The 57,671-nt window shown below is 61.8% G+C and carries 43 protein-coding genes (2 of these 43 cut by a window edge); 22 read left to right on the top strand and 21 right to left on the bottom strand.

Annotated elements, in window-relative coordinates; translation table 11 throughout:
* The 11 genes from Pla111_RS12280 to Pla111_RS12330 all read left to right on the top strand — a co-directional run.
* Nucleotides 1-354 carry the end of an ABC transporter permease gene (locus Pla111_RS12280; RefSeq protein WP_231931000.1) on the top strand. The gene continues 408 nt to the left of window position 1, outside the view, so the window shows 354 of its 762 coding nt (coding positions 409-762); the start codon falls outside the window, past its left edge; its stop codon occupies nt 352-354.
* A 108-nt stretch (nt 355-462) separates the two neighbouring features.
* Nucleotides 463-948 (top strand): DUF420 domain-containing protein, encoded by a 486-nt coding sequence (locus tag Pla111_RS12285; RefSeq protein ID WP_146574745.1) that lies wholly within the window; start codon nt 463-465, stop codon nt 946-948.
* A gap of 364 nt (nt 949-1,312) precedes the next feature.
* Nucleotides 1,313-3,538, top strand: a complete 2,226-nt coding sequence (locus Pla111_RS12290; protein ID WP_197524997.1) for an outer membrane protein assembly factor BamB family protein — start codon at nt 1,313-1,315, stop codon at nt 3,536-3,538.
* A 40-nt stretch (nt 3,539-3,578) separates the two neighbouring features.
* The gene (locus Pla111_RS12295; RefSeq protein ID WP_146574747.1) at nt 3,579-4,604 is read left to right on the top strand and encodes an AAA family ATPase; all 1,026 of its coding nucleotides are present in this window, start codon (nt 3,579-3,581) and stop codon (nt 4,602-4,604) included.
* 32 nt (nt 4,605-4,636) lie between these two features.
* The gene (locus tag Pla111_RS12300) at nt 4,637-5,617 is read left to right on the top strand and encodes a DUF58 domain-containing protein (protein ID WP_146574748.1); all 981 of its coding nucleotides are present in this window, start codon (nt 4,637-4,639) and stop codon (nt 5,615-5,617) included.
* Nucleotides 5,618-5,649: 32 nt separating this feature from the next.
* Entirely contained in the window at nt 5,650-7,926 is a 2,277-nt protein-coding gene (locus tag Pla111_RS12305) for a BatA domain-containing protein (protein WP_261342122.1), read from the top strand.
* A gap of 2 nt (nt 7,927-7,928) precedes the next feature.
* Nucleotides 7,929-10,250, top strand: a complete 2,322-nt coding sequence (locus Pla111_RS12310) for a hypothetical protein (protein ID WP_146574750.1) — start codon at nt 7,929-7,931, stop codon at nt 10,248-10,250.
* Nucleotides 10,251-10,285: 35 nt separating this feature from the next.
* Nucleotides 10,286-13,846 carry a hypothetical protein gene (locus Pla111_RS12315; RefSeq protein ID WP_146574751.1) on the top strand — a complete coding sequence of 1,187 codons (3,561 nt, stop codon included), beginning with the start codon at nt 10,286-10,288 and terminating at the stop codon, nt 13,844-13,846.
* 64 nt (nt 13,847-13,910) lie between these two features.
* The gene (locus tag Pla111_RS12320) at nt 13,911-14,675 is read left to right on the top strand and encodes a hypothetical protein (protein ID WP_146574752.1); all 765 of its coding nucleotides are present in this window, start codon (nt 13,911-13,913) and stop codon (nt 14,673-14,675) included.
* Nucleotides 14,672-15,721 (top strand): prenyltransferase/squalene oxidase repeat-containing protein, encoded by a 1,050-nt coding sequence (locus Pla111_RS12325; protein WP_146574753.1) that lies wholly within the window; start codon nt 14,672-14,674, stop codon nt 15,719-15,721. Before Pla111_RS12320 ends, Pla111_RS12325 begins: the two co-directional genes overlap by 4 nt.
* Before the next feature lie 31 nt (nt 15,722-15,752).
* On the top strand, nt 15,753-17,057 hold the full coding sequence (locus Pla111_RS12330; protein WP_197524998.1) for an NPCBM/NEW2 domain-containing protein: 1,305 nt from the start codon (nt 15,753-15,755) through the stop codon (nt 17,055-17,057).
* Nucleotides 17,058-17,101: 44 nt separating this feature from the next.
* Here Pla111_RS12330 and Pla111_RS17685 read toward each other — a convergent pair whose 3' ends face one another.
* The 9 genes from Pla111_RS17685 to Pla111_RS12375 form a co-directional block, all read right to left on the bottom strand.
* Nucleotides 17,102-17,254, bottom strand: a complete 153-nt coding sequence (locus Pla111_RS17685) for a DUF2256 domain-containing protein (protein ID WP_146574755.1) — start codon at nt 17,252-17,254, stop codon at nt 17,102-17,104.
* 17 nt (nt 17,255-17,271) lie between these two features.
* A complete protein-coding gene (gene mtnC, locus Pla111_RS12340) occupies nt 17,272-18,009 on the bottom strand; it encodes an acireductone synthase (RefSeq protein ID WP_146574756.1) in 738 nt (245 codons plus the stop codon).
* Nucleotides 18,006-18,608 (bottom strand): 1,2-dihydroxy-3-keto-5-methylthiopentene dioxygenase, encoded by a 603-nt coding sequence (locus Pla111_RS12345; RefSeq protein ID WP_146574757.1) that lies wholly within the window; start codon nt 18,606-18,608, stop codon nt 18,006-18,008. Before Pla111_RS12345 ends, mtnC begins: the two co-directional genes overlap by 4 nt.
* A gap of 129 nt (nt 18,609-18,737) precedes the next feature.
* The gene (gene mtnB, locus Pla111_RS12350; protein WP_146574758.1) at nt 18,738-19,415 is read right to left on the bottom strand and encodes a methylthioribulose 1-phosphate dehydratase; all 678 of its coding nucleotides are present in this window, start codon (nt 19,413-19,415) and stop codon (nt 18,738-18,740) included.
* Between the two features lie 56 nt (nt 19,416-19,471).
* On the bottom strand, nt 19,472-19,657 hold the full coding sequence (locus Pla111_RS12355) for a hypothetical protein (protein ID WP_146574759.1): 186 nt from the start codon (nt 19,655-19,657) through the stop codon (nt 19,472-19,474).
* A 25-nt stretch (nt 19,658-19,682) separates the two neighbouring features.
* Entirely contained in the window at nt 19,683-21,200 is a 1,518-nt protein-coding gene (locus Pla111_RS12360; RefSeq protein WP_146574760.1) for a purine-cytosine permease family protein, read from the bottom strand.
* A gap of 121 nt (nt 21,201-21,321) precedes the next feature.
* Nucleotides 21,322-22,581 (bottom strand): L-rhamnose isomerase, encoded by a 1,260-nt coding sequence (locus tag Pla111_RS12365; protein WP_146574761.1) that lies wholly within the window; start codon nt 22,579-22,581, stop codon nt 21,322-21,324.
* A 30-nt stretch (nt 22,582-22,611) separates the two neighbouring features.
* Nucleotides 22,612-24,147: a rhamnulokinase gene (locus tag Pla111_RS12370; RefSeq protein ID WP_146574762.1), complete on the bottom strand. Its 1,536-nt coding sequence runs from the start codon at nt 24,145-24,147 to the stop codon at nt 22,612-22,614.
* A gap of 50 nt (nt 24,148-24,197) precedes the next feature.
* The gene (locus Pla111_RS12375) at nt 24,198-26,393 is read right to left on the bottom strand and encodes a bifunctional rhamnulose-1-phosphate aldolase/short-chain dehydrogenase (protein WP_146574763.1); all 2,196 of its coding nucleotides are present in this window, start codon (nt 26,391-26,393) and stop codon (nt 24,198-24,200) included.
* 217 nt (nt 26,394-26,610) lie between these two features.
* Here Pla111_RS12375 and Pla111_RS12380 point away from each other — a divergent pair, with 217 nt between their 5' ends.
* Nucleotides 26,611-27,390: a DeoR/GlpR family DNA-binding transcription regulator gene (locus Pla111_RS12380; RefSeq protein ID WP_146574764.1), complete on the top strand. Its 780-nt coding sequence runs from the start codon at nt 26,611-26,613 to the stop codon at nt 27,388-27,390.
* A 74-nt stretch (nt 27,391-27,464) separates the two neighbouring features.
* Here Pla111_RS12380 and Pla111_RS12385 read toward each other — a convergent pair whose 3' ends face one another.
* The 4 genes from Pla111_RS12385 to Pla111_RS12400 form a co-directional block, all read right to left on the bottom strand.
* On the bottom strand, nt 27,465-29,033 hold the full coding sequence (locus Pla111_RS12385) for a sulfatase (protein WP_197524999.1): 1,569 nt from the start codon (nt 29,031-29,033) through the stop codon (nt 27,465-27,467).
* 172 nt (nt 29,034-29,205) lie between these two features.
* Nucleotides 29,206-30,048, bottom strand: coding sequence for a hypothetical protein (locus Pla111_RS12390; protein ID WP_146574766.1), 843 nt, complete (start codon nt 30,046-30,048; stop codon nt 29,206-29,208).
* Nucleotides 30,049-30,204: 156 nt separating this feature from the next.
* Nucleotides 30,205-31,356, bottom strand: coding sequence for a PEP-CTERM sorting domain-containing protein (locus tag Pla111_RS12395; RefSeq protein ID WP_146574767.1), 1,152 nt, complete (start codon nt 31,354-31,356; stop codon nt 30,205-30,207).
* Between the two features lie 116 nt (nt 31,357-31,472).
* Nucleotides 31,473-32,441: a DUF1559 domain-containing protein gene (locus Pla111_RS12400; protein ID WP_197525000.1), complete on the bottom strand. Its 969-nt coding sequence runs from the start codon at nt 32,439-32,441 to the stop codon at nt 31,473-31,475.
* Nucleotides 32,442-33,246: 805 nt separating this feature from the next.
* On the opposite strand from Pla111_RS12400, the gene Pla111_RS12405 reads away from it, so the two are divergent.
* The 4 genes from Pla111_RS12405 (at nt 33,247) to Pla111_RS12420 (ending at nt 39,791) form a co-directional block, all read left to right on the top strand.
* Nucleotides 33,247-33,894, top strand: a complete 648-nt coding sequence (locus tag Pla111_RS12405; RefSeq protein ID WP_146574769.1) for a sigma-70 family RNA polymerase sigma factor — start codon at nt 33,247-33,249, stop codon at nt 33,892-33,894.
* On the top strand, nt 33,891-35,336 hold the full coding sequence (locus tag Pla111_RS12410) for a hypothetical protein (RefSeq protein WP_146574770.1): 1,446 nt from the start codon (nt 33,891-33,893) through the stop codon (nt 35,334-35,336). The genes Pla111_RS12405 and Pla111_RS12410 overlap by 4 nt, the downstream gene beginning before the upstream one ends.
* 109 nt (nt 35,337-35,445) lie before the next feature.
* On the top strand, nt 35,446-37,821 hold the full coding sequence (locus Pla111_RS12415) for an alpha-L-rhamnosidase-related protein (protein WP_146574771.1): 2,376 nt from the start codon (nt 35,446-35,448) through the stop codon (nt 37,819-37,821).
* A 203-nt stretch (nt 37,822-38,024) separates the two neighbouring features.
* Nucleotides 38,025-39,791: a sodium:solute symporter gene (locus Pla111_RS12420; protein WP_146574846.1), complete on the top strand. Its 1,767-nt coding sequence runs from the start codon at nt 38,025-38,027 to the stop codon at nt 39,789-39,791.
* 34 nt (nt 39,792-39,825) lie between these two features.
* Here Pla111_RS12420 and Pla111_RS12425 read toward each other — a convergent pair whose 3' ends face one another.
* The 6 genes from Pla111_RS12425 to Pla111_RS12450 all read right to left on the bottom strand — a co-directional run bounded on the left by Pla111_RS12425 (nt 39,826) and on the right by Pla111_RS12450 (nt 47,304).
* Entirely contained in the window at nt 39,826-40,236 is a 411-nt protein-coding gene (locus Pla111_RS12425) for a response regulator (protein WP_146574772.1), read from the bottom strand.
* A gap of 60 nt (nt 40,237-40,296) precedes the next feature.
* The gene (locus Pla111_RS12430; protein WP_146574773.1) at nt 40,297-41,478 is read right to left on the bottom strand and encodes a response regulator; all 1,182 of its coding nucleotides are present in this window, start codon (nt 41,476-41,478) and stop codon (nt 40,297-40,299) included.
* A 54-nt stretch (nt 41,479-41,532) separates the two neighbouring features.
* A complete protein-coding gene (locus tag Pla111_RS12435) occupies nt 41,533-42,705 on the bottom strand; it encodes a response regulator (protein ID WP_146574774.1) in 1,173 nt (390 codons plus the stop codon).
* Between the two features lie 69 nt (nt 42,706-42,774).
* Nucleotides 42,775-44,070, bottom strand: a complete 1,296-nt coding sequence (locus tag Pla111_RS12440; RefSeq protein ID WP_146574775.1) for a two-component system sensor histidine kinase NtrB — start codon at nt 44,068-44,070, stop codon at nt 42,775-42,777.
* Nucleotides 44,071-44,133: 63 nt separating this feature from the next.
* Complete coding sequence (locus Pla111_RS12445) at nt 44,134-44,595, bottom strand: response regulator (RefSeq protein ID WP_146574776.1); 462 nt, start codon at nt 44,593-44,595, stop codon at nt 44,134-44,136.
* A gap of 423 nt (nt 44,596-45,018) precedes the next feature.
* On the bottom strand, nt 45,019-47,304 hold the full coding sequence (locus Pla111_RS12450) for a GH92 family glycosyl hydrolase (RefSeq protein WP_146574777.1): 2,286 nt from the start codon (nt 47,302-47,304) through the stop codon (nt 45,019-45,021).
* Between the two features lie 449 nt (nt 47,305-47,753).
* Here Pla111_RS12450 and Pla111_RS12455 point away from each other — a divergent pair, with 449 nt between their 5' ends.
* The 6 genes from Pla111_RS12455 to Pla111_RS12480 all read left to right on the top strand — a co-directional run bounded on the left by Pla111_RS12455 (nt 47,754) and on the right by Pla111_RS12480 (nt 56,300).
* Complete coding sequence (locus Pla111_RS12455; protein WP_197525001.1) at nt 47,754-48,770, top strand: hypothetical protein; 1,017 nt, start codon at nt 47,754-47,756, stop codon at nt 48,768-48,770.
* A 14-nt stretch (nt 48,771-48,784) separates the two neighbouring features.
* Nucleotides 48,785-49,363: a D-lyxose/D-mannose family sugar isomerase gene (locus Pla111_RS12460; protein WP_146574778.1), complete on the top strand. Its 579-nt coding sequence runs from the start codon at nt 48,785-48,787 to the stop codon at nt 49,361-49,363.
* A gap of 12 nt (nt 49,364-49,375) precedes the next feature.
* Nucleotides 49,376-50,491, top strand: a complete 1,116-nt coding sequence (locus tag Pla111_RS12465) for a PfkB family carbohydrate kinase (protein WP_146574779.1) — start codon at nt 49,376-49,378, stop codon at nt 50,489-50,491.
* Between the two features lie 114 nt (nt 50,492-50,605).
* Nucleotides 50,606-52,264 (top strand): FAD-dependent oxidoreductase, encoded by a 1,659-nt coding sequence (locus Pla111_RS12470; RefSeq protein WP_146574780.1) that lies wholly within the window; start codon nt 50,606-50,608, stop codon nt 52,262-52,264.
* A 185-nt stretch (nt 52,265-52,449) separates the two neighbouring features.
* Nucleotides 52,450-53,856: a Gfo/Idh/MocA family protein gene (locus Pla111_RS12475; protein WP_146574781.1), complete on the top strand. Its 1,407-nt coding sequence runs from the start codon at nt 52,450-52,452 to the stop codon at nt 53,854-53,856.
* Between the two features lie 143 nt (nt 53,857-53,999).
* Complete coding sequence (locus Pla111_RS12480) at nt 54,000-56,300, top strand: sigma-70 family RNA polymerase sigma factor (RefSeq protein WP_146574782.1); 2,301 nt, start codon at nt 54,000-54,002, stop codon at nt 56,298-56,300.
* Here the strand turns inward: Pla111_RS12480 and Pla111_RS12485 are convergent.
* Together Pla111_RS12485 and Pla111_RS12490 are read right to left on the bottom strand one after the other, a co-directional pair.
* Complete coding sequence (locus Pla111_RS12485) at nt 56,290-57,042, bottom strand: GDSL-type esterase/lipase family protein (protein WP_197525002.1); 753 nt, start codon at nt 57,040-57,042, stop codon at nt 56,290-56,292. The two genes, Pla111_RS12480 and Pla111_RS12485, sit on opposite strands and share 11 nt — an antisense overlap.
* 185 nt (nt 57,043-57,227) lie before the next feature.
* Nucleotides 57,228-57,671: the 3' end of a type II secretion system F family protein gene (locus tag Pla111_RS12490; RefSeq protein WP_146574784.1), read on the bottom strand. 588 nt of this gene lie beyond the right edge of the window; 444 of the gene's 1,032 nt are visible here — the last part of the coding sequence; its start codon lies beyond the right edge, outside the window; the stop codon is at nt 57,228-57,230.

Raw genomic sequence — 57,671 nt, forward strand, 5'->3', positions numbered from 1 at the left:
CTCTCAGCGCTCGCCGCGGTTGGCGGCATGACCCTGCTTGCCATCGCGCTGACGGGGCTCGGCCTGTTGATCGCATGGCGGATGAACTCGACGCAGGGATTCCACGCCATCATGAGCATCTTTCTGCTGCCGATGTGGCTCCTCTCGGGAGCCTTCTTTCGGCACGGGGCCGAGGGGTGGCTGGGCCTCGCGGTCATGATCAATCCGCTCACCTATGGTGTCGCAGCGCTGCGGCATCGTTTGACTCCGCTAGATGCCGCGGGCTTGCCTGCGGAGCCCTTGTGCTGGGCGGTCACCGGTGCCTTTGCCGCAGTAATGCTTGTGGCTTGCTGGTGGGTGGCGGGGCGCGAGTAAGCGCTAGCGGCAAACTCTTGCGCAAAGGCAACAACCCGCACCGCCAACATCCCGCACCGCCAACAGCGCTCGGTAAAGCCAACGGCTGCAACCACAGGAACTCTTGCAATGCCAGACCTGCTGATTCTCTCCGCAGCCCATCCGCTGGTGCACGTGAATGCCGCGCTAAACAGCTTGGCAACGTTGCTACTGGTTCTGGCTCTGGTGCTGATCAAGCGCGGTCATGAGCAAGCCCACCGTACGGCGATGATCGGGGCCCTGGCGGTTTCGGCAGCCTTCTTGGCTTGCTACTTGTACTACCACTTTGCGGTGCGGCTGACCGTGCGATTCACGCACGAGGGGCCCGTTCGCTACGTTTATTACTTTATTCTTGCCACGCACGTCGTGCTGGCGATGACCGTGCCTTATCTCGCACTAAGAGCGGCCTACCTCGGTTCGCGTTCGCTCGCCTTAGGAGCCGAGGCCGGCCAAGCCTTCCGCGCAAAGCATCGCCGCTTGGTGCGTTGGGCATATCCCATCTGGCTCTACGTTTCGGTTACCGGGGTGCTTGTCTATCTGATGCTGTATCAGTGGTTTCCCCCGGCAGACCTCTAGGCCGGTGTGTTGGGGGGAGCGGACCAGAAATTTGCACTGCAAGGGCGTTTCTCTGCTTACACCAATCACGCCGGATTTCCGAAGCAAGGCAGATGTAGGGCTTCCCCAGCGATGCGGCCCCCTTGAGACGATCTTTTGCCTGAAACGCTTCGGACCAGTAGACTTAGGTATTCGAGAATCAGTCGGGGGGGTGCTTAACCTCACCGTGTGGCGGGTTCTCTACCGGTGGCGAAGGAGCGACCTCCCCGTGCGATACGACACTGTTCGGAGATGCTTCCTTTGCGTTCTGATGCAAGCCCTGTGGTTTGGCCCTTGCGAGACACGAGCCCAGGGGCGTTTTCAGCCGGTCACCGCATCTACCGCCGTGGAACGCCAACTCGCCCAGTTTGAGGTGGTCATCGAAGATCAGCTCTGGGACGAAGCGATCGACCTGCTCGAGCAGCTCCAACTAGAGCACGGTGCCGAACTGGTCGAGGCTGAGACCGATCGCTACGAGACAGTTGGCACGCGTTGCCAACGGGCTTTATGCCGATTGCCTCCCGAGGGGCTCCAGGCGTATCGCCGCCGGACCGAATCCTCAGCGACCCGCGAAATGCAACGGGGCGTTCAGCGCTACGACGAGGCGGCGCTGTTGCGTGTGGCGACGGAAATGCTGGCCAGCTCAAAAGGAGCAGGGGCGGCTCTCGCGCTCGGCGAGATTGCGCTCTCCGCGGGCGATTTCTCCGCAGCCCGCCGCTGGCTCACTCTCGCGACACCCGAGGCGTGCGGTCCCTACGGCGAGCCCCTCGCGGTAACGCTCGCAACGCTCGATCCACAAGCTGACCCCACGAAGCTGGCGGCGACTTGGCGAAACGCTCCGCGACCAACGACGACAGCGGCACCAACCAGGCCCGACGATGATTCGGTCGTCGGTAAGGCGCTCACACGGCTAGCGGTGTGCTCACTCCACGAAGGCGATACACGCCGCGCCGCTCTCGAGCTACGTCTGCTCGAAGCATTGTCTCCGAATATTGCAGGCCGCCTCGCGGGCCGAGAGCAGCCGATCGTCCCCGCCCTGCGATCGATGGTTCGCGAAGCACAAGCGGCCAACGACGCCGACAACGACTTGCCGGCTGATTCTGAGCTTGTCGGTCCCCTGAACCATTGGTCGTGGCGGATCTCTTTGCTGGACGCCAGCGCGCGGAATCAGCTACAAGCCCGGGCTCAGCAGCAACAGCGGCTACGGCACATGCAACAACTGGCGATTATCGGCCAGATACCGGCTGAGCAGTTGTTTCCGCCGCGACTAAGCCCCGCGCTCAGCGCTGAACAGGTGGTCTGGGTAGATGGGGGTCGGCTGCATGCCCACAACCTACAAGACGGCAAGCCGTTGGCGATGAAGATTCCTGAGGAATGGACTAACACCGCAAACGATCTGGCAAACAACCCGGCCGATGGCCGTCGAGGACAAGCTCGACCCGCGTTTCGTTTCGGCGGCGGCATCGTCATCAATGGCGCTGGCATTCAGGTGCGCAACAACGGCTTCGTGACACCGCGGACCACCGTAACGGGGGCCATCAGTTGGAAGGGCCCCGCCGTGTTGATCGACAACACACTCTACTGCCGACTGTATCGGCAAGTGATCGATGACTCGACTCCCCGTCGGCGGCTCGTAACAACCCGCGAATTCCTGGTCGGACTCGATCTGCAGCGTGAAAGCAAAGTAGTGCTTGAGCTCGACGGCACCGCACTCGAAGAAGGCAATGCCTGGACCTTCCTCGCTGCGCCGATCGTTCAAGGCGACCGACTCTACACTTTCAGCTCTCCTGCAAGCGACCGCGGTTCACTCTGGCTAGGGTGCTTCTCGCGCTCAACCTCGCAAGAGATTTGGCGCACCCGCCTCGGAAGCTGCGACGTCACAGGCGTATCGATCAGCGACGGGAGCCTCGTAGCCGCTGGCGACACACTGTTTGTCGTTCCCGGTGGGGGGGGGGTCGTCGCTCTGAGCCATCAAACCGGCAAGATTCGGTGGGCTTCTAATTACGCGACGTCGAACAGTAGCACACTCCCCCGACAGGCTCCTTCGACCCCAATCGTGCGTGGTGGAATGCTCTTCTTGGCACCCGCCGATGCCGCCGATGTGTATGCCTTCGACACGAGCACCGGCCAACCGGTTTGGTGCTGGCCACACACCGGTGGAACACCGCTGTTAATCCCGACCCAAGAGGCGTTGCTCGTGGCTGGCGAGCGACTGGCTTGGCTTGATCCTTTAACAGGCCATGAGCTTCGCTCGTGGCCGGCGAGTCGGCACGCCGGACTCCGTGGCCATGGCCGAGCGGCTGTCACTGCCGACGAGCTTTTCTGGCCAGCCCGCAACGAGATCCATTGCGTATCGATCCGTACCGGCACCCCAACACGGCCGCCGATCCCGCTTGGGGGCTTCGGCGGAGAGGGCGTGGATCTCTACGCCACGCCGCACGGATTGCTCGTGCTGAGCAGCACCGCCATGGTGTTGATCGGGACCGAACCGGCCGAAAAGGAACCGCTGCTCTCTGGCGAGCGTCTCAAGCTAAGCGATTCTCCCCTCGCGTCGGCTGGTCTGCGGCCTTAGAACGCGTTATTGACCCTTTCTTTTTGCTGACAGAATTTCGATGAGCCTTCCCGAATCTGACGTCGAAGCGATCCGCCGCCTGAGCGACGCCTACCAGCGGCTGACCGCCGAACTCGGCAAAGTGATCGTCGGTCAGCAGGCGGTGGTCGAACAGCTACTGATCGCGCTCTTTGCACGCGGGCATTGCTTGCTGGAAGGCGTTCCCGGGCTGGCGAAGACGCTGCTCATCCGGACCCTTTCGGATGCATTGTCGCTCGATTTCAGCCGTGTCCAATTTACGCCCGACCTCATGCCCGCCGACATCACGGGCACGGAAGTCATCCAAGAAGACAAGGTCACGGGCACACGCGAGTTTCGCTTCTTGCCGGGCCCCGTGTTCGCCAACATCGTTCTGGCCGATGAGATCAATCGGACACCGCCCAAGACCCAGGCGGCACTGCTCGAAGCAATGCAAGAGCGGCAGGTCACGGTCGGTGGAGAGCGCCATGCGCTGCCGCAACCTTTTTTTGTGCTCGCGACCCAAAACCCGATCGAACAAGAGGGCACTTACCCGCTGCCAGAAGCTCAGCTCGACCGCTTCATGTTTATGGTGCGGGTCGATTATCCGACCGAGCAGGAAGAACTCGCGATCGTCAAGCAGACGACCGCCGACACCCACGCCGTCGTCACCGCGACCCTTTCAGCCCAAGATCTGCAGGCGATGGCCGACCTCGTTCGGCGTGTGCCGGTTGCCGATCATCTGGCGATGTACGCCATCCGCTTGGTTCGGCAGACGCGGGTCCGAGCCGGGGGAAGCGGAACACCGGCAGACACCCAGGACGTGGTTGATCGGTATCTGAGCTGGGGCGCAGGCCCGCGTGCGAGCCAGTTTTTAGTGCTTGCCGCCAAGGCGCGAGCCGCTCTACACGGCAAGCACTGCGTCGAGATTGAAGACCTACGAGCCGTCGCGCCGCCGGTGTTGCGTCATCGGATCGTTACGAACTTCAACGCGGAAGCAGACGGTGTGACAGCCGACGACGTTATCGATCGGCTGCTCGAGAGCACGTCCGCTGAAGCGGCCGCCTGAGCAACCGTTTCGCAGCCCCGTCCGAAGAGCCTATGCCCCAACCCTCCGCCACGCCCGAGCGTCTCGTCGATCCCGCCGTGCTGGCGCGGATGCGAGGTCTGCGCCTGCGCGCTGAGCGAATCGTCGAGGGCTTCGTCTCGGGCCTGCACCGTTCGCCCTACCAAGGGTTCAGCAACGAATTCGCGGAGCACCGCGAGTACGTCCCCGGAGATGATCTTCGCTATGTCGACTGGCGCGCGTTCGGTAAGACCGACAAGGTGTACGTCAAACGCTACGAGGAAGAGACCAACCTGATCGGGTACCTCGTGCTCGACATTAGCGAGAGCATGACGTACCGCAGCGAGAGCACCGCAGCGCGTAGCAATCCCCTGGTGCCGATCGGCCGGCGATCCGCGAATCCTCTTCCTGAGGCCGCAACGATGTCGAAGCTTGAATACGCTCAGACCGCTGCGGCAGCGCTGGCGTATCTGATTCTGCGTCAGCAAGACGCGGTGGGGCTAGCGACGTTTGACGATCGGGTTCGTACCTTGCTGCGCCCCAGCGGTAGCCCCTCGCATTTGCTGCCGCTCCTTACGACTCTCGCCGAGGCCAGCGGCGGCGAAAAGACATCGGCCGGACCGATCTTCCACGAGCTTGCCGAAAGGTTAGGCCGACGTGGTGTTGTCATCATCCTGAGCGATCTGTTCGATGATCCTGACGAACTGCTGGCGGGACTCAAGCACTTTCGCTGCCGACGCCACGATGTGATTGTCATGCATGTGCTCGACCCGGCGGAGCTCGACTTCCCGTTCGAGCAGCCCACCCTATTCAAAGGGCTGGAACGCCTGGGAGAACTGCTGGTCGATCCCGCGCGGCTTCGCAAAGCCTACCGCGAAGAATTCGCGGCGTTCCAGCAACGCGTCGCCTCGGGCTGCCGCACGCAGGGTGCTGACTACGTGCTTATGCGGACCGACCGTCCGCTCGAGGCAGCCCTCACGGCGTACCTGCATCATCGCCAGGCGCGACTGCATTAGCTTTCTCTTTCCCCTACCAACTCACGCCGCTTTTGCCCCCCGCAGCCCCTCTCCTTGCCTTTGGATTCGGCAGCCTTGCTATGCTCGGCTGGCTGGCGGCCGCTGCTGCGCCGATCTTGATCCACCTGTGGATGCGACAGACCCGGCGTGAAACGGTTTGGGCTGCCCTGCGTTTTCTGCAAGCCGCCCTCGAGCGTCAGGCCCGGCGGCTGCGGCTCCAGCACTGGATCTTGCTCGCGATTAGGACGCTGCTGCTGCTGTGCGTTGCGCTGGCGGCAGCCAAGCCTTTTCTTGATCGCGGAGGGGTGCTCGCCGACTTTGGTGCGGGGACACATCACGTGCTGGTGTTCGATACGTCGCTTTCGATGGGGCTTGTTTCCGAGCAGCAATCACGCCTGAACCGTGCGCAACAAGTCTCTGAAAGGCTCGTCGGCCAAGCGGGGGGGAACGATCGGTTCTCGATCCTCGCGATGTCCGGTGATCCGCGTATCGTGCTTACCGAATCGGCCGACAAAGCAGCGGTTCGCCGCGCTATTGAAGGGCTGATTCCCACGGCCGGTGTCGCCGCCCCTGGCAAGGCGATGGCCCTAGTGAGCAAGCTGCTAAACCTCGGCAGTGATGTCGATCAACCAGCGCAAACCGCGGACGGTGCCGTGCGGGTGCTTTTTCTCACCGATCTGGACGAAGCGGCTTGGCAAGGCGCTGCCGATACCGCGGGCCCCGAGCGCGAAGCGCTCCAGCGGCTTGCCAAAGTCGCCGAACTCGCAGTCGTTGACACAGCGGAACCGGCTCTCGTGGGGAATGCGTCGCTCGAGACGCTCCGCTACGAACCAACCCTACCGACCATTGCGGGGCCGATTGCGATAACGGGTGAGGCCCGGCTGAATCGCGCTAGTGAGCCCTTCGCCACGGTCGCCGAACTTGTGGTGAAAAATGAGGTTGTCGCAACGCAAGCCGTCACACTTCGCGCAGGGACTACGACACCGGTCAGTTTCAGTTATCGATTTATCGACGCCGGAGACACCGCGGTTGCGATCCGCTTGCGAGAGGAGAATCTGCTGGCCGACAACGCCCGCTGGGCCGTCGTGCCGGTGCGTGAACGGGTGCGGGTGCTTTGCGTTGAGGGCGCGCGCGACGCGGCTCGCTACCTTCAAGCCGCGCTGGAACCTACCGACAAAACGGATAAACCGATCGTGATCGAACGGATCGCGGATGCTGATCTGTCACGCACGGACTTAACGGCTTTTGCCTGCGTATTTTGCTGCAACGTCGCTCAATTCGGCGAGGACGAAGCGCGCCGGCTCGATCGCTTTGTTCGGCAAGGTGGCGGCCTTGTGCTCTTCCTGGGCGATCGGGTTCAGCCGGCCGCCTATAACCGTGTGCTGGGAGCCGAGGGGCCAACCGCCCCTACGGTAGCGACGGCGATCAAGCCGATCTTTCGGCTGGCTTCGACGAGCGCAAATGACCCGGCATCGTCAGCGCTGCTGCCCGTGACGATTGAGCCTGCAATCAGTCAGCCGTCGTACCGTGTCGATCCCAAGGGCTATGCCCACCCCCTAGCGGCACCCTTCCGCGGACGCGAACGGGCCGGCCTGCTCACGACGCCCGTTATGCGCTATTTTCCTCTTCGTTTAGGCAAGCTCTCCCCGACACGCGATGCCTCGACATCGTCTGCTGTTATTGCCATGGAACTAGACCGGGGAGATCCGCTGATCGTGACCAGCGATCATGGGCGCGGTCGTGTCGCGGTTGTCGCAACCGCCGCATCGTTCGCGTCGATTGATCCGGCAACCGGCGGTCCGTGGACCGCTTGGCCTGCTTGGCCCAGCTTCTTGCCGATCATCAACGGCCTGCTGGAGTACAGCAGTGGCGGAGCCAGTGCCGATCCCGGACTGTTGGTTGGAGATCCGCTTATCCAGCCTGCAAGCCAGGAGCCAAACGCCACAGCGATGCCGCCAATTATCGAGACGCCCACAGGTGAGAAAGCTGAGGCGCTTCTCACCAGCGAAGGGGGCTGGCGTTTCACGGGGACCGATGAGCCGGGCGTCTACCGTCTTGGCTCTGCCGACGCTGCCGCCCTCTCGCATCGCTTTGCGGTCAACACCAGTGCCGTAGAGAGTTCCTTAAGCCGAATCGACCCCCGCTCGCTGCCAGCAACCCTATCGGTACTAACGACCGATGATTGGAACGGCGCGCACGACTCGACCGCGGCGCAAACGCCTTTGCATCGGCTCTTGCTGTATGCCGCTCTCACGCTGGCGATCCTAGAAACCGTATTGGCTTGCCAGTTCGGGAGGAGGTCTGCCTAGCGATGAACTGCCTACCGATTAACGGCCTGCTGATGGCCGCGACCACGTCCGAAGTTCAATGGCGGTTGCGTGCCGACTGGCCATGGGTGCCGTGGTTCACCGTGCTTTTTGTAGCGCTCGTCGCGGGACTGGTGTTCGTGTGTTATCGGGCTGAGCTATCGCCCGCCGGCCGATCTTATCGCCTAACCCTGGGGTTGCTGCGACTAACGACGATCGGACTTTTGCTGGCGATGCTCAGCGGAGCGATCTGGGCGGGTGTCAGAACCGGTCGGCCGAAGCTCGCGGTTCTTGTCGATCAATCAGAGAGCATGCTCCGGCGCGACGTGATCCGTGACGAGCAGCCAAACCAACCGCCGATCCAGCGCGAGACCGCCGCTCGACAGATGCTGGCCGAGAGACCCGAGAAGCTGCTTGAGCGGCTCGCTGCGAGCTTCGATCTAGAACTCTACACGGTCGATAGCGACTGGCGCCGCGACAAGCTCACCGCCCCAACCCCGAGCGATAGCGAACCGGCAACGACCGAGATCCCCGCCGATCGCTCCGCGACGCGTCTCGGAGACGCCATCGCCGCTGCGCTCGAGACCGGAGGTCCAGCGCTGCGGGCCGTGGTGACCCTCTCTGATGGACAGGTGACGAAGGGGCGCAGCCTCTCAGTGGCGGCCGACAGCGCGCGGCGTCTGGGCGTGCCGCTGTACTTTATTGGCATCGGGTCCGAAGACTCCGGAGCCGACGTTGAGCTCTCTGACCTGCGTGCCGACGATCGTGGATACGCCGACGATTTGGTCCGTTTCCAGGCGACACTCCGCACACAGGGGCTGGCGGGGAAACGCGTCCGCCTGGAATTGCTGCGGCGTGACAACGAGACCGCCGAGCCCGTGGTCCTCAGCTCGCAAACACTCAAGATTGATGGCCCCACGGCAACTCTGCCGATCGACTTGCTGGATCGCCCCGCACAGGCTGGTCGATACGTCTACACGCTGCGTGTCTCCACGACGGAATCCGGTCCGACCTCGGTACCGGTTGTCAGCGAGCTCTCGCACACGCTCAACGTTTCTGACGAACCCCTGCGCGTTTTGCTTGCAGCAGGCTATCCGAACTATGAGTTTCGGTATCTCAAGCAGTTGTTGGAACGAGACGATTCGATCCGCCTCGCCACGGTCCTCCAAGAGGCCGATCCGCGGTACGCCGACACTGACCTGACAGCGCTGCGTCGCTTTCCTAACCGGGTTGAAGATCTGGACGAGTATGAGGCCCTGGTCCTGATTGATCTCGACCCGACCCTGCTGCCGCGTTCGGCTTGGGACGGACTAGCGGACTTTGTTGGAGACCGAGGCGGCGGTCTGGCACTGATTGCCGGGCCGCGTGGCTTGCCAGCCGCCATCGCCGATCGCGAGGCCTTTGCCGCTTTATGCCCAACCCAGTTGTCCACGGCATCGGCTCAGAGCTGGAACGAACCGGCCGGATTCCGAGTTGCGCCAACATCGCTTGGCACCCAAGAGCCCGCCTTCCTGTTAACGGATACAACAGCCGCGAATCTTGCTTTGTGGGATTCCCTTGCGCCCCTCTTTTGGCGTGCTGATATCGGTCAGCCCAAGCCCGCCGCGTCGGTGCTCGCGGTAGCGCAGGGCGCTGCCGGCTCACCGCCGGTCATTGTCGCACAACGTTTCGGAGCGGGTCGCGTGATCCTGCATGCCATCGACAGCACTTGGCGGTGGCGATTCCGTGTTGGCGACGTTTACTTCGCACGCTACTGGGGCCAGACCCTACGCACGCTAGCGCGTGGCAAACGGTCAACCGAAGAATCTCCGCTGCGGGTCGATACGGATCGCACTCGGTATCAGACCGACGAGTCGATTGTTCTGCGTGTTCGGCAATCGGGTCGTCGCGATGAGCAGACCCCGTTGCCGGAGCTCACGGTTCGTAGCGACGACGGCGTCGAACGCCGCGTAACGCTCGAGGCCACTTCTGAGGGATATCGGGGGACATTATCGAGTCTGCCTGCCGGACGATATCGCGGCGTGGTGGCGGCGCTCGGCGAGACCCCCTCAGCAGCGGCAGTGTTTGAAGTGCAAGCGCCACGCGGCGAAGCGGCTCAGCCGCAGATGAATCGTCAAGCGATGTCTGCAGCAGCAGAGCGCACCCGGGGGCGGTTTTTGCTGTTGGAAGCAGCGTCGATGCTGCCGGAGGTTTTGCCGACGGCAGTCGCCACGCCGCTCGAAACACTTCCCCCCAGAGAACTATGGAACCGCTGGCCACTGCTTGCAGGGATCGTGGGCTGCCTTGTTTCGGAATGGATCCTCCGCAAGCGTCGATCAATGCTGTAACCCGCTAATCCTTCACAACCTTTTTCGCTGTCGGCATGAATCCCAAGAGCCTCATCGACGAACTCGATCGCGCCGGCCACGCTCAACGCCGCGAGGCGGTCGCGAGCTGGGTGCTGGGAGTGCTTTTCTCTTTTATCGCGACCGCGATCGTTTTGGGGTTACTCGACTATTTCGTTCGCTCTCGAGATCAAGGGCTCCGCTGGGTGGCGACCGCTGCGCTCCTCGGCGTGACATCGGTTGTCGCGTGGCGTTGGGGAAAACGACGGCTTGGTCAGCGTACCGATCGGCTTGCTCTCGCCGAGAGGATCGAGCGGCACCGGCCAGAACGCGGAAGCCAGCTGTCTAGCGCGGTCGCCTTTTACGACCAAGAGGCTGACGATCCGACGGCGGGATCGGCCGAATTGCGTCGGGCCGTCATCGTCGATGCGGCTCAGAACACACCACTCGAAGTCATCCGGCAAGAGGTGGATCGCGCCCCGCGCCGACAACTAACGCGGCGGCTTGCCGTGCTGGCATGCCTGATGATGGGCCTGACGATTACGAACCCCGCCGCAACGCGTATCGCTGCCGAACGACTCCTTGCGCCCTGGGCAGATATCGCTTGGCCTCGGCTTACACAACTGCACGTCATCGAAGCGCCGACGAGCGTTGCGGCCGGCGGCACGTTTGAGGTCGTTGTTGGCAACCACACCGGAGCGGTGCCGAGCGACGCGATCATGGAAGTGCGCTACGGCAGCGCGGCACCGGAAGCTCAGCCCGACAATCAACCCAAGTCCGAAGTGCGTTCGCTGCAACCGCTGGCCGACGATGCGGTGGGCCGTTTAGAAGAGGTGCGCCGATCATTCGCTTTCCGCGTCGTTGGCGGCGACGATGACAGCATGGCGTGGCAAGAAGTCGACGTGCTCGAAGCGCCGCACGCGATCGAGTTCAAGCTGCGAACCCTCCCTCCCGCTTACAGTGGACTGGCGTCCGCCGAAGTAACCGGGCCGCTGCGTGTGATGGTGGGCACGCGGCTCGACTTGGCGGGGCTTGCTAGTCAACCGCTTTCTACGGCTACCGTCGTCGCTGGTGAAGAAAATTTCGCCCTGACGATCGATCCGGCCGATCCTGCGCGCTTTGCCTTGGGTCAACAAGTCTGGAATACCGAAGTGCCACTCACGCCGGGCAGCACCTATTGCATCAAGTTGGCGGCAACGAGCGGAGTCACTGGTTCCACGAACGCGCATCCGTACGAGGTCCGACCCGATAGCGCCCCCACCACGCAATGGCAGCCCGCGACCGATGACGATTACGTGACCGCTCGGGCGGTCGTCTCGCTCTGCTTGCTTGTGCAAGACGATCTAGCGATTGAGCGGGTCATTATGCAGTGGTCGATCGCGGCTGGCGATGACGAGGAAGCGCCGCCGCCCGAAGAATTGATTCTCTATGCCGGCCCGACCGAGCCTCCGCGGCGACAATCCCTGGAGGAAGGGGATCGCCAGCCGATAGATTTCGAGTGGGACCTCGCTCCCTTAGGCCTGCCCCCCAATACCGAAATAGCGATTGTCGCGAGCGCTTCGGACTATAAGCCCAACACGACAAACGCACCGCGGCCAACCAATCTGGTTGTGATCTCGGACGAGGACTTCGAGGCACGATTGGCTACCGAGCAGTCTCGCTTGGTCGAAGAAATCACGCGCGCACTCGAGCTGCAAAGAACGGCCGCACTGGCGGCGAAAAACGCCGCGATCGAGGCTGCCGACGGCCAGACGGAATCAGGAAAGGCACGCGACGCGATTGGATCGGCAGAGTACCAGCAGCGTCTGGCGAGCGAGTCGATCGACGACCCCCGCGGCGGTGTCCGGGCCCTCGCGCAGCGTTTGACCGACCGAGCACGACGCAATCGGCTGGATCGCCCCGAGATGGTTGAACGCCTGGCACGTGCTGCCGACGAGCTCTCGACGATCGTCGAAAGCCCCCAATCCGAGGCGCGGCGCGAGCTTGCCACCGCCCGACGCGACTCACAGAGCAAGACTCTGGAGGGGGTCGCGGAGCGCCTCGCTGTCGCCACCGCGCATCAGCAAGAAGCAACCAAGCGGCTCGAATCACTTGCGGATTCTCTTGCCGGCTGGGCGGACTACGGGCGCTTTGCTCAAGAGCTACTCGAGATGCAAAAGACGCAGAACGAGACCCTCGCACAAACGCGACAAGAAGCCGCGGCCGCAGCGCAGCGCGACCCGCTGGCCGCTGCCCAGCGGCAGGCCAATCGCGAGAAGCTCTTGGCCAGTCAAGCCGACCTGCAGCGTCGCTTTGCACGGCTGGAACAATCCATGCGGGGCCTGCTCGATCAAGAGCCCGGCACCGCTGATCAAGAATCCGAGCGGGCTGTCGACGCGGTGAGAGACGCCCTAGACGAAGCCGCAGAGAGCGGCGTCGGTGCGGCCCTACGGGAAGCCTCACGCGAACTCGCTACCAACCGCCTCGGAAGCGCAACCAAGGGGCAAGCCGCCGCCGCGGAAGGCCTGGAGCAGATGCTAGAGACTCTGCGGGGCGGCGCGAGCAACGACCCCGATCGCCTGATCGGTCAGCTACAGAAAGCGCAGGAGCGTCTCAACGCCCTCGGAGAAGCAGTCGCCCAGGACGCGAACAACTTCTCCGCCGATCAAGCTTCGCGCGAAGAGTTGGCTAAGAATGCCGAGCGACTAGGGCGACAACTCGATCGGCTGACGGCACCGCGTGCTGCCAACGCGATGCAAGCCGCCGCTAATCAGCTGGAGAACGCGGGAGAATCTCCGAGCAACCCTCCAGGAGATTCTCCGGAGGGTGCCGAGCAGGGGTCGGGGCAACAAGCGTCCGCCGGCCAGGCGGGCGGGGCCTCGCAAGGAGACGCTCAACTATCGATGCAGCAAGCGTCACGCGAAATCGACCGTCGGATCGATCAACTGGAAAACGAAGCCACTCAGCGCCTGCTCGACCGTCTCGCGCAGCGGATCGCCGAGTACGTCGATCAGCAAGAGGAAGTCCTCCAGCGCACCATGCAAGCCGACATCTCACAAGCGCCTGTATCCGCGATCGCTGCGTTGCGGGACGACCAGTCTCAGCTGCGAGACACGCTTGCCAAGGCGTCGGTGGCATTGCAGCGTCGGGCGGTTTTCGAGATCGCGTTGCGGGGCGTCGCTGCCGAAATGAACGAGGCGACCCAACGGCTAGCGCAAGCCGACACGAGCCGCCTAACGCAACGCTTCGAGGCGGCTGCGTTGCGCCGCTTGAAGGCGATCGCCGAGGTGCTTGAACAGAATCAAGCGGAGAAGGAAGAACAAGAAGAGCAGGGGGGTGGAGGCGGAGGCGGAGGGGGCGAGTCACCTCCTCCCTCACCGGTTGATCTCGCTGAGCTCAAGATGCTGCGTCTCACGCAGCTCGAACTGATCAGCCAAACCGACGCCTACGAAGCCGACACGGCACGCGGCGAACGCCTAAGAGACCCGCAGATGATGCCCCCCCCCGAAGTCGCAGCGCAGCTGGCCGCCGAGCAGCGCCGCCTTGCGGAACTCGCCACGGAACTCGCGGAACGTACGAATGACCCAGACGCAGAGTCGGAGCCCCATGATTCATTCTGATTACAAACGGATCCCAGCATGTCGGCGGACAGGCCTTCTCATAAGAGCGCCTCGCGTAGCGGTCATGGCCGCCGCGGCCGTAACGGGCATGCTCTTGTTGGCGACGTCTGCCGTGATAGCGGCAGCCGCCGCGACCGAAGAAAACCCGGCGATTGGCAATCTGGGTGAAGGTCTCTTGGGCGAGGGTCTTGAGGGTCTCTTCCCAAGAGCTGTCGAAGCAGCGCCTTCGGCTCAGACGCGGCCCGCCCCCCTCAGCCCCGATGAAGACGCGTTGCGCAAACAGATGGAGGAGGCGGCGCAACGAGCCCGCCAAGGCGAAGACGTTGCACCAACCGGTAATCCGCTGGCGGGCATCGCCGAAAGGATGCAAGAAGCTGCGGCCCTGCTCGATGACGGGCAAACCGCAACGCCCGCGCTGCCCGTGCAGCGTCAAGCGGTCGCGGATCTTGATCGATTGATTGCGCAAGCCGAGCAGCAGAGCCAATCCTCGTCGTCTTCCTCCCAATCAAAAGACTCGCAGCGTCAGAAAGGACAGCGGAGCGAATCCCAGCCGGCCGGTTCTCAGCCCGCCGGAGGAACCCCCTCCGCCGCAAGCGCTTCACAGCAATCAGCTCAGCGGGCAACAGGCCAGCCCACCAACAACCAAGCCGAGGCAGTCGAAGCCAGCGCTCTTGGCAGCGACGCGATGAAGGCGGCCTGGGGCCATCTTCCCGAGCGGGTACGCGAGCAGCTTCTGCAATCGTCGGCCGACGAATATCTGCCGCAATATCGCGAGGAGCTGGAAGCCTACTTCCGGCGCCTGGCGGAAGAGGACGCGGCCCGCCCATGAATGCTCCCACTAACCTCACCTGGCGTACGGTGTCCGAGCGCCCGCGAATCGTTCTTGCTGTAACGATGCTAATGGCCCTCGCGGTGCCTGTCGGCGCGCAACCAACTGCGGCGGAGTTGATCGCCCCTTGTGAGACTTCGATCGAAAGGGGTCTTGCCTATTTGCGGCGGACCCAACTGGCCGATGGCGGGTTCGGCGGCCAGCGCATGGGGAACAACCCGGCTGTTGTCGCGCTGGCGGGCATGGCGTTCTTGGCTGGCGGGAGCACGCCCGAACGCGGACCCTATGGCGACGCCTGCCAGCGCTGCGTCGATTACCTCATCGACCACACCGAACCGAGCGGGCTCGTCTCGGTACAGGGTGCCGGCAGCCACGGACCGATGTACGGCCATGGCTTTGCAACGCTCTTCATGGCCGAGGCCTACGGCATGTCGCCCCGGCCCGAGTTGCGTGACAAGCTCGCGTCTGCCGTTCGACTGATCGTCAACGCCCAAAACGATGAAGGGGGTTGGCGGTATCAACCTCAGCCGGTCGATGCCGACCTTTCGGTAACGATCTGCCAGATCATGGCTTTACGGGCGGCACGCAACGCCGGCGTGTATGTTCCTCCGGCGACGGTCGAACGTTGCCTGGACTATGTGCGTCGCTGTCAAAACCCGGATGGTGGCTTCAACTACCAGCCCGGGCCCCGCGCAAGCAGCCTGTACCCACGATCGGCCGCGGGAGTCGTCGCGCTCTACAGCGCGGGCGTGTACGATGGCGACGAGATCGTGCGCGGGCTCGACTACCTCGAACGGCAAGCCGGCGGTGGCGACGCCAACCGCTCTGTTCACTACTACTATGGCCAGTACTACGCCGCTCAGGCGATGTGGCAAGTAGGGGGTGAACGCTGGTTGCGGTGGTACCCGGCCACACGCGACGAGCTCGTAGCCCGGCAAAAGAATGATGGTTCGTGGGACGACAACAACGGTGCCCACTACGCCACCGCCATGGCGTGCATCGTGCTGCAAACGCCCAACGAAGCCGTTCCAATCTTCCAGCGCTGAAGACGCTGCCCCCCGCGTTCAGTCACCTTTCATGCACTACTCGTCCGCGACACTGCTCAGCCGATTGCTCACGGGCATCTTCTTGCTGCCCGGGTGCTTTGTGGATCGGACAGAAGCCAACGCAGCCGATAACCAAGCCCGATTAATCGACGGAACCGTGCTCGAAGGGCGTCTGAGCGAGTTCCGTTTCGACGCCGATCGGCCTCGCGATGCACGGGTGACATTCGCCCCCGCGGGCACGGCCTCGCCCCTGATCCCAGCGAGCGATCCGGGCACGCTCGTCCGCTGGGGTGCGCCCACCAGACCCGATGAAGGGGTTTGGCTTTGCCTGCAAGACGGATCGTTACTTGCGGCCGAGCCCGGTTGGGCCCAGCCGGTGCCCGTTAAGATTGATCAGCAAAGCGTGTCCCTGCGTCGCGCTGAAACCTGGATTGAGGTGCCCCGCTCGGCGGTGCGCCGCGTCTTATTGGCCGGTGCTCCGCCGATCCCCTCCGCGGCGAACTCCCAGCCGCTCAGTGCCGATACGGCCCAGCTTGCCTCCGTGACTGCCGGAGTGCGGGGCGATGTGCTCTCTGGCAGCGTCGCGAGTCTGGATCAGGGAGAACTCGCAATGGAGATTGCCGGCACAATAACCAAGCTGCAGGCAGATCAGATCGCGAGTCTCGAACTGGCATCGTCATCGGATCGCTCCGAAGCTACCGGACCGACATGCCTTGTGGGTCTGGACGACGGCTCGTTGCTGAAGGCCGATCGCATCGATTTGAACGAAGAGCGACTCATAGCGTGGCTTGCCGCGGGGACATCGCTCACCACCGCCGCTGAGCGGGTCGTGTTTGTGCAGCCAATCGGTGGTCGTGTGCGCTATTTGTCCGATTCCGAACCGCTCGACTATCGTCACACCCCCTATTTTGATCTGGCTTGGCCCTACGGGCGCGATACGGGGCCGCGGGGAGAACCGCTTGTGGCACGCCGCAAGCGTTCCGCGAAAGGTCTCGGAACGCATTCAGCCATGCGGTTGGTTTACGCGCTGAACCCCGAAGAAACGCGGTTTCAGGCGTCGCTTGCCGTGGCCGATGGCCCTGAGCAGATCTTTTCCCAAGGAGCCGAAGACCCGCGCGGGAGCGTCGTATTCCGTGTCTACGCGATCCGCGGCGGAGCACCGGATGAGCTCTACGAAAGCCTCACGGTGCGCGCTGGCGAGCCGCCTCGGGAGATAAATCTGGACGTGACGGGGGCCGTCGGCCTGGCATTGGTGGTGGACTACGCCGATGACGGCGATACGGGCGACAACGCCCTGTGGCTCGATGCCCGCGTGGTCACGGCCGCAGGCGATTAGTGCGTGCGCACCGCTGTTTCGCGTCAGCGGCGTGCAGTGTCGCGTCAGCGGCGTTGAGAATCTCGGTCGCTTCGACAGCGCTGGCTGCAATAGCGAACCTGCTCCCAGCAGCGTGCCCATTTTTTTCGCCAAGCGAACGGGCGTCCGCAAGCCACGCAGATTTTGGTCGGCAGGTCGCGCTTGGCGGGGGAGGGCATCACTCACCTCGTAGCGCTCACGATTCTGACGGCCGCCAAACCACTTCGTCAAAGCTGGTGATCTTCGGATGCGGTGTCGTGGTGGGCGTCGGGATTGCGTTTCCCGGACGATTGACCAGCACGGTTGCGAGCCCCGCCGCCCGCGCCGCTTCGAGCTCTTCGGTGACATCGCTAAAGAAGGCGATCGCCTGCGGAGCGAGCCGCCAATCGGCCGCAATCGCGGCGTAGCTGTCGGCCTCGCGCTTCGGACCAACCGTGGTGTCGTAGTGGCCGGTCAACAGCGGCCGCAGATCGCCCGCCTCAGTGTGGCCGAAAAAGAGCCGCTGAGCGTGAACGCTCCCCGAAGAATAGATCCGCAGATCGACCCCCGCGGCTCGCCAGGCGTGGAGCGCTGGAGCAACCTCTTCGAATAGGTGGGCGTGTAGCTCGCCCGAACAGAAACCCGCCTCCCAGATCAAACCTTGCAACAGCTTCAGGCCGGTCGCCTTGACGTCGGCGTCCATCAGCCGAACCGCTTGATCGATTAAGGTTTGCTGCGGTTCGCGGCCGGTCACCCATTCGGTATAGCTAGCTGCCCCCGCCTCTTTAGCGAAACGCTCGCGGACAGGATCAAGCGCAGCGGACTCCCAATGCTGGGCTACATACGGCTGCAACTCTCGCCGTGCAAACGGGAACATGACGTCGTAGACGTAGGCAACGCTGGAGGTTGTTCCCTCCACGTCGAGCAGGGCCGCCCGCTGAGCAAGCTCGATCACAGTTTCACCGGCGAATCGATCGGATCCGAAGTTCCGCGAACCGAGTCGCCGCCCAGATAGCGCGGTCCCCAACAAACGGGCGGGTGCTCGCTGTGCAGGCCCTCGTCGATGTACTCAGGAGTCCATCCGCTGGTCTCCTGAAACAGGCGGATGCAGCGAATCGTGCGGTCATCGCACAGATGGAACCAGTGCTTGGTGCCCGCGGGCACGTTAATGAGGTCACCCGCGCCAACCTCAATGGCGACCACCGGTCCGTCCCCTTCGGGGTGGATCCAGAACACGCCTCCGCCTCGCACGGTAAAGCGCACTTCGTCTTCGCTGTGGGTGTGCTCCTTGTCAAAGCGCGCCAGCATCGTCTCGAGACCGGGCGTGTCGGGCGTGACGTTGATCACGTCAGCGGTAACGTAGTTGCCCTCGCGCTTCAGGCGTTCGATCTCGGGGGCATAGGCGGCGAGAATCTGTTCCGCGTCGGCCTCGGGTCCGATACGGCCTTCGACGTCCCACCGCTCGTGCCAGATGCCCATCGGCGCAAGCACGGCGGCGATCTCCGCCTGGTCAGTCAGGGTTTGTCCCGTTGCAGGAATCGTGACGGTGGCCATAGCTCACTCGGTTCGTGCGGCGATGATCGGGTAAGGATCGGGGGCAGATGGGGGACGCGGCGGGAGCAACCAGGCTGTGCGGCTGACCAATACCGGTCTTGAAGCGTCCGTTGAGATTCATTCCGAAGCTCAAACCGAGGCCATGAGCCGGCGTCCTTCGCATTCCATCAGGAACTCGAGCGCCTCGATTTGCCGGCGGGCGGCGTCAAGATCGGCCCCCCAAGTGTACAGGCCATGCTTGTGGATGAGAAAGGCGCTAAGCGGGGGAGAACCCTCGCTCTTTTGACCCGCTGTGGCCAACAATCGCTCGAGATCCTGAGCCATCGCCCCGATGTCTTGCGTATTCGGCAAGATCGGCAGAGTGATCGCCGTTTCGTGCGTGGTAACACCCGGCAGGGCCTTGAGCATCTCGTAGCCCGAAATCGTTAGTTGTTGCTGCGATGCGAAGCGGTCCGACAGCAGCGTGCCCCAGACCGAATGGGTATGCAGCACGGCTCCCGCGTCCGCTGCACGGGCCAGAACAACGTGCAGCATGGTTTCGGCGGAAGACTTGGGAGCCCCGTCGGCGACGGCCCGACCCTGATCGTCAATCGTCACGAAGTCGGCCTCGGTGAGGCGGTCTTTGTGCTTACCACTTGCGGTCACGAGCAGCCTGAGCGGCTGGCGATCCAGAGTAACGCTGTAGTTGCTGCTGGTCGCGAGTGACCAACCCCGGGCGTGCAGTTCGGCACCGACCGCCATGAGCCCTCGACGGGCAACGGCCAACGGGGCGGACTCCGATTGCGCAACAGTAGCGGTGGTGCTCATAAGCACGATCGTCCCCTAGACAGGGCAAAGTCGTCAATCCGCTCAGAAAAACCCCGTCACGCTTGCTTGGCATGATCCTTGGCCAGTACCGCCGGTGCCGCGGCGGCGAACCACACGACCGTCGCGATCAGCAGAACCGCCTGGCAGGACAGCAACTCAAGCGATCCCCTCAAATACATCACGGGCGCTACCAGAATCGCGGCTAGCGCGCCCACGCCGATCCAGTTCATCGCCTTCTTCATCGCAAACTCCCAAGAAATTTCCGGATCACGCTGAGACCGATTGCTCACGCCGCTGGAGGGCCCCACTCATGAGCAGGTAGAGCGCTCCGCAAGCCAACCAGCACGGCACAACAGCATACGCAGCGAACAACCCTTGCCAGAAGATGAGGTACAAGCCGACTGCAACCGGTAGTAACCACGCCACGAGCACCGCAACGTTGGCCGCCAGCCCCTGCTGGGCAGCGTACTCTTCCGTCAACCCGAAACGCCGCATCAGGTAGTAGTCCACAAAAATCACGGCACCCATCGGTCCCAACACGGTGCCGTAAGCGCCAACAAAACCCAAGAGCTGTGCCGACAGGTTGGGGAAGATGCCGGCAAGGGTTGCGACGCCGCCTGCCAAGAGCGTCATCGCCACACGAGAACTTCTGGGGAATACGCCCTGAAAAGCGAGGCCGGCGCGATAGATGGTGGGGTTGGCCGTGGTCCAACCGGCGATCACCACGCATAGGATGCCCGCCCACCCTAGAGCGTTGTAGGCGAGCAAGCCGGGATTGGGATCCGAGCCAGCGCCCAATTTAATCTGCGCCGCCAACATCAAACCGGCCGCGATCCAGGCCATGTAGTGCCCTAAGAGCATGCCGATCGCCGGAGCCCAACCGCTGGAAGCGTGTCTTGCGAACCGGAAGATCGAGAGGTCGGCCATGCCGAAGTGCATCGCCCCGTTGCACAGCCAAGCGAACACCACGATCTGCCAGAACGTGAACACCGGCGGCCGGATCGCTTCGCCACTGGCGATCAACTCGTTGCCACGCGCGAGCTGAGCGGGGTCTCCGTCGGTTCCCGTCGCCGCCGTAACCAACGCCTGACCTTCTGAAATGAGCGCCTCTCTTTCTTCGGTGAACTCTTGCCGAACGAAATCGATCCCTTCTGACCAGAACGCACCGTCGCTCAGCTTGGACCAGGTATCGACCTCCATTTGACCCAGCGAAACGATCCCCGCCGCACCAAACACCACGATCATCCACGGTGCCGCAAGGTTAGCGACCCGCGCAACCGTATCGTAGCCGGCTGCCGCTATCAGGCTCATCACCGCCCCGACAACCAGCACCAACACCGTGAACGAGGTCTCGCCCAATCCGAAGATCTCAGGGGGAGCCTTATAAAGAACGCCGAACGGTACGCCGATCGCGCTGGCCGACACCGTGACCATGGCACCGGCCAGAAAACAGAACAGCACTCCGTTCACAACGTTGTAGAGCTTGACAAGCTGACCGCCGGCGATGCGTTCGAGCTGGTAGTAGAGCGTAAGTCGCTTGGCGATCGCGATCGGCACCACCAGATAGCGCCACGTCAGCACCGCCAGCAGGTTGCCCAGCAGCAGTCCCACAATGAGGTCTTGCAGGCTGGCACCGGCACCAAGGAATAGCGGACCGATCATAAACTCGGTGCCCGCGCAGTGCTCACCCGCGTACATCCCCCAAAACTTACCGGGTCCCAGCAGCCGCGCTTCGGGGACGGGCTCGCGTTCAAACTCACCACCGGAAGATTGGTTGTCCGACATCGGCGACTCAATTGCTTGGGTTTGACGGTGCTTGATAAGTTTGACGAGAGAGTTGTCGAGGCTTGTTCGACAAGTTCAAGAAGGGCGGACGGGCTCGTGGGGGGGGGGCGACATCCGTAAATCAGTCGCGTTGCGAGGTGACTTCGTGTTCATACCGCTGCACCTCAACGAGCCAATCGCCATCGCGGGGAACCCCCTTCAGCTCGCAGTAGTGATCCCAAGCCACTCCCAGAGGGAGTGTCTTATGATCTTCCAGCAGCGCTAAACGGGCCGTGTAGTCCCCCGTGGATTCGGCGTTGCGCAGCTCGGTGATCGGTTCGAGTAACGCCGCGAGAAGCGCCTTTTGGGTGGCCCGCACACCGATCGCCCAAGCCGCCACGCGGTGGATTGTCGCGTCGAAAAAGTCGAGACCGATGTGAACCCGCTCGCCGTATCCGCCGCGCACCAACTCACAAGCGATAGCGCGCAGTTCATCCGATAGCGTCACCACATGGTCGCTATCCCAACGCACCCCACGGCTGACATGCAGCAGCACCTCGGGGATCCACTGCAGCACGGCCGAGAGCTTGTCCGAGACCACCTCGGTCGGATGGAAGTGACCGGTGTCTAGGCACAGCAGCTTGCCGCGGCTTGCGGCGTAGCCCAGATAAAACTCATGCGAGCCAACCGTGTAGCTCTCAGCGCCGATGCCGAACAGCTTGCACTCGACCGCGTCAAGCTGGTGAGCGGGGTCAAGCGTCTCGGCGAAGATCGCGTCGAGCGAATCGGCCAACCGCTCGCGAGGACCCTTGCGATCCACGGGCGTGTCCTTCATGCCGTCGGGAACCCACACGTTCGTGATACAGGGCGTGCCCGTGGCCGCCCCCATGGCAGCGGCGATCCTTCGGCACACAATGCCGTGATCAATCCAGAACCGGCGGACCGAGGTGTCGGCGTGCGCGAGCGTCATACCGCTCGCGGCGAGCGGATGAGCAAAGTAACTCGGGTTGAAATCCAAACCGATCCGTTGCGAGCAGGCCCAATCGATCCAGCGGGAAAAATGCTCCGCGGAAAGCCGATCACGGCCGACAGGCTTGGTGCCCGTCTCGGCATAGATCGCGTGCAGGTTAAGCCGATGCTGCCCCGGGATGACACGCAACGCGGCTTCGAGATCGCTCCGCAGCTCGTCGGCATTGCGGGCCCGACCCGGGTAGTTACCGGTCACGGCGAGGCCGCCGCCCAGCTCGCCACCGTCCGATTCAAAACCGCTGACATCGTCTCCCTGCCAGCAATGGATCGAGACCGGAAAGGCGTCCATCGCCGCCACCGCGGCATCCAGATCGACACCCCGTGCGGCGTAGCGTTCACGTGCGTAGTCGAGCACAGCCGATGAAACAGACAAGGAGAATCAAGGGGTTTGAGAAGACGTCGGTTAGGTAGATGTGGGCGCGGCAGCGCCGACGATCAGCTCGTATCGGGAGTGCGCCGCGCGCCACGCTTCGCTCGCAAGCGGTTGCACACGCCTTGACGGGAACGATCGCTCGACGATTGCGCGGATCGCTTGCAGGCTCTCGATCAGGCCAAGACCCTGCGCTTGAACGAGCAGATTGCCGATCGCGGTCGCCTCGCTCGGGCCGAGCATTACCGGCCGACCAATCGCCGCCGCAGTCAACTCGTTGAGCAGCTCATTCTTAACGCCCCCGCCAAAGACCAGCAGCGTTTCGATCCGCGCCGGCGTGAGTGTCTCAATCAAGTCGATCGTCTGGGCGTAGCACAACGCGAGACTTTCCAGACAGCACCGCGCGAGTTGGCCCGCGGATTCCGGCACGGGCTCTCCTGCCGCGCTGGCCAAAGCCCGCAGCTTACGCATCGCGTCGCCGGGTTCGGCCAGCACCGCGGCGTTCGGATCGATCACGGTGCGGAGTGGCTCGGCGGAGCGAGCCAGCTCAGCGAGCTCGGCAAAGCTGTACGTCTCGCCTGCCTGCCGAAGATCGCGCCGCAGTTCCTGCAGCAACCACAGCCCGCCAATGTTGCGTAAGAAGCGCGTCTGGCCGCCAACGCCCCGTTCATTGGTGAACGGCACGGCGAACGCCGCGGGGCTCGTCAGCGGCTTGTCGAGCTCGACTCCCAGCAGAGACCAGGTGCCGCTCGAAAGGTAAGCCCACGTTCCCGGATCGGCATTGAGGGCCGGCGCAGCTGCCACCGCCGACGCGGTGTCGTGCGTCGCGGGTGCCACGATCTGCACCTCTGCGGAGAGATCGAGCAACGCGGCAAGCTCGGGCCGGATCGGGCCCAGCACCGTCCCGGGATCGACCAAGTCAGGGAGCAAGTCCGCTGCCAATCCGAGTGAAGCAAACAGCGCGCGATCCCAATCACCGGTCAAAGGATCAAGCAGATTCGTCGATGAAGCGTTGGTACGCTCACAAGCCAATCGTCCGCCAAGCCAATCGTGCAGCAGATCAGGAAGCAATGCGATCTTGGTACCGGCCGGTGCGGAGGCGAAGAGCGCCGGACTAGACTCGCGCCGCGCGACGAGCTGAAACAGTGTGTTGAAAGGCTGGGGCTGAATGCCGATCCGTTCATAAAGCCCCTCCACGCCACCAGGGTACTCCTTGAGAAAGCGATCGCGCGCCAGCGCATGGCGGGGGTCGCGATAACACCTGGGCAGCCCAAGCAGGTCGCCCCCGGGGGAAACGAGCGCCCAGTCCACGGCCCAGGTATCAACGCCGATGCTCCTGAGCGGAACGCTGGCTTGTCGGGCCGTCGTGGCCCCCTTCCGTACGCCCGTCAGCAACTCGCGCCAGAGCGTCGTCAGGTCCCATACGAGCCCGGCCGGCGTCCACAGCGGTTCGTGCTCAAACCGATGCGCCTCTTCGAGAGTCAGCGTTGCCGGATCGCCACTGAGCACGCCCAGCATGACTCGTCCCGAGCTGGCGCCGAGGTCAATGGCAAGATGGGCGGAAGACATAAAGAGTGGGTAGCAGAGAAGAGAGTGTGGGATCGAGGCGCGAACCCGTCTCAGCGCAGGAAGGCATCGACGAGGCCGCCATCGACACTGATCACCTGACCGGTGGTCTTACTCGAAGCGTCCGACAGCAGGAAGTAGGCCGCTTCAGCCTGGTCGATCGGTGTGATCGGCTGCTTGGTGAGCGTCCGTTCGGCATAAAACTGAGCGAGCTTACTTCTGAGAGATTCGTCTGACTCGGCCTCCTCAAACTCGATCGCGTACTTCGCTAGCGAAGCGATCACTCGGTCGCGCGGGAACATCGTTGAACCTTCGACCACGGTTGCTGGCGCGACGCCGTTGACCCGCACCAAGGGGGCCAACTCAACGGCAAGCTCTCGGACCAGATGGTTGGCAGCGGCCTTGGACGTGTCATAAGCAACGGACCCCTTCTTTGCCACCACGGCGTTGACGCTGGTGGTAAGAACCACCGATCCGACAAGCCCCTGATCGCGAAAGAGCGTCTTCGCTTCGTCCACCACGTTGTAGGCACCATGCACGTTGACCTCAAAGGTCAACCGCCAAGCGTCGTCGCTCAGGTTGCCTTCGCGATCCGGTGCGAGGAAAACGCCGGCTGTCACCAGCAAATGGTCAACACCGCCGTAGGCTAGCGTTGCTGTGCGGAGCAGCGAGCGAATCGACTCGCGATCCGTGATATTCACTCCAACCCCAATCGCCGGACCGCAACCCGAGACGCCCGACCCCGCGACTCCAATCCCCTGGCCGTACTTGGCAATCAGCTCGTCGGCGGTTTGCTGTGCAGCGGCGGCGTTCAGATCAGCACAAACCACATGGGCACCCTCGGCGGCCAGGCGGTGTGCGGCAACGCGGCCGATCCCCGCACCGGCACCGACGACAACCACCACCCTGCGCGCCAGCGCCTTCTCGGCCGGCATCCGCTGGAGTTTCGCTTCTTCCAACAGCCAGTACTCGATATCGAACGCTTCCTGCTGGGGCAGGGCGATGTACTCGTCGATCGCCTCGGCACCGCGCATCACCTCGACCGCACAGTTATAAAACTCGGCGGTCACGCGTGACTCGCTCTTATTCTTGCCCCAAGCGATCATTCCCACACCCGGAATCAGCACGACCGCTGGGTTGGGATTGCGCATCGCGGGCGAATCCACATGCTTGCAGCGCTCGTAGTACTCGGCGTAGTCCTGACGGTACCGCTCTAGCCCTGCTTCGAGCTTTTTCTTGAGCGTCGCGGGGTCTTCCGTGGCCGGATTCCAATCCACATAGAGCGGCTTGATTTTGGTGCGGAGGAAGTGGTCCGGGCAACTCGTACCGAGCTCCGCCAACCGAGGCGCGTCATGCGAGTTGACGAACCGCTGGATAACGGCGTCGGTCTGCACTGTGCCGATTAATCGGTGCCCTTGGTAAGCGACCCGGCCACGCAGCCAAGGCAACAACTCGCCCAACAGGCTGTCGCGCTGCGTGTCACCAAGCGGCACGTACTTTTGGCCGCCAAACGTGTCGGCTCCTTTGTCACGCTGATCGATAAACGCGGCGGCCTTCTCGATCAAGGCCAGCGTTAGTTCGTAGCAGTCTTTGTCGTCATCCGCCCAGTTGATCAGGCCGTGCTGGCCCATTACTAAGCCACGCAGTGAGGGATTGGCTTCGGCTTCGCGCTGCATCTGCATGCCCAGCTCAAAGCCGGGTCTCAACCAAGCAACCCACCCGATCTCGTCTCCGAAAACCTCGCGGGTGAGCTTCTCGCTGTTGCGGCTCGCGGCGATCGCGATCACCGAGTTGGGATGCATATGATCGACATGCCGGGCAGGCAGGAACCCGTGCAGAGGGGTGTCGATCGAACTCGCGCGCGGATTCAGATTGAACGTGCAGTGCGAGAAGTACGCGACCATTGCGTCTTCGGCGGGGGTCTTCGGCCCCCGCTCTGACTGGGCCGCATAAACGCCTTGCAGTGATTCAAGCTTGTCCAGATAGAGCGACGAAAAGTTGTCGCGTTTGGAAGTCCGCAGGTCGCCCCCTGAACCCTTTACCCACAGCACCTCGGTCGACTCGCCCGAGAGCGGATCGGACTCGGCAAGCTTGGACGAGGTATTGCCCCCCCCGGTGTTCGTGATCCGCTGATCGGCTCCCAAGCAGTTCGAGCGATAAACGAGACGCTCGATCGGGTCCAACCCCGCCGCAACTGAGTCGTCCCAATGACGCGTGACGTGCTTGAGTTGTTGTGCCGGCTGTGTCACGTGCAGTGATCCTGGGGCTGAGCCAATAGAGGGCAAGAGCGGAGCGAAAAGGACGCGGTTAAGCCGTCAATCGAAACCGATTGCGGACAATCGAGTCCGTGATAGCTAAGCGGCGGGTCAGTGGCGTCAATGTGGTATTCTGCTTGCTATGCGCTTTTTCTATCGCTAGCATGCTGGTAAGTCAACCGATTCAGATGTTGTTTTATGTGGTTTTATTATGCTCGCCAAGCAACGTCAGTCCCTCATCCTCGACGGACTCGACCGCGACGGAGAGGTAACCGTCGCGGGGTTGGCGAAGCGGCTTGCGGTTACCGACGAGACCATTCGCCGCGACTTGGCGAAGCTCGCCGAGCGCGGTCGCTTGGTTCGTACCCACGGCGGGGCAGTTCGCCCCACCGCGACCGACGAACCGCCGTTTGCGCAGCGGCAGTCGTCGCACGCCTCTGAGAAGCACCGGATCGGGCGTGCCGCAGCGCAGCTAGTTAGTGCCGGAGAAGTCATCGCGATCGACGCCTCGACCACAGGGCTTGAAGTCGCCCGTCAGCTGCCCGAATTTCCGAAAGACTGCCCCGTAACGGTTGTCTCCAACGGTCTCGATGCTGTGCGGTGGCTGGCCGATCGGACCGACGTGAAGGTGGTTTGCACGGGAGGCGAGTTCGACGCCGCGGGAGCCTGCTTTGTCGGCCCACTGGCGGAGGCCTCGCTGCGGCAGTTCGCCTTCCAGAAGGCTTTTGTCTCGTGCGCAGCGCTCGACACCACACGGGGACCGAGCGAAGCATCTCTCTCGCACGCCGCGATCAAAAGGACCTTCCTGGCAATGGCGGACGAAGCCTGGCTGGTCGCCGATAGCAGCAAGTTCGGACACCGCTCCGGCTGCTACTTTGCCGCCTTGAACGATTTCACAGGCCTTGTCACCGATCAGCCTCCTATGCCCGAGGATACGCTCCGCATTAGCGAGGCCGGTCTTACCGTTCACTACGCGATCCCGCCTGCCTGATTCTAAATTCTAAATGCCGAAGAAAACGGCCTCGGCCGGTTGCGGGGCAGTAAGGAACGATCGCTAAGCGGGGCTTACCTTGAAGCAGGCTCGGCGCTGGGTACACCGGCAGCGCGCGGAGCCTCGGGCTGCTTGGCGATCGGCACGGTGCGACCGGTCGGCATCTGAGCATCGAGCCCCTTCCGCCACGAGCGGAGGGCAGTCAGCATCTGCTCGACCCGATTGGCCTCAAGGTGGGCCAGATTGTGCTCCTCACTCGGGTCCGCTTGCAGATCGAACAACTCGAGATCGCTCTCGGCCGGTGTCCCTCCGTACCATTCGATCAGCTTCCAATCGCCGTCGCGCATCACAGCTCCTGGCCGCCCCCCCTGATTGCCATAGTGGGGGTAGTGCCAGAAAGCGGGGCCACGCGACTCCTGCTTACCGTGTAGATTCGCCACAAAGCTTTCGCTGTCGTGGGGGCCGATCTCGGCCGGCGGCAGCTCGGCAAGCTCTTCGATCGTGGTAAAGTAGTCGGTGCCGGTCACAACGCGATCCGAGGTCGTGCCAGCTTCGACACCGGGTGCCCGAACGATGAGCGGCACGCGGATCCCCCCCTCGTACAGCCAGCCTTTACCGGCGCGGAGCGGGGCGTTGGTGGTCGGCCAGCCCTCCGCTTCAGAGATGCCACGATCGCCGGTCGAGAGCCCGCCGTTGTCCGACGTGAAGATGACGATGGTGTTGTCGCGCAAGCCGTAGCGCTCAAGTGCTTCCATCACAACGCCCACGCCTTGATCCATCGCCTCGACCATGGCGGCATAGACGGGTAAGTCCTGTCGCACACGCAGCAGGGAGTCGGGTCCCTCACGCATCGGAGAAACGATTCGCGGAAGCCCCGCGGCCTTTTTCTCGTACTTGCGCAACAGATCGGGACGTGCCTGCAGTGGCACATGCACCGCATAAAATGCTAGGTGAACAAAGAACGGCTCGCGATGATGGTATTCGATAAACCGGGCGGTCTCGGCCGCAAGGCGATCGGTTAGGTACTCACCTGCGGGGCCATCGGTAAGGCGCGGGTTGCCGTGCGGAGAGAAGTACCCCTGACCGGTGAAGGGACCGCCCTGGACCCAGCCCCCCAAATTAAGGTCGAAGCCTTGGTACTCGGGATAGAACGGCTCGCCCCCCAGGTGCCACTTGCCCGCGTGCAGTGTTGCGTAGCCGGCTTCGTGCAGTCGCTCGGCGAGTGTCAGCTCTTCGAGGGGCAATCGGTCTACGTAGGACGCGGGCAGCAGCGGCGTCTCGCGTGACCACTGGTGCGGATGAGCATCGCCGATATGCGCGGTCACCCCCAAACGGGTCGGATTCTTGCCCGTCATGATGGCTGCCCGAGAAGGCGAGCAGACCGGTGCCGAGGCGTAGGCGTCCGTGAAACGCATTCCCTCGCTGGCGAGCTTGTCGAGCGCTGGGGTCTCGTAGAAGGTGCTGCCGTAGCAACCCAAGTCGGACCAACCAAGATCATCAGCGACGATCAGCACGACGTTCCGAGGAGACTCGGCACCAGTGGCAAGCGGGCCGAGCAACAGGCACACGGCAAAGCCCTGCAGCGCGTAGCGGCGGCCCCGAAGCGCGTAGCGGCGAAAGAGTGCTCCGTGGAGAAAGCTCACGGTTGGGGATTCCTGGCTGATGTTGTTTGGAAGGAATCGGGTATTCCACGCCCCGCCAAGCGAGGACAGCTTCTACGATGCGGCTCATAACCGCCGCGTGGGAGCGTTTTCCCACGCGGCGGCCGAACCATCGGTATTCAACCCCTTGCCGGCTAGCGACAAGAAGCCGCGATCAGCGGACGCGACGACGCAGGGTCGCCACTCCCGCAAAAGCGAGGGCCAGCACAGCGCTGGTGGGCTCGGGGATGGTCGCCGTGACCACAAGATTATCGATGCGTGTGCCGGTCTGGTTGCTGTAGATCGACAGGTAACCGCTCGACAAACCATCAAAGACAAACGCCTGCGAGGCGGTCATCGCGCCGATCTGAACGGTCAGCGTGCCCGGCGCGCCGGCTCCGTAACCGCTCGGAGCGTCGACCGTCAGAATGACCGACTGGGTCGATTCGCGGTTGGCGTAGAAGGCGTCAATCGTCTGGGAAACCGCCGCCAAATCGTCACGCAGTTCGAGCGTTCCGTTGGTCGGGTGGGCGTTGGTCTGACGGAACAGGGCCGAAGTGTCGGCACCATTGGCAGCCGTGGTGAACAGGAACGAGTTACCGTTGAAGCCCGGGGTGGTAGCGATCTGATTCGTGTCGTCGAGCCCCAGTGCAACCGCCACAAACCCGTTACCCGTGGTGCGGGTGAAGTCAAACGTTGCCGTGAAGCCGATGGGCGCGAGGGCCGCAAAGTCGGTGTTGATCTGGACAGCACCGTTCTTGATGACGCCCTCGGCACCGTTGACCGTGTTCTGAGCGCCACCGCCGCGGCTGGTGTCCATGGAATAGGTCTGCACGGCGGAGCCGCCCAGTGCGTTGTCGTTGTCGCCCCAGCTCGAGAAGTTCATCGTGTTGGACGGATCGGTGTCAAAACCTTCCGTCCGAGCGAACGAGTCCGAAAACACAACGGTCGCATCGGCGGGCAAGCCAACCGCCAGGGCGGCAAGGAGCGTAAGCGAAGCACAAAGTAGTCGGATCATTAGTCAATACTCCAGGTGAAAAGAGACGGTGCTGAGTGAAAGTGAAGCGGTAGGATGACGGGCCTCTTCGTCTTCCCGTTGAGATTTTTGTTGACGATCAAACCGAGCTGGCCGGAGGCGCGGAACGCGCCGCCGGCAAGCGCTTGGTTGACCGAGTCAGCGACGCCGGCGCGCGCAGGTCGCCAGACCGAGCAGCGAGAGCATCAGGGCGCTGGGCTCGGGCACAGCGACGCCGACACCGAAGCCCCAGTTGCCCAAGAGGGCATTGAGCTCACCGTTATCGACCGGCGTAACGAAGCCGTTAACCCAAGCGGCGGGAACGCTCGGCGAGCCCCAGTTGCCCAAGAGCAGGTTCAGGTCGCCGTTATCAACCTTGCCGTCGCCGTTGAAGTCGCCGGGGTTGTTGGTCTGAACTGTATTCAGCGTTGAGATAACGAGGTTATCGATGCGAACTTCCTGATCCGGATCTTGGCAATCGGGTCCGCAACCCTGGTCCTTGTTCGAGGAGAACCCGATGTAGGCTTCTCCGTCGTTGTCCCAAGTGAAAGCGTAATCGGTTAGAACGTGGCGGGTGACCGGAGATCCCAGAACGCTGGAGGTGACATAGATATTCGCCAGGGCTGACGTACCACCGACTGCAAATCCGGTGGTGGCAATATCAATCCGGAAGCTCTGCTCTTCGTTCGGATCGGTCCCTTGGCCCCAGTCGCCGCTGAACGAGGGCACAAACGCATTGGGGTCGTCGCCCGGACGAAAAATTTCGAGAATTGTCGGAACCCCTCCGCCGTTGATACCGCCAAAGAGGACCCCGAAATCTACGGTATCTTCGACCATCAAGAAGACGCTGTTGTTGTCCCCGACATCGGTCGATTCTGCGCTCGTTTGACCCACTGAGAGTGACATCCAGCCGGCGGAAAGATCTGCGATCGTCGCGTCGAACTCGATGCGGATGCCACCGCCTGCCGTGGTTCTAGAGTCGGCAGCAAAGTCGTGTTGAATCTCGGCCCAGCCGGCACGGAAGCGCGCCAGGTCGCCATCCACATATTGATGGCGATTGCCGGCACGAATATCAGGACCGATTTCGTAGGTCTGCGAAATGTTGCCGCCCAGGGCGTTATCGTTAGCTCCCCATGAAGTAGAAGCGAGCGGGTTGGGAACGCCTTCGTTCTGACCGTTCTCGTCAGGTGTGCCGGCAACTCGACTGAACGAGTCGCTAAAGAGCACGGTTTGTGCGATTGCCGAGCCGTTAGCGAGCAGCAAGCCGATGGCTGCGACTCCGATTGCTAGGGAATGCTTGAGGTACATCATAGGGGGTTCCTGAAGGCAGATGAGGTGGTGTCGAGTGGGGGGGTTATCTCATGTCTTGGTGGCGGGGCGGAACCATCGGCGGGGTGGCTTCGCCTCAGTCGTTTGCGCTGTCTCGTTTAAGGAAAATCTCCGCTAAGTTCTTCGCCATTGCGAGTCGCAGCACCCAGCCAAACTAACTCGTCGATGTCATCGGAAATAAAGTGAACGGAGGAATCACAAAGTAAAACGTTGACTCCCCCCGAGTGACGGCTCCGGCTAGTAAGCGTTCCATTGAGCTCGGCAGCGTTGCTGCAGGGCATCTTCAGCTCGGGCAGATTGACGCACCTGGCCGACTTATCACTCGTCTTGTCCTGGTCGTTGGGTTTCTTCGCGGTCATCAGTTGGTAAGTACCGCTGACTTCGCCGTTCCAGATGCGAGCCCGACGATCCACGCGAATCGGATCGTCCGAGGGCGATTGCTGCATTTCCATCATGGCCAGCGTTTTGGACGTCCCGTCGGTGATCTGTCCAATCCGGGCACCGAAATTCCGATCGAAGGGCGCGCGGTTGCGGTCCTTCTCATTGCTTAAGGCACCCGGTGCCCCAGTTAGACGGATGTCGTCAAATTGGTCAGCGTAGTTAACCGTACCCCAGTTCAATCCATAGTTCCCCTTCGCATCATCGAAGAGAACAGAGCCTACAGAGCCCGCGGCGGTAGAAATCATTTTTTGCGGCTCGTCGCTTGGACACTGCCAAATTCCTATCGGTGAACCCAACTGATCGAGAAGCGCGAGATCCTGGGCATTCCAAGTTTTCTTCAGATCATAGAGCTCGAAACGAACGCCCTCTTCGATGTACGGCATCAAGAAAATCAGAAAGGGATGGTAAATGTCATCCGAGCCGACGCTGGGCGTTTTGTTGTCGTCGATAGAAATACCTGGCGGAAAACTCTTCCGTACGTCGTGATAGTTCATGGTTGCGATCCCTAGCTGCCGCAAATTATTGCGACAGCTGTTTCGCCGGGCCGCCTCGCGCGCGGCTTGCACCGCGGGTAGCAATAGCGCGACAAGTATCCCGATGATCGCGATGACAACGAGCAACTCCACGAGCGTAAAGCCGGGGCGTTCTCTTCTCTCGAACCGTCTGTCCATGGATCGCTGTTTGTTGGAGAAGGCTGCTAATAACACTGTCGCTTTCTGGCTTGCTTCGGGCGATGATCGGCTGGGTGTCGGTACGCTTCGATCGCCTGATTAGCCGGAATTTGACCGCCCCTCAGGCGGCCCTATTTGTCTACGTGAACCGATGTTCCGATCAGCCACACCATCCTGCTCGCTTAGCTGTTGCTGCCTGCTCACGTAGCTGTTGCGGGCTCCGGCCCTCTTGGCAGAACGCTTTGCGCCGGATAGCTCGAATAGCGATCGTGCAAACAACTCAATCTGCCCCGATGAGACCCTCAAGGAGCCCCGTGCCGAGGGGGGTCTACCTGCGGGCCGGGCTCGCGAGCGAAAAGCGGTCGGCTGCCCCTCGCATGCCACGGTGTGGCACACTGACGGGAAGCCTTGGAGAAACTCCTCGCCGCCCCGCCTTCTTACGCGACAACTCGATTTTTCTCCCTTTTCCGCTGTCAGCCACCCCTTTTTTCCGACGTTGCAAGCCGAGATTGCCCTGGCTCGATCGGGCCGGCAAGGATTGCGATCGATTCGCTTGACAAAAGCCGCGTAAGATTGCCTCCCCCCGCGGAGTTAGTAATCAATCGCGCTACCGCTCTGTGCGTCGCTGCAGTAATGGCTTGCAGCCAAGGGCTCTGGCTGGCAGACCAATTCCTTGGGCTGGCAGACAGACACGGGCTGACTGACACGGGCTGACAGACAGAGCGGTGTTCCCTTTTCCTTCGGTGTTTTACGGGTCGGCATGGCGGGCGGCACGCACGACCCTGGCGACGTGGAGGAACGCGGAGCAGAACGCGAGGACAGCGTTACGGATTCAAGCTACCCCGAGGAGTCGAGTTCCTCCGAGCGCGAGGCCGGCAAGCCGCTGCCAATCGATCAGCACGACCAATTCGTCATGCTCGTCATCGATTCTCAGCAACGCTTGTTCGCCTATACGCTTTCGCTGGTCCTCGACCGAGAGCGTGCCCGTGACATTGTTCAACAAACGAATCTTGTGCTGCTGGAGAAAGAAGCGGATTTCCGCCACGGAACCGACTTCTTCGCTTGGGCCGCACGTGTTGCCTACTACGAGGTGCTTGCCGACCGCCGACGCCGCTATCGGGATCGCCACCTTTTTAGCGACGACTTGCTCGCGATGATCGCCGAGGAGTCGTCCAAAATAGCGGGTGCCCTGGAAGACCGAGCCGAAGCACTCCAACTCTGCCTGCGAAAGCTGAGCGGCGAACACCGCGACCTACTACTGCAGCGTTACCGCCCCGGTGGTAGCGTTGCCGCGATTGCCGAGTCCATGGGGAAGACCCCCGGCGCGATCTCAGCAGTCCTCCATCGGCTTCGTGCCGGACTGGTGGACTGCGTGGAGCGTCGCTTACGAGAACTCTCGCGACCATGACCAAGCCTGTGCCCACTGACTCTGGCGACTCGTTGAAGCGTGGAGCCGAAGAACCCGCGACCGCGCTACCGACATCGGGGCCTGCCAGCGGCGAACTCGCCGCCCGCGCTCGGCTGCGCCAGCTGCTGTCGATCGCCATCGACCAGGGCTTGGAAGACCAAGCCGGCGACGAGATCAGCACACTTCTGGAGAAGCACCCCGCGCTCATCGCGGATTACGCAGCGTACTTGGCTACCGAATCGCTCATCGAGAGCTCGTGCGGTCTGACGATCCTCGACGACTCGGGCGAAACGATCGCTACCGCCGATACGCGGCACAGCCTCGCCATCGCAACAACCTCATCACCGAATAGCTCCCGAGTTTCGACGCGGCGGCATCCTTTGGGTATCTCGCTGTGGGGGCGTCTCGCCCAAGAAAGTATGGCCCACGCGGGCTGGCTTGTTGCGGCGTCGCTGCTGATTGCGTTTGGAGGGGCTTTGGCATGGTGGACCACGCCCCCGATCGCGACGCTCGTCGCGGCTCGTGACGCTCAATTTCTTGGCAATGCCAACCCCACCCCCGGTCAGACGCTGGGCGAAGACTGGATCGATCTGGAAAGCGGCTCAATCCGTCTCGCGATGCGCGGCGGGGTGATGGCTTCGATTGACGGCCCCGCACGCTTCCGCCCCAATGGCAACAACTCCGCTGACCTCGACTACGGTGCGGTCAGCGTCCACATTCCCCCCGCCGGGCACGGCTTTGAACTGATCGGTAAAAATGCCCGTATCATCGACCTGGGCACGGGGTTCCGCGTGGTTTCTGCCGCGAATGGCGTCATGTCGGTCCACGTGACCGAGGGATTCGTCAACCTGGTCGCCGCCGCGAGCAAACCGGTGCAACTGCATGCCGGCGAGCTGATGGGCGTCGATGCCGACGGGGTCGCTTCCGATAGGGTTCTCCGCCCCAAGACCGCGGGTCGCTTCCGCTTCATCGACGAGCATCCCGAGTCGCTCGGCATCGATCATTTCGCGCGCGATAACTCGGCTGCGGTCTTCCTTGAAGCGCACGAGGTGCGATTGCCTTACGACCTGCGTTTAGACCTGTCGAGCGTTGGCGCGCATTCGACGCATAGCGGCGAGGGATCCGTGGCGGCTGAGGGAACGATCGTTCACAGCTACCTGATCCACTCGGCACCCACCTCAGAACGGCACGAAGTGCGCGGTTCGGTTCGTTTTCCCGGCAAGATTATTGGCGTGCTGTGCGAGAGCGATCGTTTGAACGCCACGAACGACGTGCTCGGCGCGAAGTGGACGCTCGGCTGTCAGCACCCCGAGCGCGGCTCAGAGAGCCATCCCGATCCGAACTTCGATCGGATCACGATTAGTCCCGACCGGCATGAGATTTCCGCTTTTTTCCGCACCATGTCGATCGATCAGCTGCGGGTACTGGTAACAGCCGACTAGAGTGCTGTTTAGCTAGCCGTCGCGTCTTTTTCGCGGCAAAGGTCGGTGATTCTTAAAGCCGCTGACGCGACACGCCCCGTGCGACACGCACAAATCGACGATGGCCCGCATGTTTCGATTGTCTCAACTCCCGCGGGCGCTGTGCATCGCTTTCTTGCTCGTGGCTTTCAAGAGCCATGCCGCGGAGGGTCCGTGGCAGGCCAACTGGATTGCTCCCACGGGGGAATCAGAAACCAACAGCTGGTGGTGCTTTCAGAAAACGATCGAACTGCCTGCCGCAGACGCCGCCTCTCCGGCGCACGCGCGTATCGCGTGCGACTCCAAATACTGGCTGTGGATCAACGGTGAGCTGCGCGTTTTTGAAGGACAGCTAAAGCGGGGCCCGACACCGCGTGACACGTACTACGACCATGTCGATCTGACCGGCGCGTTTCGAGCCGGTAAGAACACCCTCGCCGTGCTGGTTTGGCACTTCGGCAAAGAAGGGATGTCTCACAAGAGTTCGGGGCAGGTAGGGCTGCTGTTCGACGGAGCGATTGGTGCCAAGACCCTTCTGAGCGACAAAAGCTGGCGAGCCCGCCGCCATCCGGCCTACCTATCAACCGGTGAACCCCATCCCAATTGGCGTTTGCCCGAGTCGAACATCGGCTTCGACGCCCGGCTCGAGCTCGCCAACTGGCAGACGGCCCCCACTGAAGGAGATTCCAAGTGGGTTGCGGCTTCCGAAATGGGGCCGCCTCCGGCTGCACCTTGGAACAAATTGATCCCACGCGGCGTGCCGCTGCTGCGCTTCAGTACGCTGCAAGAGTATGAGAACGCCGCCGATCTGCCCCGGATCTCGGACGGGAAACCGATCGTGGCCAGGCTCCCTTACAACGCGCAGGTGACCCCCTCCTTGGAGATCGAGGCTCCCGCCGGGCTGACGATCGATCTGCGTACTGACAACTACCGAGGAGGTAGCGAGAACAGCGTTCGGGGCGAGTACACCACCCGAGAAGGCAAGCAAGCTTACGAGTCGCTCGGATGGATGAACGGCCATGCGGTCGTTTACTCGATTCCCCCCGGCGTCAAGATTCATGCCCTGCGCTATCGCGAGAGCGGATTTGATACGCAGCTAACGGGTTCATTCCGCTGCAACGTGCCGGCGCTCAACACGCTTTGGAAAAAAGCGCAACGCACGCTCTATCTTGAGATGCGCGACAACTTTGCCGACTGTCCCGATCGCGAGCGCGCACAATGGTGGGGCGATGTGACCCTCGAACTTCAGCAAGCGTTTTACGCCCTCGACCCTCAATGCGCGACCCTCGCACGCAAGGCGATCCTGGAACTCGTCGGCTGGCAGCGACCGACCGGAGTTTTGCACGCCCCCGTCCCTGCAGGTAATTACGACTCCGAACTGCCGATGCAGATGCTTGCCTCGGTCGGTAGGCAAGGCTTCTGGGAGTATTACCGCCACACCGGCGACCGCGACACCATGGTCGCGGTCTACCCGGCTGTCAAAAGCTACCTAGCGCTCTGGCAACTCGGCGACGACGGCTTGGTCGTTCAGCGCCAGGGAGACTGGACCTGGGGCGACTGGGGCACGAACAAAGATCTCCCGCTGCTCTACAATGCTTGGTACTACCTCGCGCTCGAGGGGCAGCGCAACATGGCCCAACTCTGTGGCGACTCGGCCGCCCTGCCCAGGATCGACGAGCGGCGGGCGCGTCTTAAGTCGGCGTTCAACAAGACCTTTTGGACCGGCACGGCCTACAAGTCGCCACGGCATGAGGGGCCGTTCGACGATCGGGGCAATGCCCTGGCAGTCGTGGCGGGTCTCGCCCCCCCCGAGCACACCGAAGCGCTCGCCGAAGTGCTGAGCACCAACCAGCACGCCAGTCCCTACATGGAAAAGTACGTGCTCGAGGCGCTCTTGCGTTTGGGCCATGTCGATAGCGCGTTGCTGCGAATGGAGGAGCGTTACCGCCCGATGATCGATAGCCCCGTCACAACGCTCTGGGAAGGCTGGGGGGTGGGCGAAGCGGGCTATGGCGGTGGCAGCTATAACCACGCCTGGGGCGGCGGTCCTTTAACGCTGCTGTCACAGTACGTAGCGGGCATCGATCCGCTCGAGCCTGGCTACGGCCGGATCCGGATCGCTCCGAGTCTGGGCCCACTTCGCGAGTTGGAGTGCGTTGTCGATTCGCCCCGCGGAAAGATCCGAGTCGATGTGGCCCAGGATCAAAGCGAGTTTCGGCTATCGCTTCAAACGCCCGCCGGTGTTGTTTCAGAGGTAGTCATCCCCTGGTGCCCTGGTGCTTTGCTAGAGGCCGACAATCAGGTAGTCGATATCCCTTCGCTGAGACAAGGCGGAGAAAGTCGGCTTTCGTCTCAGGAGAGCAAGATTGTAGGCGGCACGATCACAAGCGTCGGAGTCGATTCGCTGTCGCTCTCGCTCGGCGCAGGTGCTCACCATTTGCGGGTGAAGAAACCTCCAAAACGTTAGCCGGCAAGGAACTTTTGGCACAATCCTTGCGATTTTCCAGCGGCTCGGGGCCTGGAGACAGCGTCGGGGGAGCTTGATAAGATCGTCGCCATCGCGCGATGCGTAGCCCGCACCGTTTCGTGCAAATCGAGGAGACCTCAGACTCTTCGGTTCTTGCGGCGGTCTCTTTTCTTGCCTATTCCCTCGCAATCAAAGCTTGGCTGATGGAAACGCTCGACTGGTTGGTGGTTGCCAGTTACTTCACCCTGCTGGGTTTGCTCGCTTGGTGGGTGATTCGCCAGAGCCGCGACACGGCCGATGACTACTTTCTGGCGGGCCGGGGGCTGGGCTGGTGGATCGTTGGGGCATCGATCTTCGCCTCGAACATCGGGTCCGAGCACCTCGTTGGGCTTGCTGGTTCGGGTGCCACGGACGGTGTCATCTTTGCCCACTATGAGTTGCACGCATGGTGCCTGCTGGTGCTGGGCTGGGTGCTTGTGCCGTTCTATATGCGGTCCATGGTCTACACCATGCCCGAGTTTCTCGAGCGACGGTTCAGCGCAAGCTCGCGGTGGGTGCTCGCGGTGATCTCGCTAGTGGCTTACGTGCTCACGAAGATCGCCGTGGGAATCTTCGCCGGCGGCATCGTCTTCCGTACGCTGCTTCCTGACCTGCAATTCTCTATCGGCCAGACTGTCATCGATAGCTTTTGGATCGGCTCGGTGGTGGTGATCCTGCTAACCGGTGCCTACACGGTGCTCGGCGGATTCCGGGCTGTCGCCTACACCGAAGCCGTTCAGACCGTCGTGCTGATCGCCGGATCGGCCCTGGCAACTTGGTACGGTCTACAAGCTCTCGGTGGTTGGGAGGTGCTCCGCGCAACTTGTGGTTCCGAGATGTTTAATCTCTGGCAGCCGCTGATGCCCGAAGGGGTCGCCGCAACGTGGGAACCCATTCAAGAACCAACCCGCGCGGCTTGGTACTTTGATAACGGCGTGTACCCGTGGGTCGGAATGCTCTTCTGCGCCCCGATCATCGGGCTGTGGTACTGGTGCACCGATCAATACATCGTCCAGCGTGTCCTCGGAGCTGCCGGCGAGCGCGAGGCACGGCGCGGAAGCATCTTCGCGGCATTCCTGAAACTCTTGCCCGTGTTTATCTTCATCATCCCCGGCATGATCGCGTTCGCCCTGGCCAAGCAGGGACAGACCGCCGGACTCGAGCCGCTCCTGGGAGCCGATGGCGGCGTGGCCCGCGATCAGGCACAAGCAGCGTTCCCCCTGCTCGTAAAGAGCGTGCTACCAGCTGGCGTCCGCGGCGTGGTGGTTGCCGGCCTGCTCTCAGCACTGATGAGTTCGCTCGCCGGCGTGTTCAACGCTTGCAGCACGGTATTCACGATCGACCTGTACGGCAAACTCCGGCCGGGGGCGTCACAGTCGCAGATTGTTAGCGTCGGACGCATTGCGACCGCCGTTATGGTGTTGTTGGGGCTCGCTTGGGTGCCGGTCATCGCTAGCGCGGAAGGCTTGTACGGCTACCTGCAAAGCGTTCAGGCCTATCTGGCACCACCGATCTTTGTTGTCTTCTTTGGTGGTGTTTTCTTTAAGCGCGTTAACGCCAGCGGCTGCTTGGCAGCGCTATTGGTCGGCTTCGCTTTAGGACTCTGGAAGCTGGCTGTCGATACGCCCGTGTCGCTAGGTTTTGCGGGCTACGAAAGCGGGTACACGGCGGGCAGCCTGAACTACATCGTCAATAAGATGTACTTTCAGTACTTCAGCTTGGCGATCTTTCTCGTATCAACAGCCGTGCTGTTTTTCGCCAGCTACGCGACCGCACCGCCCGATGAAGCCCAGCTCGCGGGCCTTACTTACGGCTCGCTGAGCGAGAGCGACAAACAGGCCTCACGCGCCAGTTGGACAACTTTTGATCTTATCGCCTCGGGAATCATCCTCAGTCTGATCGCTGCAGCTTACGTCTACTTCAGCGGTTGAAGCCCAGCGAAATTCACCGCCAAGTACCTCCAAGCTAAACGCCTGCCATGTCGGATTTACCGGCGCGGGCTTCGGCGTACATGAGCAGTCCTTCACGGATCGCCCACGCCAGATCTTCGGCCCGGCAAGGCTTGCTGAAGAAGCGAAAGACACGACCGTGGTCGATCGCTCGGCTCTCGACCTCATCCGACGGATGCCCGGTCATTACGATCCTTGTGATCTCAGGGCAGTGGTCCGCGACCCAAGAGCAAAACTCCGTGCCACTCCGTCCGGGCATGCGTTCGTCGCACACAATAACTCCAACGGGATGTGATTTCACCACCGTAAGAGCCTCTTCGGCACTGCGTGCCGTGATCAGCCGAAAGTGCTCACCGTGCATAGCGCGGCACAGAGCGCGCAAGAGGTTAGGATCGTCATCGATCAGCAAGACATCAGGAACTGGCATCAGTACGTTCTCCTAAAGAGGGGGGGTAAATCGGCAACACTGCAAGCGGGCAATAATCGCTCACGGGCAGAGAGCAAGCCGCCGAGACTCGATCTCGTCGGCAAGATCAGAAGACACAACAACTCTCATGGGCAAGTGCAATTCGTGCGTTTCGGCATAGCTCTTTAGTCGACTGCGAAGCGACGCCGTTACATCATGCCCCTTGGCTACCAAAACCATACCGGTAGTTGTCTTAAGATCTTCGACAAGGTGCATGCCATCGATCAGTTCGTTGAGCTCGACGTCGATGATGCGTCGTGCGTCGTGCTTCGCGACAACTTTTCTTAAGGCGTTGATCGCGAGCGGATCGTAGCTTTTACTGTCCGTAGCCAAGCGATCAACCGCCTCCATCGCCCCACAACCTGCATTGGCCGTGAGATGATCGAATTCGAGCGCGATCGCGAGCAGGCTAGCGTTGCGGAGCATAACGGGATCGTCGCCAGTAGCAGGTAGCGCAGCGGTTGCCTGCAAGGCGACGACCCGGGCAATCTGATCGAGGCGCGGGGCTTCGGCAATCAACTCCGCTGCTGTCTCGTACTGTTTGCTAAGCAGTTCGCTCTCGGCAGCAGTTAGCGGCTGCCCTTGGGCAACTTTGGCGAGGGTCTGCTCGGTTAGCGCCACCGCTCCGAGCTGGGACAGCGCGGCGGCGATTTCCAATTCCCAAGCATTGTCGATCTCGGCCGCTTCGCCCAGTTCGCGGGCAAACGCTCGCAAGCGATTCGCACGCCCGAAGGCAATCGGACTGGTCAGCGATAGGACTCTGCTGAGCATCGCAACCACGCCGTGGACAGTTTGCGACATTAGATCGCGTTCAGCGCAGATTCGGCGGTATTCCTGGATACCCGCATCGATCGCTTCCTCCAGGTCATCTGCTTGGCAAGGCTTGCTCAAAAAGCGGAACACCCGCGCTCGATTGACCGCCTGCACCGCTGTCTGCTGATCGGCGTTGCCCGTGAGCATAATCCGAACGCTCTCGGGAGAGAGTTCGTGCATGCGCACGAGAAACTCCGCACCGTTTTCGCGGGGCATCGCCATATCAGAAACGATCACAGCAAACGGTCCCAGGAAGTTAACGGCTGTCACTCCCTCTTCGCTGCACAGCGCGGTCTCGACGTCGAAACGACGTCGCAGTCGTCGCTCATAGGCTTTGAGAACGTTAGGATCATCGTCGACCAGCAACACACGTTCAGGGGTCGTCGTCATGCGTAAGGTCTCCTCAGTTCGAAGTTCACTGTAAGTTGAAGCAAATTGAATCAGTCAAGTGCTTGTGAGCGCTTCTTGAGGTGCCCAAAAGGTGTGCTGATGGCTGAGTTGCAAGCTTCGCAGATAGGCTTCGTCTGCCTCTGCTTCACCGGCAGCCCACTCAGCGACATGCACCGCGGTAAGCGATGAGAAGGCGACCCCCGAGGCATTAAGTGGTGCATGATGCAGCGCTACGGCTTCCACCAAGGGAGCGGGAAGACCCCAGAGCTGAATCAGGTGCCCCCCAATTTCTGCATGACTCGCACCAAATTCGCTCTCTTCCAGCAAACTCAAATCATCGGAGCCCGTCATGGATTGCTGGCAAAGCGCTTCATACTCACTGGGGTAGGCTTGCGCAAGCACGAGGCGACCGACATCGTGCAGCAGCCCTGCCAGAAAGACATCACTAGCTTGATCTGCCGACATGCAAGCGTACTCGTCCGCGGCGATCTGCTTCGCTTTGACCGCTATCTGTGTCGAGTGAGCGGTCAAGCGTGCAAGCGAAATCCCACCAAGCTTGCAGCCCTCAAACTGTTTGAAGACACCCGTCGATAGCACAAGCGGACGGATCACGCCCAGTCCCAGCAAGGCCACGGCGTGCGGAACGTCGGACACACGGACCGGCAAACCAAAGAACGAAGAATTCACGAGCTTGAGGATCTTGGCAGACAGACCCAGATCACGGGCGATGATGCGACCAGCGGTTTCAGAAGAGCCGTTCGGGCTCGCCATTTCATCCACAAGTTCTAAATAAATCTCCGGAAGCGTTGGTAAGGTATCGACCGAGGCAACGATCGAACGAACCTTGGGTGAGCGAACTCTATCGTGGAGCAACATGGCAGAGCGAATCGCCGCGGTCAGCCGATCGGGATCGCATGGCTTTGCCAAGTACTGATGGGCCGGCCCCACCGCGCGCAGCGTGAGCTCTTGATCCGAATGCCCCGAGAGAACAATCCGTACCGTTTCGGGGTACAGGTCTCGCACCCGTGAAAGCAGCTCGGCTCCATCCATGCCAGGCATGCGCATGTCGGAGATCACCACTTGAGCAGATTGCAAGGCCAAAGATCGAAGCGCGTCAGCGCCGCTGGCGACAAAATCCATCTCCCACTCGGAGCGGTGAGAGCGCAGCATTCGCCTTAGGCCTGAAAGGACATTAGGCTCGTCATCGACGAATAGCAAACGTGGCATGGAGTAACTCTTTACTAAAGAATTCGCATCAAAACCAACAGACGCAGCTTGGACGCATGACAGTTCTTCTTATTCAACATCGAGTGGCAGACGGATGGTAAATCGTGTTCCTTGTCCCACCTTTGTATCGACATGGATGGTGCCGCCGTGTTTATCGACGATCACCGAACGAGCAATCGCGAGACCCTGACCGGTCCCGACCCCCACTTCTTTGGTGGTGAAAAAGGGGTCGAACACTTTCCCGACGATCTCGGGAGGGATTCCGCACCCATCATCCGCAATCGTCAGCACCGCGTAGTCATTCTCACGGCGTGTCGTTACGCTAATGACGCCTTTCTCTTCCGATGCTCCACGCAACTGCTTGATAGCGTGCGCACTATTGACGATTAGATTGAGCACAACCTGATTGAAATCACCGGGCAGACAAGGCGTCGGCGGAAGACTTGCATCAAAGTCGGTCTCGATCTTCGCAACGTACTTCCATTCGTTCGTCGCAACGGTAATGGTGTTGCGGATTGCTGCCGCCAAATCAATTCGCGTCTTGGTGGCTGTTCCCGGGTGAGAGAACTCCTTCATCGCGCGAACAATCGTGGTTACGCGCTCGATGCCTTCCAGAGACTGACCGATCGCCTCCCCCAGCTCTTCCTTTAGATACTCAAGGTCAGCTGCTTCCGAGGCTTGTTCTACCGACGCGAGCGCCTCAGAAGTATCAACTCCTGCACGCACCGCTGCGGCAAGCGATTCAAACGCGGCAAGCACTCCCATCAGGTCGCCAACCGCTTCCTGGACAAACCGGGTATTGTCTCCGACGTACTGCGTAGGCGTGTTGATCTCGTGGGCTATACCAGCGGATAGTTGCCCGATTGATTCAAGCTTTTGTGCGTGAGCCAGCTGCGACTGCAACTCTCTGCGTGCCGATATATCATGCACGAACACGTTAAACAGAAACGACGATCCATGTCGCATTGTCGCTACCGATACCTCTGCGGGCAGGTCGCTACCGTCACGCCGACGGGTGGTGATCTCCAGACGCTTTCCCTTCCGTGGATCGACCGCTAGTGCCCGCAGACCGCCAACCCCGCCTTCCGTTACGCCGTCCGGCAGGATTGTTTCTTCGAGGGATCGGCCTACGACTTCGCTCCGTGACCAACCGAAGAGACTCTCGGCGTTGGCATTCCACTCGATCAAGACTCCCGCCGCATCGACCGCCAAGAAAGCATCGTTCGAGGTATCAACCACGCCACGCCAATCGATCCCTGCAGGATCGCATAGCGGCACGGGATCCAATTCCTCAAGGCGTATCAACTCGGCATTGAGCTCGGCGAGCTCCGCTTCCAAAGCGTGATCGATAACTTGTGTTGTCATAGGGAACTAGCCAAACTGAATCGTAAAGCGTGAAAGTTATTCTGCCGGACGCAAGGAGCTTTCCTATTCGACTAAGAGTCTCTCGAAAGTCTTGCACAACAGCGGCCACGCAACCGGCTTATCCAGCACCGCGGCAACCCCTTGATGCTCCAACCGACTCCGCTCGGCTGGCGTCACATAACCACTTACCACGACGACAGGCACACCCGTGGTCATCCCGTTGGCCAGCAAGCACTCCAGCAGATCGCGTCCATCCCAGCGTGGCATGCGGAGGTCGGTGACGATGATGTCGGGTTTACGTGTCACGGCAAACCAATACCCCTGCATGCCGTCAGATGCGGGCCAAAGCTCAATTCCCTTGCGGTAGAGCCGCCTCGACAGGGCCGCTGTGATATTGGGATCGTCATCGACCCACAGGACCCGAGCCCGAACGGTTGGACGACGGCGGACGCGGCGGGGCTTGCCAACCGCGCTAGCAGCCAACGCCGTGCCGAGCGCCGAACGATTTTCTGTCAGTATCGCCATCAAGGATTAACCCTATTAGATGAGATTGATCACGTACCTTTTGTTGCCAACTCCTGGCAATTAGTGTGGCAACGACGCCTCCCCGGCCCAGACTTCGCCGCTGCGCAGCGTCGGGCATGTGTCACATCAGGCTTTCAACGTAGCCTTGAGAGCTGGCGATCACGGGGGATCGCAGCGGCCGACTCGGACGGGGCAAAAATATTCTTGAGCCAAGCCGCGATACTCTCTACTCGAAGAGTAGCTCAGAAAAGCCGGGGAGGGCGAGAATATGCCGAAGGGTTTCCACACCCTATAAACGGCACTTACCGATTACCCCGAAAATGCCCGCCCACATTGCTGACCAAAAGCAGCTGCTGCGTCCCTAGCGGCACCCCTGAGCGTTGCTGAAGTGTGCGACCGCTGCATTGCCGAGGGAGAAGGACGCTAGGGACCGTCGGCTAGTGGTTTATTTGTCAGCTGGAAATACAACGTGCCACCCTTCAGGAGTTCGGCGTGCTTCAGCACCCCGCCGGACAGTGGTTTGCCGTTGAGTGTCACCGCCATCACATAGTGGTTGGCATGGACACCGGGCGCTTCGATCCGCATTTGCTTGCCTGAGGGCAAATGGATCGTTACTTGCTCATAGGCAGGGATACCCAGCTCGTACTCCAACGAGCACGGATCGATCGGGTAAAAGCCCAACGCACTCAGCACAAACCAGGCCGACATCTGCCCACAGTCTTCGTTCCCGACGATTCCGTCCGGCGCGTCGGTGTAGAAGCGATCCCGAACTTCGCGAACTATCTCCTGCGTTCGCCGGGGTCTGCCAAGCCGATTGAAAAGATACGCGGCATGATGGCTCACCTCGTTGCCGTGAGCGTACTGACCGTAGAACCCGGTCACATCATCAATGTGGCTCTCCACCGTCAGGGGTTCGGAAAAGAAGCGGTCGAGACGGTCAGCCATGGCGTTCCGAGAGCCAAAGAGATCCGCCAACCCCTGAACATCGTGTGGCACGAACCAACTGTACTGCAGCGCGCTACCTTCCTTGTATTCAGAACCGTGCGCGATCGACTCGGCTTGAAAGGGCGTGATCCATGCCCCCTTAACGTCGCGTGGCCTCATCGCTTGAGTCTGCCGATCGAATAGCCGCCGATACGCCTGTGAACGGTCTTCGAGCCGGACCGCCGCTTCGAGATCCCCCACGCGGCGTGCGAGCTTCGCAGCACAGGCGTCGTCGTAAGCAACCTCAACGGTTTGCGAGACGCTCCAGGGGACGACTCCGCTCGGAAAGTATCCGTAACGCTCAAGGAGCGAGAACGGAGAAGCGTGATGATCCTGGAAAGAAGTTTCTGAGACCGCTTGCCACGCCGCCTGGGGATCCACTCCGTCAATCCCTTTGAGCACGGCCTCGGTTACAACCGGGATCGCATGGTTGGCAAGCATCGCGTGGGTTTCTTTCCCCCAAGCGGTCCACATCGGCAGATAGCCCTGACGGTCGTGATGCGCGAGCATGGTCCGAACTATCGCCCCCGACAACTCGGGGGCGAGGATCGTGTACAGCGGTTTAACAGCGCGGAACGTATCCCAGAGCGATAGCGTTGAGTAGTAACCTCCCGGCAAAACCGCGGGGCGATTATCGACGCCCAGGTAGGCTCCATCGACATCGGAGAGCAGGGTAGGGGCCAGGTGCAGATGATAAAGCGCCGTGTAGAAGATGCGTCGTGCACGCGCGTCCGCGCTGATCTCAATCTTGCTCAGCCGCTCGCGCCAAGCCGCTTCGGCTTCGCGCTTCACGCGATCAAAATCCCAATGATCGACCTCGGTGTGCAGGTTACGGCGCGCTCCCTCGACGGAAACGCTTGATAAGCCTGTTCGCACGAGCACGGGCTTGGCTTCCGACGGAGCGAAGCGCACGTAGCCGCGGACATCGGCCTTGGTAGCGCTGTACCCGCCTTTGCGGTGCCGCACGCCATCCACGACGCGGTCGAGAAGCGGGTCGTACATGCCGAACCCGACAATCGGTTCGGAAAATTCGATAACGAAGTAGACTTCTTGCAGGTCGGCCCAACCAGACGAAATACGGTATCCGCTTAGCGTGTGGTCATCTTCAACACGAAGATAAGCATCCAGCAGAGTTTCCGGCATGCCATACCGCCGCTGTCGATCGAATCCGTGATTCAGATCGATCACAAGATTTGCTTGTGCCCCGCGAGGATAGCCGAGCCGCAGCACACCGACGTGCGGTGCCGCGGTTGCCTCGACTCGGATATCGTCGTCTTCGAGCGTTACCGCGTAGTAGCCGGGAGAGGCGATCTCAGACTTGTGAGAAAATCGGTTGCGGTAACCTTTTTCGGGCGCGTCTTCGGCACCGGGCACAACGAGCACTTCACCAACCGTGGGGGCGAACAAAAGGTCGCCCATTTCTTCCACACCGGTGCCGCTGATATGCGTGTGGCTGAACCCGAGTATCGTGCGATCGTCGTAGTGGTAGCCGCCACAGGCATCCCATCCGGTGTCACGCGTGTCGGGACTTAGCTGCACCATGCCATGGGGTGTCGTGGCACCCGGAAAGCAGTGCCCGGAACCGCCCGTGCCGATCAGCGGATCCACCGATCGCACCGGATCTTGGCCGCACGCTAACGACGCAACGACACCGACGGTGGCGATCGCCACGCCCCTCCAAGAAGCGATGCCCCTGGGGCAACGGATGGTCGTGCGGAGTGTCATCAGACTTTATAACGTTCGCCAACCTGTTTGGTCACGACAGCGACAAGATTTCGCTTGATGCCCCGCATCAACAACCATTCTCTCTCGATTTCGCGCACATGCGCCTAACCCAAGGCAGTCGAGACATCCAATGTTTCTCTCTTCTCAAGCGAAAGCCGAACTCAAGCTCATGACCGGGCGAGGAGTTTACGGACTGACGGGGGATCGCTGATAATTCAATTCTCGTCCGCTGTTCAGGCCGGTCCACGAATCATAATTCGACGTTGCACGGCACCCGGTCAAGCCGCGTGTCGCGATACCGGCTTACTCTGCCGCCGCGCAGCCGCGTCGGATGCGACCCACGGCGATCGACCGACTGCGATCGACCGACTGCGATGTGACGACTGCGATGTGACGACTGCGAATAAGTAAGGCCGGGGGGCATCTTCCCCGCAAGAAGGGAGACGGCGTTGCCGAAAGTTCTCGATCAAAAGCTGGCGGAGATCCACGCGGACCCCAGTGGATCCAAGGCGTTCCTGCTCGCAGACGCCAAAGATGCGGACATGGCCTTTGGCATGGCTGCTCCCGGCACGAGGAGCAATGGCAGTAGCAAAACCCTCGCCGACTACCGCAACGCGATCCGCGCCGTCGTTCGACAAGGCCTCGTCGACCTGGTTCTGATGAGCGCTTCAAGCGTCGAGCAAATCGTGATCAAGGAAGGCCTGTTCCGTGACTCACCGGTGACCCCCGCCGGTCGCGCAAACGACACCACCGATATCTGGATCATTCGTGGCAGCCACTACGCGGCGACGCCGTCGCGGCCGTTTCGGTCCGCGACACTCGATCACCTCAAGCACGGGCAGTTGGTCGATGATCCCGCCGCACCGGGGCCGGGGGTTGATCTGGGGCTCTACAGCTTGACCTTCTCGGGCGATACCGAAGCTGACCTCCGCACGCTCGAAGCGTTTGCCGCTTTCCGTCTCGAGGCCGAGCAAAAAGGCTTTCGCTACTTTCTTGAGGTCTTCAACCCGAACGTTGCGGGCAGCGTTCCGGACAGCGAGTTCGGCGGATTCTTGAATGACCATATCGCCCGTTCTTTGGCCGGCGTGACAAGCGTGGGACGTCCGCTATTTTTGAAGATCCCCTACAACGGTCCGGCAGCGCTCGAAGAACTCGTGGCCTACGACCCCCACTTGGTGGTCGGGGTGCTGGGCGGATCGGCAGGAACCAGCCGCGATGCTTTTCAACTCATCGCCGAAGCGCGACGTTACGGCGCACGGATCGCGCTGCTCGGGCGCAAGATCAATGCGGCCGAAGATCAACTCGCGTTTATCGAGCATCTGCGTAGCGTCGCCGATGGCAACGCCTCGCCGTCGGAGGCGGTGCGCTCCTACCATGGCCACCTTCAGACCGCGGGGGTGGCTCCGCACCGAAGTTTGGAAGACGATCTCATGATTACCAACACCGCGCTTAGTTATTCGGCGTAACCCGCCCGACTCGTATGAAACGCTCGCAGATCAATCAAGCCGTTCGCGATGCGACGGTGTGTTTCATCCGTCACGGATGGACCCTGCCCCCCAACCCACGGTGGGACGTCACCGACTTCGGTCGCGATGATTTTCGCGCCTGTGGTCTGGTGCTGGTGAACCTTGCCGAAGAGCCCGAGTACTGCGAGAAGCTGATGTTCGCGTATCCCCATCAGATCACGCCCGCCCACACGCACCGACTCAAGAAAGAAGACATCATCTGCCGCCACGGCGTTTTAGAAGTGCGTCTCTGGCCGGCGTCGCCCGAAAAGTGCTCTGCGTCGGATCCGCCAAGCCGGGTGCGCGTTGATGGGCAAGAGACTAGTATCGACGCGGGCTCGGTCTTGGTGCTCCAGGCGGGCAGCCGGGTGACGCTCGAGCCGGGGGTATTCCATTCGTTCTGGGCTGCCGCCGAAGACACGATCATTGGCGAGGTTTCGACCGCCAACGATGACCTGACGGACAATCTGTTTGCGGAACCGGTCAGCCGCTTCACGCAGGTGGAAGAGGACGAGCCCGCGCTCGTTCGGCTCGTCTCGGACCCTGTCCTCTAAGCGAGCCAAGCAATGGACAGAGAACAGCTCGCGCGCAAGATCGAATCACGAGCCGATGAGCTCTCGCAGCAGCGCGTGGTGACAGGGTTTGACGGCTTTGTCGATGAGATGCTCTCGGTCGTACAGACGCGACATGGCGAAGCCAACTACGAACGGGTCGCAACGATCGAGCACTTTGGGTCGCTGATTTCTGCCGCAGCGGGTCACAGCAGCCTCCGCGAGGCGGTGGTCACCTCCGTCGAGCCGGGCGGCTGTGCCGTTAATATGGGCGACGGTCTCACGGCGCTGGGCATCGGGGTTGAGACCTTCGCAACACTCGGAGATCCGATTCATGCGGCGTTTGCCAAGTACGGACAACAGGCTCGGCTGCACTCGTGGGGCGATTCGCCAGGCCGAACGCTCGCCTTCGAGTTTGACGATGGCAAGCTGATGTTCAGCCACGTCAGCCAACTCGCCAGTTTCACCGCTCAGGAAGTGGGGCGGCGGCTAGGCGAAGGGGAGTACCAGCGTGCTTGCCAAGCGGCGTCGCTGATCGCTCTCACCGACTGGACCCTCTATCCGCACATGACCCAAGTCTGGCGACTGCTTGCGGTCGAGGTGTTTGCCAAGCTCACGCAGCGCAAGGCGCTGCTGATCGATCTGGTCGACCCCAGCAGCCGCAGCGAGGCGGATGTACGAGATATGCTCGCGGTGCTGCCGGAGCTGAACGCGCAGCTACGCGTGACACTCGGTCTGAATCAGAACGAAGCCAACGTGCTGTCACGACTGGTTGGGATCGCAACCGTCGCCCCTGCCGACCCGCTAGCCAGCGCTGCGCAAGCGGCCGCTCTTCGGCTGGCGGTAGGGGTCGAAGAAGTCGTGCTTCACGCCTCGCGTTTCGCGGTGGCAGCAGATTCTTCTGGCACCACGGCCCTCAACGGCCCCTACACCTCGACGCCGATCAAGAGCACCGGAGCCGGCGACCGCTTCAACGCGGGCTACGCCGCGGGGCTGCTGCTGGAGCTTGGCCCGGCAGAACGCTTAGCGTTTGGCGTGGCGGCTTCGGGAGTCTTCGTCCGGACGGGGCAGAGCGCCGAGCTTCGCCAAGTGACCGCGCTCTTGCGTAACTTTGAGTCGTGGAGCCCCTGAATGGCTCACTCCCTCGCGGCTGCCTGGCAGACCCGCAATTAGCCAACCGACAGTGCACCGAGTCGGCTTAAGCGAAGCTACCCGAACCTACACTACTTCTCCCAGATTAACGCCATGGTCCGAATCCTCACCGCGTGGTTGCTCATCGTCGCGGCTCTCCCGATCACGTACTCCAACGAGATCGCTCCGAGCACTTCCTTCGATGTGGTTGTTTACGGAGGCACATCGGCTGGGGTCGTCGCTGCGGTGCAAGCGGCCCGACTTGGGCGGTCAGTCGTGATCGTGGCACCCGAGCGAAAGCTCGGAGGACTCTCCGCCTCGGGACTCGGGTGGACCGATACGGGCGATAAATCGGTCATCGGCGGCCTTTCGCGTGAGTTCTACCACCGCGTCTGGAAGCACTATCAGAAGCCCACCGCGTGGAAGTGGCAGCGGCGCGAAGAGTTCGGCAATCGGGGCCAGGGCACCGAAGCCATCGACACTCAAGGCCGAACCCAGTGGATCTTCGAGCCGCACGTCGCCGAAGAGGTCTTTGAAGAGATGCTCGCCGAGGCCGACGTCCGCGTCGAGCGCGAGGAATGGCTCGACCGCGCTGCAGGGGTCGAGCTTGCTGGAAAGAAGATCGCTTCAATCCGCACGCTATCGGGCAAGACTTTCGCCGGCAAGATTTTTATCGACGCCACCTACGAGGGCGATCTGATGGCGGCAGCGGGTGTCGATTATCACGTCGGACGCGAGGCGCGTGAGGTTTACGGCGAGGAATGGAACGGCGTGCAGGTAGGCGTTCTGCACCACAAGCATTACTTCGAGAAACCGGTCGATCCGTACGTGGTTGCCGGTGACCCCTCCAGCGGACTGCTGCCACGCATCAGCGCCACCCCTCCTGGTTCTCGGCACGAGGGCGACCAGCGGGTTCAGGCTTACTGCTTCCGCATGTGCCTTTCAAATCACCCCGATAACCGGCTGCCGTTTCCGCGTCCAGAGAGTTACGACCCGGCTCAGTACGAGCTGCTGCTGCGCATTTTTGCCACCGGTTGGCGCGACGTTTTCTGGAAGTTTGATCGTGTCCCTAACCGAAAAACCGACACCAACAATCACGGCCCGTTCAGCACCGACAACATCGGCTTCAACTACGACTACCCCGAAGCCAGCTACGAGCGCCGCCGGGAGATCATCCAAGAGCACATCGACTACCAGCAGGGGCTCATGTACTTCATGGCCAACGACCCGCGTGTGCCCGAAGAGATCCGCACTAAGCTTGCCAGTTGGGGACTCGCCGCCGATGAGTTCCAAGAGACAAACGGCTGGCCCCATCAGATCTACGTGCGTGAGGCACGACGCATGATCGGCGAGTATGTCGCCACCGAGGCTGACTGCCTCTCGCAGCGCACCACCGATGTCCCGATTGGCATGGGATCGTATGTGATGGACTCGCACAACGTCCAGCGTTATGTAACGCCCGAAGGAACCGTCCAAAACGAAGGCGATATCGGCGTGCACCCGCCCCAACCCTACAAGATCGCCTACGGCAGCCTCACTCCTCGTAAGGGGCAGGCGAGCAACTTGTTGGTGCCGGTGTGCCTGTCGTCCTCGCATATCGCCTACGGATCGATCCGCATGGAGCCCGTCTTCATGATCCTAGCGCACTCCGCCGCCACGGCGGCGGATCTGGCCCTCGACTCGGGCTGTGCCGTCCAAGAGATCGACTACCACGAGCTACGCGATCGGCTACTCTCTGAAGGACAGATTCTTGACCTCCCCCACGAGCCGTGACCTTTCGCTCTAAGTTTGCAAGAATTGAAACACAACCATGATTAAGTTAAGAACCTCTCGCGGCGGTGCCGCGGCTTAAGCCGCGATCCACTGGCGAGCGCACTTTTCCGACTATCGGCCCGCAGGGCCGCACAAGCACCCCCTCATCAGCCCGACTTCTTCCCCCTCAACCGCGACTTATCTCCATGAGCACCAACCGGCGAGAGTTTCTTCAGTTTTCGGCAGCCTCGTTTTGGGTCGGATCGTCGGTCGTCGGCGCGCCGTCTCTCGCCAGGGCAGCGGCACGGTCCGCGAACGAGCGGCCGGTTTTTGGATTCATCGGTTCCGGAATCCAGTTCCAAACGCTGATCAGGTCGGGGTGCGTGTTCGGGCCCTGTGCCGCGGTATGCGACGTCGATGCGGTGCAACGCGGGCGCGGCGTCGAAACCGCCCGGATTGAACACTACGCGCGCGACTACCCCATTACGATCTACAACTATGAAGACCACCGCGCGGTGCTCGACCGAGACGACATTGATGCCGTGGTCATTGCGACGCCCGATCACTGGCACGCCAAGATTGCTACCGAAGCGATGGACGCCGGCAAAGACATTTATTGCGAGAAGCCGCTCACGCTCACCATCGACGAGGGGCGCCGCCTTGCCGACCACGTGGCGAAGACCGGCCGAGTCTTGCAAGTCGGCACGATGCAGCGCACCGAGTTTGGCCGCTCCTTCGCCACGGCCGCGGCGATGGTCCGCGACGGACGCATCGGCACGCTAAAGCGGGTGACGTGCGCCATCGGCGGATCGCCCCAGCCGTTCCCGATCCCCCCAGCTCCAACGCCCAAGCACCTCAATTGGGATCGCTGGTTAGGACCGGCACCGTGGACCGAGTACCTCGCCACACCCCAGATCCTCAAAGATCGCGGCTACGAGTCGGGTCACCCGGGAAGCCGCACGCACGCTTTCTTCCGCTGGTGGTACGAGTACTCGGGAGGCAAGCTCACCGACTGGGGCGCTCATCACGTGGATTGTGCGATGTGGGCCCTCGACCGCGGGCATGCTGATATCGGCCAGTACACGCTCGATCCATTGCGCGTCGAGCACCCCAACCCCATGGACAAGGACGGCATGCCGGTCCATACGGATCGCTACAACACTGCCACCCAATTCCACACGCGTGTGGAATTGGAAGATGGGCTAGTAATCGACATTGTTGATAGCGCCGTGGAGACGCTCGGCTTTGATAATGGCATTATGTTCGAAGGAGAGAACGGCAAGTTTTTTGTGAATCGGGGCAAGCTGACCGGTAAGCCGGTCGAAGACCTCCAGACCAATCCGCTTGCCGCAGACGCCCTGGATCGGCTCTACGGCCGGACGAACGTCGCGCCGACGCACATGGGGGACTTTGTCGATTGCCTGAAGACTCGCCAGACGCCGGTCTCCGACGCCGAGTCGCACCATCGCAACCTCACCGTCTGCCACGCCGCCAACGTCGCGTTGCGGCTGGGGCGCAAGCTGACCTTCGACCCCGCGACCGAGCGCTTTGTCGGCGACGATCAGGCGAATCGGTTCTTAGCCCGTACACCGCGCAAGGGTTACGAGTGGTAAGCCTTGCAGGCGTCTAAAAATTCGTGCTCTGCGAAATTTTTTGCGGTTCGCAGGTCCGTTCGGGCACACTTAGGGGGGGTAGAGCGCGTGACCCGCCACAGGGTCACGCCCCCCCCAGAGACCTGTTGGCCACTCCGCTTGGCATGCCTTCGTTTCCCGCATCAACGCCCGCTGAGCCGCGGCTACCGGCACGGTCCGCAGAACGCGGTGCAGCGCCCGTGGCCGTTCTGCCCACGGCCGTTCTGCCCGCGATCGTTGCGACCGATGGCGAGCTGTTAGCCGAACTCCGCCGCGATCCCCTAGACGAGACCGCCTTCGGTCGGCTCGTCGAGCGTCATGGAGCGATGGTCTGGCGAGTTTGCGAGCACCTGCTGGGCAACCGTCACGACGCGGAAGACGCCTTTCAGGCCACGTGGTTGGTCTTCGCTCGCCGCGGAGCGTCCGTCCGCACTAGTGATTCGGCCGCCGGCTGGTTGTATCGGGTTGCGTATCGCACGGCGCTGGTCGCCAAGCGACGGGCCCGCCGGCGAAAAGAAACGCCGCTCGAAGCGGACCCCGCTCTTGCCGCAGAAGAGGCGTTCCCGGACCTGCTGAGACGGCAGACCGTCTCCACGCTGATGCAGGAACTCGACAAGCTGCCGGCGAAGCATCAAACGCCGTTGGTGCTTCGCTATCTGCAGGGCAAGTCGCGTCGCGAGATCGCCGACCTTACCGACACCACGATCGCGACCGTTCAAGGCCGGCTAGCACGGGGCAAGCAGTTGCTGCGGCAGCGTTTGGTGCGGAGGGGCGTCTCGCTATCAACCGCCATGGCGATCGCGGGCCTCACGCCGCGCGACGCTGTAGCGGTCCCTCACGCGCTGACCGCACAAGCCACGGGCGACGCCGCCGGCCTGCTGACAGGCAGCACCTTAACGGCTTCGACTACGACCCTCTCTCTCTACCGTGAAGGAGTCTCGGCGATGCTAGTCTCTCAAGCCGTCAAACCAATGCTGATTGCCGGTGCCGGTTGTCTGCTCGCGCTGTTCGTGGGCTTCGAACTCGCCGGGGTTGGTCAAGCGCAGGATCGCGCCGAGCCGGCGTTTACGCTGGACGCCACCAGCGTGAGCGATTCGGAAGCGCCGAGCGCTGCGCCGGTCCAGATCGCGGCGGCGCCGCTTTCCCCTGCGCGTCGCCGAGCCGCTGCCAACGAGTTGGCTGCCGACAGGCTGCCTACTCCATTAGCCCCGTTGGCTGCCGACACGCCGCCCACTCCGTTCGCCCAGGCACGACTCGCCTTCGGTGACGATTTAGACGTCGCGATCTGGGGAGGAGCCTCCGAACATGCCTACGCGGGGGGCGGGGGGATCGATGCGCAAGGCAACTTAGAGCTCGGTGCCCCGTACGGTCGGGTGCCCAATGTCGGAGGCCAGACCTTAGCGGAAGCCCAGAAGGTCGTCGCCGACCATGTGCGCCGCGTCACGCACGATCCAGCGCTCCGGGTGCGCGTGCTCCACGAGCGTTTCGGTGTCGCGGGCGGCGAGCCCGGAGAAGCGAGTGAGCCCCCAACGCCGCCAGAGTCCGTCGCGGCAACCGCGGCTGAAACGCAAACGGACTTGGACCTCGAAATCGAGCGCAATCTGCAAGAGGCCGAGAAACAATTGAAACGGATGCGTGAGCTCGCTAAGCAGGTCATTCGTATCGAAAGCATCGAGTTAACACGGAAGGCCGAAGCAAACCAGTTACCGCCCGAGCACTTTGGAAAAGGATTGGGTGGGTTTGGGGGAGGTGGTGGTGTGTGGGTCTTCGCAGGGGCTCGTCTCTACAGCCCCTTGTCTGCGGTCGTCTTTAATCAGCACATAGCGGCGGCTACGTTAGCCAATTCCGCGATCAATAGGTCTACAGAGGCCTTAAAAAGTTGGGCCAGCACTCAGCTAACGGGGATCGCCGAAGGACCGGAAGCACTACAAGAGCAACACATTGCCGAGATCGAGCAGCGGTATAAGGCTCTGCACGAGCGAATAGCGGACTGCCAATCTCGCATCGACCAAGCGAGAGCTGATCTGAGCAAAGCCGTTGAGAAAAAGCGGTCGTCTGCCTACGCAATCCAAAGCAAAGCCTTCTCTGAAAAGGCCCTAAACCAAGCGGATAGGAACCTCTTACGCCGGAACGCTAGCCCGCCGTTTCCCTACCGCGAAGGGATGTCGGGATCCGAGATCTTAAGGCTCCAGCAGCAGATCAACCGCGTGGGGACTTCGCTGTGGACTGACGATTTTCAACCGATTGAAGAAGACAGCGATTTCGGGCCGCTGACCCGGCAAGCGGTCGAGCGGCTGGAAAAGCACTTTGGTCTGCCCGTTACGGGCGCGGTCGATGTTCAGCTCCACGAGCGGCTCAGCGAAGCCGACGGGGCCGATGTCCGCTGGTCTCCGACTGATTCCCCGTACGAGGACCTCACTCGCTGAGGTAGCGCTTGATGATCGGCGTGATCGCGTCGGCCCAGCGGCGGTAGCCTTCCGCGTTCGGGTGCAGCAGGTCGGGCATCACGCTCTTGGGCAGCACACCGTTATCGTCCAGGAAGATGTCTCGCAGGTTCAGATACTCCACGTGCTCGCGGGCTTCGAGCTTGGCGATCCGCTCGTTCACCTCGTCGTTCATGAGCCGCTTCTCGTCGTCGGGCGTCTCGCCACGCGGGAAGACCGCCAGCAGCAGGATGTCGCTCTTGGGCGAAAGCTCTTGCAGGCGATCGACAATCGCGGTGACCCCCTCGGCGGTTTCCGCGGCCGTTCCCATACCGTGCCCCGTGTTGTTCGTGCCGATCATGATCACGTACAGGGCAGGGGAGAGGCCGGCAACTTCGTTGTTCTCTTCGCCGGCGTCACCAAGGCCAAGCCGCCACAGCACATGCTCGGTACGGTCGCCGCTGAAGCCCAGGTTGAGCGTCGTGTACGGCGCGAAACGCTCTTGCCACAGCTGTTTGCCGGCGTTCTCCCAGCCGTGAGTGATCGAGTCGCCGATAAACACCAGCCGGACCGCCTGGTCTTGCTCGGCAAAGGCCTGCTTCTGCTCGAGGCGGCTCTGGTGGCGATCCTGCCACCACTTGTCGGGGCGCGGCTGGGCCTGCATTGCGACGGGCATCGTCGCGACCGACTGGGCGTCCGCGACGCGCTCCGTCGGGCTGCTGAGCAACAAGGAAAGGCTACCCATCACAAGAAAGAGACGTAGAGGGCTCATTATTGGGGCTCGGCGACGCGATCGGGAGAATTCATCGGGAAAAGTTCGTTGGCAAACCTGTCCACACTCCAGGTCAGAACACTCTCTTCTAATCGACCGATCAGCCGCACGCCACCCACGAAGCACGTGATCGCGGGGGTGAGCCGATGGCCCCCAACTCAGATCCCCTGGAGGGCGTCTTCGAGCACGCCCGTATAGAAGCCGAAGACGCGGAAAATGAGCGCTACGATGATCGCCACGATGGCCAGCCATACCAACCCCGCCAGCGCCATCGAGAGGGTCGAAATGGCCCGCTCGGCCTCTTCCTGATAGCGGGCGGTCAGCTTGCCGAGCGACTCGACCAAGCGCCCTCCTTCCTCGGCCACTACCAGCGTGTCGAGAAAGTCGCCCGGAAATTCGCCGGTGTGCGCCAGCGCGGTGCTGAGCGGCATGCCGCGGCCCAGATCGTTAGCGACCGGCTCAATGTGACGGCCGTACCGCTGGTTGCCGGCCGCCGCGAGCGACAACCGGGCGACGTGGCGCATGTCCAAATCCGTATCGAGCAGCATGGCGAGCGACCAAGCGATCCGCTCCAGCGCAAGCTTCTGCAAAGCCTCGCCGAC

The sequence above is a fragment of the Botrimarina hoheduenensis genome (assembly GCF_007859815.1).
Lineage (GTDB): Bacteria > Planctomycetota > Planctomycetia > Pirellulales > Lacipirellulaceae > Botrimarina > Botrimarina hoheduenensis.

What these genes read in the sequence shown, in the direction of transcription:
- Pla111_RS12420 (WP_146574846.1), top strand. Translation starts at nt 38,025, where the DNA reads ATGGAAACGCTCGACTGGTTGGTGGTTGCCAGTTACTTCACCCTGCTG.
- Pla111_RS12410 (WP_146574770.1), top strand. Translation starts at nt 33,891, where the DNA reads ATGACCAAGCCTGTGCCCACTGACTCTGGCGACTCGTTGAAGCGTGGA.
- Pla111_RS12435 (WP_146574774.1), bottom strand. Translation starts at nt 42,705, where the DNA reads ATGCCACGTTTGCTATTCGTCGATGACGAGCCTAATGTCCTTTCAGGC.
- Pla111_RS12475 (WP_146574781.1), top strand. Translation starts at nt 52,450, where the DNA reads ATGAGCACCAACCGGCGAGAGTTTCTTCAGTTTTCGGCAGCCTCGTTT.
- Pla111_RS12415 (WP_146574771.1), top strand. Translation starts at nt 35,446, where the DNA reads ATGTTTCGATTGTCTCAACTCCCGCGGGCGCTGTGCATCGCTTTCTTG.
- Pla111_RS12390 (WP_146574766.1), bottom strand. Translation starts at nt 30,048, where the DNA reads ATGATCCGACTACTTTGTGCTTCGCTTACGCTCCTTGCCGCCCTGGCG.
- Pla111_RS12445 (WP_146574776.1), bottom strand. Translation starts at nt 44,595, where the DNA reads ATGGCGATACTGACAGAAAATCGTTCGGCGCTCGGCACGGCGTTGGCT.
- Pla111_RS12470 (WP_146574780.1), top strand. Translation starts at nt 50,606, where the DNA reads ATGGTCCGAATCCTCACCGCGTGGTTGCTCATCGTCGCGGCTCTCCCG.
- Pla111_RS12485 (WP_197525002.1), bottom strand. Translation starts at nt 57,042, where the DNA reads ATGGGTAGCCTTTCCTTGTTGCTCAGCAGCCCGACGGAGCGCGTCGCG.
- Pla111_RS12395 (WP_146574767.1), bottom strand. Translation starts at nt 31,356, where the DNA reads ATGATGTACCTCAAGCATTCCCTAGCAATCGGAGTCGCAGCCATCGGC.
- Pla111_RS12405 (WP_146574769.1), top strand. Translation starts at nt 33,247, where the DNA reads ATGGCGGGCGGCACGCACGACCCTGGCGACGTGGAGGAACGCGGAGCA.
- Pla111_RS12295 (WP_146574747.1), top strand. Translation starts at nt 3,579, where the DNA reads ATGAGCCTTCCCGAATCTGACGTCGAAGCGATCCGCCGCCTGAGCGAC.
- Pla111_RS12320 (WP_146574752.1), top strand. Translation starts at nt 13,911, where the DNA reads ATGGCCGCCGCGGCCGTAACGGGCATGCTCTTGTTGGCGACGTCTGCC.
- Pla111_RS17685 (WP_146574755.1), bottom strand. Translation starts at nt 17,254, where the DNA reads ATGCCCTCCCCCGCCAAGCGCGACCTGCCGACCAAAATCTGCGTGGCT.
- Pla111_RS12450 (WP_146574777.1), bottom strand. Translation starts at nt 47,304, where the DNA reads ATGACACTCCGCACGACCATCCGTTGCCCCAGGGGCATCGCTTCTTGG.
- Pla111_RS12315 (WP_146574751.1), top strand. Translation starts at nt 10,286, where the DNA reads ATGAATCCCAAGAGCCTCATCGACGAACTCGATCGCGCCGGCCACGCT.
- Pla111_RS12370 (WP_146574762.1), bottom strand. Translation starts at nt 24,147, where the DNA reads ATGTCTTCCGCCCATCTTGCCATTGACCTCGGCGCCAGCTCGGGACGA.
- Pla111_RS12380 (WP_146574764.1), top strand. Translation starts at nt 26,611, where the DNA reads ATGCTCGCCAAGCAACGTCAGTCCCTCATCCTCGACGGACTCGACCGC.
- Pla111_RS12345 (WP_146574757.1), bottom strand. Translation starts at nt 18,608, where the DNA reads ATGGCCACCGTCACGATTCCTGCAACGGGACAAACCCTGACTGACCAG.
- Pla111_RS12310 (WP_146574750.1), top strand. Translation starts at nt 7,929, where the DNA reads ATGAACTGCCTACCGATTAACGGCCTGCTGATGGCCGCGACCACGTCC.
- Pla111_RS12425 (WP_146574772.1), bottom strand. Translation starts at nt 40,236, where the DNA reads ATGCCAGTTCCTGATGTCTTGCTGATCGATGACGATCCTAACCTCTTG.
- Pla111_RS12430 (WP_146574773.1), bottom strand. Translation starts at nt 41,478, where the DNA reads ATGACGACGACCCCTGAACGTGTGTTGCTGGTCGACGATGATCCTAAC.
- Pla111_RS12330 (WP_197524998.1), top strand. Translation starts at nt 15,753, where the DNA reads ATGCACTACTCGTCCGCGACACTGCTCAGCCGATTGCTCACGGGCATC.
- Pla111_RS12440 (WP_146574775.1), bottom strand. Translation starts at nt 44,070, where the DNA reads ATGACAACACAAGTTATCGATCACGCTTTGGAAGCGGAGCTCGCCGAG.
- Pla111_RS12465 (WP_146574779.1), top strand. Translation starts at nt 49,376, where the DNA reads ATGGACAGAGAACAGCTCGCGCGCAAGATCGAATCACGAGCCGATGAG.
- Pla111_RS12460 (WP_146574778.1), top strand. Translation starts at nt 48,785, where the DNA reads ATGAAACGCTCGCAGATCAATCAAGCCGTTCGCGATGCGACGGTGTGT.
- mtnB (WP_146574758.1), bottom strand. Translation starts at nt 19,415, where the DNA reads ATGAGCACCACCGCTACTGTTGCGCAATCGGAGTCCGCCCCGTTGGCC.
- Pla111_RS12285 (WP_146574745.1), top strand. Translation starts at nt 463, where the DNA reads ATGCCAGACCTGCTGATTCTCTCCGCAGCCCATCCGCTGGTGCACGTG.
- Pla111_RS12355 (WP_146574759.1), bottom strand. Translation starts at nt 19,657, where the DNA reads ATGAAGAAGGCGATGAACTGGATCGGCGTGGGCGCGCTAGCCGCGATT.
- Pla111_RS12480 (WP_146574782.1), top strand. Translation starts at nt 54,000, where the DNA reads ATGCCTTCGTTTCCCGCATCAACGCCCGCTGAGCCGCGGCTACCGGCA.
- Pla111_RS12300 (WP_146574748.1), top strand. Translation starts at nt 4,637, where the DNA reads ATGCCCCAACCCTCCGCCACGCCCGAGCGTCTCGTCGATCCCGCCGTG.
- Pla111_RS12325 (WP_146574753.1), top strand. Translation starts at nt 14,672, where the DNA reads ATGAATGCTCCCACTAACCTCACCTGGCGTACGGTGTCCGAGCGCCCG.
- Pla111_RS12360 (WP_146574760.1), bottom strand. Translation starts at nt 21,200, where the DNA reads ATGTCGGACAACCAATCTTCCGGTGGTGAGTTTGAACGCGAGCCCGTC.